The following is a 55,723-nucleotide window of genomic DNA, read 5'->3' on the forward strand; positions in this document are numbered from 1 at the left end:
CGCCTACCAATTTCTGTTTCAACCCCGGCCAACCACCGGACCCGTTGAACAGAGCATGCACCGGGTTCCCCGGTGCTCATATCGTCCCTTGTGGTGATGCAAAAAAAGACCTTGGCCACATTGTTGTGCTACCTTGGTCACTCTGCAACTCCTCTCCAAATTTCTTGATAAGCGATTCGATGAATACGCGATCGACGCTGGTTGATCGGGCTCATGCCGACAAGCGCGTGGCGGCATTGCTCAAGCAGGCTCCCGTCGAGTTCGCGCGCGCCGTCTACGGTATCAATGACCACGCAAGTGGCCGCACCGACACCATGGCCGCACGCGAAGTGGTGCGTGCCCAACGACAGGGCATGCCGCTGACCGAAGAGCGTGCCGAGCAGCGCGCCCGTGCCTATCTTCCGACTGTGGGCCAGGAGCACTGCCCGCGCTGCTGGGTGGTCTACGGGCAGAAAAGCCCGCTGCGTTTTCGCGAGGCAATCGAAGAGCGCCCCGAGTCTGCGTCTTGCCATGCATGCGGCGCCGAGTACGCCACATCGCCGGACTGAGTGAAAGTGCGCGGCGCGGCCGGGCGGTCAGGGTAAACCTTGTCGCGATGCAGCAAAACCGCTCCCTAGAATCATCCGATGACATGGGCGTCCATGTGAAGGAGTCCGCAGTGCAGAGCAAGAAGTCCGGGGTCAAGCCGGTACAGCGAGTGATCAAGAAGTACCCCAACCGAAGGCTCTACGACACCGAGACATCCGCGTACATCACGCTGGCCGAAGTCAAGCAACTGGTCATCCAGAACGCCCAGTTCGTGGTGCGCGATGCAAAGACCGGCGACGATCTCACGCGCAGCATCCTGCTGCAGATCATTCTTGAAGAAGAAGCGGGCGGCGCGCCGATGTTCACCGAGCCGGTGCTGGCGCACATCATCCGTTTCTATGGCCAGGCGATGCAGGGCTACATGGGGCCGTATCTCGAGAAGAACATCCAGGCCATGACCGAAGTCCAGGCCCAGTTGGCGGACAAGGCCGAAGGCCTGACGCCGGAGATGTGGTCGAAGTTCATGACCATGCAGTCGCCGATGCTCCAGGGCTTGATGGGCAACTACGTCGAACAATCGAAGAACGTCTTCCTGCAGATGCAGGAGCAGATGCAGAAAAACACCGAGCAGGTATTGGGGGCCTTTGGCATCAAGCGTCCCTGAGTGCCGTCCGGCCGTCCGGAGGCGCGCTTGCAGTAGCCGCCGCGTTCGGACACGGACGTTGCCCAATGATTGCCCGGCTGTCACCGATAGCTGGGACAATAGGGGCATATGAGCGAAGTTGCCTCCCCCGAACGAACGACAAAGTCCGCCGCCCCCAAGGTTGGCTTTGTGAGCCTGGGCTGCCCCAAGGCCCTTACAGATTCCGAACTTATCCTGACCCGCCTGAGCGCCGAGGGCTACGAAACCTCCAAGACTTTCGAAGGTGCCGATCTGGTGATCGTCAACACCTGCGGCTTCATCGATGATGCCGTCAAGGAAAGCCTGGACACCATCGGTGAAGCGCTGGCCGAGAACGGCCGCGTGATCGTCACCGGCTGCCTGGGCGCCAAGACCGGCGACCAGGGTGGCAATCTGGTGCGCCAGATGCACCCGAGCGTGCTGGCCGTTACCGGCCCGCACGCCACGCAAGAGGTGATGGACGCGGTGCATGCCAACCTGCCCAAGCCGCACGATCCTTTCATCGACCTGGTGCCGAACGCTTTCGGCATCGCCGGCCTCAAGCTGACGCCGCGCCACTATGCGTATTTGAAAATCAGCGAAGGCTGCAATCACCGCTGCACTTTTTGCATCATTCCGTCGATGCGCGGCGACCTCGTGTCGCGGCCGGTCGGCGACGTGCTTGGCGAGGCCAAGGCCTTGTTTGAAGGCGGCGTGAAAGAGCTGCTGGTGATCAGCCAGGACACCTCGGCCTATGGCGTCGACGTGAAGTACCGCACCGGGTTCTGGGACGGCAAGCCCGTCAAGACGCGCATGCTCGAGCTGGTGCGAACGCTCGGTGAAATCGCCGAGCCTTACGGCGCATGGGTTCGTTTGCACTACGTGTACCCGTACCCGAGCGTCGACGAAATCATTCCGTTGATGGCGAGCGGCCAAGTGCTGCCGTACCTCGACGTGCCGCTGCAGCACAGCCATCCCGATGTGCTCAAGCGCATGAAGCGTCCGGCCAGCGGCGAGAAAAACCTGGAGCGCCTGGCGCGCTGGCGCGAGGTGTGCCCCGAGCTGGTGATCCGCAGCACCTTCATTGCCGGTTTTCCCGGCGAGACGGAGCAGGAGTTCGAGCATCTGCTCGACTTCATCCGTGAAGCGCAGATCGATCGCGCCGGTTGCTTTGCCTACAGCCCGGTCGAAGGCGCGACCGCCAACGACATCCCGGGCATGCTGCCCGAGCCTGAACGCGAAGCACGCCGTGCCCGATTCATGGAAGTGGCTGAAGCCGTATCGATCGCCAAGCTGCAAAAGCGCATCGGCGCGACGATGCAGGTGCTGGTCGATTCGGCGCCGGGCATGGGCCGCAAGGGTGGGGTGGGGCGCACGTACGCCGATGCACCCGAGATCGACGGCACGGTTCGCCTGCTGCCGCCCGAGAAGATCAGCAAGACGCTGAAAGTCGGTGAGTTCACTCGCGCGCGCATCGTTGGCGCCGAGGGCCATGACCTGATCGCGCTGCCCGTTTGATGTTTCTGATTCAAGCGGACAAGAAAAAAGCCACCGGAGGCCGGTGGCTTGAATCTAAAGACCCGAAGAACTTGCTAAGGGTCTGCTTGAACTTGGTGCCCAGAAGAGGACTCGAACCTCCACGATGTTACTCGCTAGTACCTGAAACTAGTGCGTCTACCAATTCCGCCATCTGGGCTTTCTCTGCTCTGCAGCAGAGCCCACGAGTATACACAATTTGGCGCGAACAACTCGACGTGTTGAAGCAAATGAAGTGCTGGCCTTGTTCCGGGCGCGTAAATCGCGTCGGGTTCATTGCTGGTGCGCTGGCAACGCGCGGCTTGACCGTGTCGGCCGTTTGATGCGTATTCAAACGACCATGAAAAAAGCCACCGGAGGCCGGTGGCTTGAATCGAATGACCCGAAGAACTTGCTAAGGGTCTGTTTAAACTTGGTGCCCAGAAGAGGACTCGAACCTCCACGATGTTACTCGCTAGTACCTGAAACTAGTGCGTCTACCAATTCCGCCATCTGGGCCCGCATACCTGCCGAAGCAGTTATGTTTTGAATTTCAGGAAAGAAGGAGATCATATCAAAAATAATGTCACTTCCAGCGGCTTGCTGGATGAATTCGAAGGCACTGTTCAAGGACATCGCGACGGGCACGGCTTCGTGCAGCGAGATGACGGCGAGGCCGATATCTACCTGCCTCCGAACGAGATGCGCGCAGTGCTGCACAAGGACCGCGTCAAGGCACGTATCGTGCGGCAAGACCGGCGCGGTCGTCCCGAGGGGCGCGTGGTCGAGATCGTCGAGCGCCCCGAGCAGCCGATCATCGGCCGCCTGTTGCACGAAGGCGGCATCTGGCTCGTTGCCCCCGAAGACAAGCGCTACGGCCAGGACGTCCTGATTCCAAAGGGGGCGACCGGTCCCGCCAAGGTGGGGCAGGTTGTCGTGGTGCAACTCACCGAGCCGCCGGCCCTGTTCGGCCAGCCCGTGGGCCGTGTGAAAGAAGTGCTGGGCGAGATCGACGACCCCGGCATGGAAATCGAAATCGCCGTGCGCAAGTACGGCGTGCCGCATGAGTTTTCCGCGGAGTGCCTGGCCGAGGCCAAGGCGCTTCCAGAGAAGGTCCGTCCCGCCGATAAAAAGGGGCGCGTCGACCTGACCGACATTCCGCTCGTCACCATCGACGGCGAAGATGCACGCGACTTCGACGACGCCGTGTACTGCGAGCCCGCGAAGGTGGGCCGTGGCAAGGGCTGGCGCCTCCTGGTTGCGATTGCCGACGTCAGCGCTTATGTGCAGACCGGCTCTGGCATCGACATCGATGCCTACGACCGCGCCACCAGCGTCTACTTTCCGCGCCGCGTCATTCCGATGCTGCCCGAGAAGCTCTCGAACGGCCTGTGCTCGCTCAACCCCGAAGTCGAGCGCCTGTGCATGGTGTGCGACATGCTCGTGGCCGCCGACGGCGAGATCTACGCCTACCAGTTCTACCCGGCCGTGATGTTCAGCCACGCGCGCTTCACGTACACAGAAGTGGCGGCCATCCTTGGCAACACGCGCGGCCCTGAAGCGGCCAAGCGCAAGGACCGCGTCAAGGACCTGCTGAATCTTGCGGATGTCTACAAGGCACTGCTCAAGCAGCGCGGCAAGCGTGGTGCGGTCGACTTCGAGACCACCGAGACGCAGATCATTTGCGACGACGCCGGCCGTATCGAGAAGATCGTGCCGCGCACGCGCAATGAGGCGCACCGGCTCATCGAAGAAGCGATGCTCGCGGCCAACGTCTGCAGTGCAGACTTCATCGCCGAAGGCAAGCACCCGGGCCTGTTCCGCGTGCACGAAGGCCCGACGCCCGAGAAGAAAGAAATCCTGCGCGGGTATCTGAAGGCCATGGGCGTGGGCCTGAGCATCACCGACGACCCCAAGCCGGGCGAGTTCCAGGCGATTGCCGAGGCCACCAAAGAGCGGCCCGACTCGCAGCAGATCCACACCATGCTGCTGCGCTCGATGCAGCAGGCGATCTACACGCCGTTCAACAGCGGCCACTTCGGCCTGGCCTACGAGGCGTACACGCATTTCACCAGCCCGATTCGCCGCTACCCGGACTTGCTGGTGCACCGCGTGATCAAGGCGATCCTCACCAAGACGCGCTACCAGCTGCCGATGCTGCCGACGCCGGGCGAGGCGCATGCCAAGCTGGCCAAGCGCCTGGCTTCGCGCGTGAAGGCGCCGACGACCAAGCCGCAAAAGGCGACCATCGCCCCGACCAAGGAAGTGCTGGCATGGGAAGCCGCGGGCCTGCATTGCAGTGCCAACGAGCGCCGTGCCGACGAAGCCAGCCGCGACGTCGAGGCCTGGCTCAAGTGCAAGTACATGCGCGAGCACCTGGGCGAGGAATACGGCGGCGTGGTCACCGCGGCCACCACCTTCGGCATCTTCGTCACGCTCGACGCGATGTATGTCGAAGGCCTGGTCCACATCACTGAGCTCGGCGGCGAGTACTTCAAGTTCGATGAGATGCGCCAGGAACTGCGCGGCGAGCGCACCGGCATCCGCTATGCCATCGGCACGCGCGTGCGGGTGCAGGTGAGCCGCGTCGACCTGGACGGCCGCAAGATCGACTTCCGCCTCGTGCGTGAAGGCGAAGACCTGACGGCGCGCGCCATGAAGGACAAGGGCGCGACGTCCGGCGGCGTGCCGGTCAAGGCATCGGCCAAGCGCAGTTCGCGCCACAAGACCGAAGCTGCCAGCGAGCCGCGCGCGGAACGCGGCACGGTCGCCGTGGCCGCGGGGCCGCAGTCGGCCATGCAGGCCTTCAAGTCGGCAGTCAAGAAGGCCGCCAACAAGATGAAGGGGCGCAAGCCCCGCCGTGGATGAAATGCATCCTCTCGCAAACGAAATGACAGACAAGCAGAGAAACAGGAGACATCGAGCATGAGCGTTGAGAGCAACAACAGGGGCCGCATTGCCATCGTCACTGGCGCCGGTTCGGGCATTGGCCGTGCAGCGGCTCTGGCGCTGCTGGGCGACGGCTGGAGCGTGGCGCTGGCAGGGCGTCGCCTGGAGCCGCTGGAGCAGGTGGCCGAAGAGTCGGGCGCCGGCGCGCGTGCGTTCGCCGTGCCTACCGATGTGGCGAATGCCGAATCGGTCCAAGCGCTGTTTGCCGCCACCGTGGAGCGCTTCGGCCGCGTCGACCTGCTGTTCAACAACGCCGGCGTGGGCAACCCGCCGGGTCCGTTTGAAGACTGGACGCCCGAGCAGTGGAAGGGCGTGGTCGACATCAACCTGAGCGGCATGTTCTTCTGCATCCAGCAGGCGTTCCGCACGATGAAGGCGCAAACGCCGCGCGGTGGCCGCATCATCAACAACGGCTCCATCTCGGCCACCACGCCGCGACCGAATTCGGCGGCCTACACGTCGACCAAGCATGCGGTCGAAGGCCTGACCAAGACCGCGTCGCTCGACGGCCGCAAGTACGATATCGCGGTGGGTCAGGTCGACGTGGGCAATGCGATGACCGAGCTGGCCTCGCGCATGGCCAAGGGCGTGCCGCAGGCCAACGGCGAACTGGCCATCGAGCCGCTGATCGACGTCAAGATCGTCGGCCAGTCGGTGCTCTACATGGCGAACCTGCCGCTGGAGGCCAACGTGCTGTTCCACACCATCATGGCGACGAAGATGCCCTTCGTCGGGCGCGGCTAAAAAAGCTCAGGCGGGCGTGGGCGCGCGGCGGGCCAGCGCGCCCGCCGTCAGCGGGGCTGCATCGGCCGGCCATGTGTCGGCGATGTGGCCGTGCTGCCAGGCGGCTTCGTATGCTGCTTCAAAGGCCGGCCGATGGCCTGCCAGTGCGGCACCGATCATGCCGGCCAACACGTCGCCGGTGCCGGCCGTTGCAAGCCGGGCATTGCCGGTCGGGTTGATGACCGCAGGCGCATCGCCCGCATCTGCGATCACGGTGCCAGAACCCTTGAGAACCGCCACGACGTGAAAGCGTGAGGCGAGTTCGCGCGCGGCGGCGAGCCGGTCGGTCTGGATGGCTTCGGCCGTGCAGCCCAGCAGGCGCGCCGCTTCGAGCGGATGCGGCGTGATCACCGTGGGCCGCCCGCGCTTTCCGCGCGATGCCAGTTGTGTCTGCAATGCGCTGTCGGCGGCGATGGCATTGAGGGCGTCGGCATCGAGCACCAAGGCTGCAGATGTCGCGATCACGCGCGGCAGCAACTCACGCACAGCTGTTCCGCCGCCGCAACCACAGACCACCGCCATGCCGGAAAAGTCCAGGGCATGGGCGTCTCGCAGCATCAGTTCGGGTTGCGCGGTATCGACCGGCGCGGCACTCGGGTCGAGCAAGCCGACGAACACGCGGCCCGCGCCGGCATGCAGCGCCGCCGAGCCGGCCAGCAATGCGGCGCCCGCCATGCCCGGCGCGCCACCGATCACTGCGACATCGCCGTAGCTACCCTTGTGCGACGCATGCGTGCGCGAAGTCGCTTCGGGTGAGCCGGCGAGGCGAGCGATCGGCTGGTCGGTGAAGGCGCTGCAACCCAGGTCGTCGAACCAGACCGTGCCCGCGGCACCGCGTCCGTGCGCGGTGAAGAGGCCCGGCTTCAGGGTGAGAAAAGTCAGGCAGGTTCGGGCTGGTTGGGTCTTCGTGCGAAGAAGGTCGCTGCCCAGCGAAAGAACGCCGGTATCCGCATTCAGCCCGGACGGCACGTCGACGCTGAGCACTGGCTGCCCGCTCGCGTGCATCTGCTGAAGCCACTCGACCATCGTGCCTTCGGGTGGTCGAGACGATCCGATGCCGAGCAGTGCGTCGATAGCCAGTTCGTACGCGGCGGGCGGGTTCGGCGCAAAGAGAACGCCCGCATCTCGCGCACGCTGCAGCGACGCCTTGGCATCCGGTGGCAATCGGCCCTCATCGCCCGCGAAAGTGACAACCGGAAAGAACCCCTGATGCCGCAATTGCGCCGCCGCCTCGAAGCCGTCGCCGCCGTTGTTGCCCGGCCCGCAAGCCACCCAGACCGTGCGTGCATGGGGCGCAATGGCCATGGCGAGCCGCGCCACCGCGAGGCCCGCGCGCTGCATCAGCGTGTGGGCGGGCAGGGCGTTCGCCGCGGCTTTTTCGATGCGGCGCGTGGCCGCGATATCGAACAGATCGGCTGTGGTGGCGGAAGAGATGCGTTGCATCGATCCATTGTGCCGCCGGGGCGGGCGCATGGCCGCCGGTGCGCCGCCTATCATCGATGGATGATGTTCAAAAGCCTCGGCTGGGTGCTGGTCCTGCTGCTCATGGGGATCGCGGTTTTCGTGATCTCGGTGATGGCATGGACGCTCGGCCTGGGCTGGGCCGCTGGCCTGCTGGGCATCGTGTGGGGCACGTTCATGCTTGCGGAGTTCAGGCGTTGGTTGCCGTTGCGCGACCTGGCCTGGGCCGCGGGAGCCGGCTATGGCGTCGGTGTCATTCGCTGGCTCGAAGTGCCGCTCGACGAGACCGCAGTCGTTCTGCGCTGGCTGGTGATGGCGGGCTACGCGCTGTGCCTGGTGCTCTTCGTGTGGATCGTGCCCGCGCTGCTCGGGTTGATGGTCCAGAGGCTCAGGCCGCCGGCAGCGCCCGAACTGCCGGTCGAAGCGCCGGCCAGCCGGGAGATGCTGCGCCGCTGGGGTCCTAAAGACTGAGCCGCTCGACGCCCAGGCCTTCGAGGTCGACGCCCGGGTCTTGCCCGCCGATCAGGTCGCCCAGCACGCGCGCGCTGCCGCACGACAAAGCCCAGCCGCTCGAACCGTGGCCGAGGTTGAGCCACACGCCCGGAATGCCGCTGGCGCCCAGCACCGGCGGGCCGTCTGGCAGCATCGGGCGTGCGCCTTTCCACTGCTGTACGCCCGATTGCAGCGTGGCCGCACCCGGAAACCAGTCGTGCAGCACCTTGTAGAGCGTCTGCACGGCGGCGGGATTCATGCTGTCGAGCGAGCCGCCGATTTCGGCACTGCCCGCCACGCGCACGCGCTGGCCCAGGCGCGAAATGGCGACCTTGTAGCGCTCGTCCATCACCGCGCTGCGCGGCGCATTGAGCGGTTCGCGAATAGGGGCGCTGACGGAATGCCCGTAGATCGGCGCCATCGGAATGCGCAGGCCCAGCGGACGCAACAGCGTGGCCGAGGCCAGGCCGGCGCACACCACGATGGCGTCGAAGCGAATGGCTTCCGAGCCGCTTGCCAGCGACAGCGAGGTGGGGGCCGCGCGGCTCAACGGCGCGATGTCGCAGTTGAAGTGAAACTGCGCACCAAGCGACTCGGCCTCCCACTTGAGCAGCAGCGCGAACTGCCGGCAGTTGGCGACTTCGTCGTCCGGCAGATGGATGGCCCCGGCCAGTGCGGTGTCGGTGCTGAGGGCGGGCTCGATCAGCCGGGCCTCGTCGGCATCGACTTCCTTGAACACGCTGCCGGCGGCGCGCAGCACGTCGAGGCCGGGCTGGATCAGCTTTTTCTCGCGCTTGGAGCGCAGCAGCACCAGGTAGCCGTCGCTGCGTTCGTAGCTGAGCTCGCGCGCCTCGGTCACCTCGTGCAGCCGGGTGCGGCTGTAGAAGGCCAGGCGCTGCATGCGGGCACGGTTGGCCAGGTAGGTTTCGAGCTTGCAGGCCTTCTGCCAGCGCGACATCCACCCGAGGTCGCGCGAACTCAGCGGCCAGCGCAGCTTGATGGCGCCGTGCGACGACAGCAGCGAGCGCAGCACCTTGCCGCGCATGCCCGGCGCGGCCCATGGCGTGACGTAGCCGGGGGCGACCACGCCGGCATTGGCGAAGCTGGCTTCTTCCGCAGCGGCGCCTCGGCGCTCGAACACGGTCACTTCATGGCCGTCGGAAACCAGTTCCCAGGCGGTGGTGACGCCGATGATGCCGGCGCCCACGATCGCGATTTTCATTGAATGTTCTAGATAAAAGAGAGAGCAGGCGCCCGTGAATCGGGCGACTGCTGCTATTGATTTTGCAGCGTGCGCTCGGCTTGCAGCGCAATCGCGAGCACGGCGTCGTCGTGCAGCCCGGCATGCCACAGCATCAGGCCCACCGGCAGTTCGCCGGCGGCATGACAAGGCAGCGAGATGGCGCAGCCGTCGAGCATGTTGATGATCGACGGGTTGCGCAGCAGCAGCGCGTTGACGCGGAAAAATTCTTCGTCGCGCTCGGCGCCCGGCGCCACGCTGACGATGGACGGCGCGGTGATCGGTACGGTCGGCGACAGCACGGCGTCGAAAGGTGCCAGCGCCTTTTCGACGCGGGCGATCCAGTCGCGGCGGGCATGGATCAGGTCGATGTATTCGTGTGCCTTCATGCCGGCGCCGCGCAGGATGCGCTGCGCCACGCGCGGGTCGTAGCCGGCGCCGCTGCGTTCCAGCAGCAAGCGGTGCCAGGCATGTGACTCGGCTGCGGAGAAGCCGCCGGTGGCGTTGATGGCCTGCAGGTCGGCCAGCTCGGGCAGCTCGATTTCTTCGATGCGGGCGCCTGCCGCGCGCAGTGCTTTGAGCGAACGCTCGAAGGCGGCGGCCACGGCCGATTCAATGCCGTCGAAGAAAACGTTTTTCACCACGGCCAGCCTGTAGGCGCCAATAGCGGCGGAACCGGCCGTCACGGTCCGCGCGGCCAGGATTTCATGGGCGGTGATGGCGTCGCGCACCGAGCGGGTCATGGCGCAGACCGTATCGAGCGTGGTCGACAGCGGCAGCGCGCCGTCGGCCGGCGTCAGCCGGGCGGTGTTCTTGAAGCCGACGATGCCGTTCAGTGCCGCTGGAATGCGGATCGAGCCGCCGGTGTCGGAACCCAGGCCGATGAAGGCGGCGCCGCTGGCCACCGAAATGGCCGCACCGGATGACGAGCCGCCCGGAATACGCGGTGTGGCGAGGTCGCTCACGTTGGCCGGCGTGCCGTAGTGCGGGTTGACGCCCACGCCGGAAAACGCGAACTCGCTCATGTTCGTGCGACCGGTCAGCACGCCGCCCGCGGCACGCAGGCGCGCGACCGAGAGGGCGTCGGCCTTGGCCGCCGGGGCATGGGACAGCACCACCGAGCCGGCGGGCGTCGGCTGGCCTGCCACGTCGAACAGGTCCTTGGCCGTGAAGGCCAGGCCGGCGAGCCGGCTTTCGGGCGCAGATGCCGCGGCAGCCCGGCGGGCCTCGTCGAACAGGGTGCGGGTGAAGACGTGGGCGCAAGCCGGCGACCCGGAGATATCGATGGCGCGCTCCATTTCGGTGCGTGCATCGGAGCCACCTGCCAGAAGGGTGAGACGGGTGGCGTGTAGGTCGTTCATGGGTGGCTGCAACTGCCGCGTGGACGGCTCGGGTTCAGGGAAGAGGGGGCTGCGGCCGTGCTATACTCTTTGGGTTTCGCTGGCCGAGCGACGGCTCCCGTTGCATCCAGTCAAACACATCCGCAAACCGGCCCAATCAAGGTGTTGTGACTCCATTCAAAAGAGCACAAAACGGGCTGGATTTTAGACCCAACCTTTGGAGTAATTTCAATGTCTACCACCATGCGCGAAATGCTGGAAGCCGGTGTCCATTTCGGTCACCAAACCCGCTTCTGGAACCCCAAGATGGCTCCGTTCATCTTCGGTCACCGCAACAAGATCCACATCATCAACCTGGAAAAGTCGCTCCCGATGTTCCAGGACGCGATGAAGTACGCCAAGCAACTCACGGCCAACCGCGGCACGATCCTGATGGTCGGCACGAAGCGCCAGGCCCGTGAAATCGTGGCGGCTGAAGCCCGTCGCGCCGGCGTGCCTTTCGTCGACACCCGCTGGCTCGGCGGCATGCTGACCAACTTCAAGACCGTCAAGACCTCGATCAAGCGTCTGAAGGACATGAAGGCCCAGCAAGAAGCCGGCCTCGACAGCCTGAGCAAGAAAGAGCAGCTCACGTTCTCGCGCGAAATCGCGAAGCTCGAGAAGGACATCGGCGGCATCCAGGACATGGCTGCGCTGCCGGACGCCATCTTCGTGATCGACGTGGGCTTCCACAAGATCGCCGTGGCCGAAGCCAAGAAGCTGGGCATTCCGCTGATCGGCGTGGTTGACTCCAACCACTCGCCCGAAGGCATCGACTACGTGATCCCTGGCAACGACGACTCGTCGAAGGCTGTCACGCTGTACGCCCGCGGCATCGCCGACGCGATCATCGAAGGCCGCAACAGCGCCGGCGGTGACGTGGTCAAGGCCATCGCCGAAGGCGGTAGCGACGAATTCGTCGAAGTCGAAGAAAGCGCTTCGGCCTGATTGGCGCGCTCGCGAGCCTGAAGAAGGGGCTTTGGTGCCCCTTTTTTTTAACCTGATTTTTGGATTTACGGAGATACAACAATGGCTGCAATCACCGCAAGCATGGTCGGCGAACTGCGCGCAAAGACCGACGCGCCGATGATGGAATGCAAGAAGGCCCTGACCGAGGCCGACGGCAACATGGAAAAGGCCGAAGAGCTGCTGCGCATCAAGCTCGGCAACAAGGCTGGCAAGGCATCGGGCCGCATCACCGCTGAAGGCGTGGTCACGGCGTATGTCGACGGCGCTGTCGGCGGCATGATCGAAATCAACTGCGAAACCGACTTCGTCACCAAGAACGACAGCTTCCTGGCCCTGGCCAACGCTGCCGCCATGCTGGTCGCCAAGAACAACCCCGCTGACATCGCCGCCCTGGGCGCGCTGGCTTACGAGCAGGACGGCTTCGGCCCCACGCTCGAAGACGTGCGCAAGGGCCTGATCGGCAAGATCGGCGAGAACATGAGCTTCCGCCGCTTCAAGCACTTCACGGGCAACGGCAAGCTGGCTTCGTACCTGCACGGCACGCGCATCGGCGTGATGGTCGAGTTCGAAGGCGACGACACGTCGGCCAAGGACGTCGCGATGCACATCGCCGCCATGAAGCCGGTCGCCATCCAGGCATCGGACGTGCCTGTCGAGCTGATCGAAAAAGAGCGCGCCGTGGCTGCCGGCAAGGCTGCCGAAGACCGCAAGGTTGCAGAAGCCGAAGGCAAGAAGCCCCAGCCCGACGACATCGTTGCCAAGCGCATCGAAGGCGGCGTGCAGAAGTACCTCAAGGAAGTCTCGCTGCACAACCAGCCGTTCGTGAAGAACGACAAGCAGACCGTCGAGCAGATGCTCAAGGCCGCCGACACCTCGATCAAGGGTTTCACCCTGTACGTGGTCGGCGAAGGCATCGAAAAGAAGGTCGACGACTTCGCTGCCGAAGTGGCTGCGCAAGTTGCTGCCGCCAAGGCTGCTGCCTGAACCAGCAGCCACCAAAGCGGCGGTGCGCGAACGCGTGCCGCCGCTTTTTCACCGCTACGTTTTACACTCGCCCCCGCCAACTCAAGGAAATTGCCCATGTCTGATCCCCGCCCAGCCCACAAGCGAATCTTGTTGAAGCTGTCGGGAGAGGCATTGATGGGCGACGACGCCTTCGGCATCAACCGCGCCACCATCGTCCGCATGGTCGAGGAGATCGCCGAGGTCGTGAACATGGGCGTCGAGGTGGCCGTGGTCATCGGCGGCGGCAACATCTTCCGCGGCGTCGCGGGAGGCTCCGTCGGCATGGACCGTGCCACGGCCGACTACATGGGCATGCTGGCCACCGTGATGAATGCGCTGGCGCTTGCCGACGCCATGGACAAGCAGGGCCTGGTGGCCCGCGTGATGTCCGCCATTGCCATCGAGCAGGTGGTCGAGCCCTATGTGCGCCCCAAGGCCCTGCAGTACCTCGAAGAGGGCAAGGTCGTGGTGTTCGCTGCCGGCACCGGCAACCCGTTCTTCACCACCGACACGGCCGCTGCGTTGCGCGGTGCCGAAATCGGCGCCGAGCTGGTGCTCAAGGCGACCAAGGTCGATGGCGTCTATTCCGCCGATCCCAAGACCAACCCCAATGCAACGCGCTACGTCTCGCTGACTTTCGACGAGGCGATCGCGCAAAATCTCGGCATCATGGACGCCACGGCCTTTGCGCTGTGCCGCGACCAGAAGCTGCCGATCAAGGTGTTCTCGATTCTCAAGAACGGCGCGTTCAAGCGCGTCGTGATGGGCGAGGACGAAGGCACGCTGGTGCATGCCTAGGAGTATTTGAGATGACCATTGCAGACATCCGCAGTGCGACCGACGCGAAGATGAACCAATCGCTCGCCGCATTCCAGAACAACCTCACCAAGATCCGTACGGGCCGTGCCAATTCGGCCCTGCTCGACTCGATCCACGTCGACTACTACGGCTCGCAAGTGCCGCTGAGCCAGGTGGCGAACGTGTCGGTGCTCGACTCGCGCACCATCAGCGTCCAGCCTTGGGAAAAGGGCATGGGCGCCAAGATCGAGAAGGCCATCCGCGAAAGCGACCTGGGCCTGAACCCCGCATCGATGGGCGACCTGATCCGCGTGCCGCTGCCCGCCATGAGCGAAGAGCGCCGCAAGGAAATGACCAAGCTGGTCCGCAACGAAGGCGAAACCGCCAAGATCGCCACGCGCAACCTGCGCCGCGATGCGAACGAGTCGGTCAAGAAGCTGGTCAAGGACAAGCTCGCTTCCGAAGACGACCAGAAGCGCGCCGAAGCCGAGATCCAGAAGGTCACCGACCGCCACATCGCCGAAATCGACCGGCTGGTCGCGGCCAAGGAAGCGGAGATCATGGCCGTTTGAGGCCTGCCATGGCCTCGTCATCGCCGCGCATTCCCCACCACGTTGCCATCGTCATGGACGGCAACGGCCGTTGGGCGACGCGGCGGTTCTTGCCTCGCGTGGCGGGGCACAAGCAGGGCGTTGAATCGCTGCGGCGCTGCGTCAAGGCTTGCGCCGACCGCGGCGTGGGCGTGCTCACGGTGTTCGCCTTCTCGTCCGAGAACTGGAATCGTCCGGTCGAAGAGGTGTCGGGCCTGATGGAACTCATGGTCGGCGCGCTCGGCCGCGAGGTGCCCCGGCTCAGCAGCGACGGCGTGCGGCTGCATTTCGTCGGCGAGCGTGCCGGCCTCTCGCCCAAGATGGTGAAAGGCCTGGTCGATGCCGAGGCTGCCACCGCGCACAACACGCGCATGGTGCTCAACGTCTGCTTCAACTACGGCGGCCGGTGGGACATCGCGCAGGCTGCCGCCAAGCTGGCGGCGCAGGGCGATGCCATCACCGAAGCCAGCCTCGACCGCGCGATGGCGCTGGCCCATGTGCCAGACCCCGACCTTTTCATCCGCACGGGTGGCGAGCAGCGGTTGTCCAATTTCCTGCTCTGGCAAAGTGCCTATGCCGAGCTGTTCTTCAGCGACAAGCTGTGGCCCGAATTCGACGAGGCCGCGCTGGACGAGGCCATCGGCGCGTTCCAGGGCCGCGAGCGCCGCTTCGGCCAAACCTCGGCACAGGTCTCGACGGCCACTGCCTGAAGAGACCCCAACACCTCCCGCATGCTCAAACAACGCATCCTCACGGCGATCGTGCTGCTCGCGATCCTGCTGCCAGCGCTGTTCTATCGCAACTACATCCCCTTCGCGTGCGTGATGCTCGTGCTGATCGGCGCGGCGGCGTGGGAGTGGGGCCGTTTGAACGGCTACGGCCAGAAGATGTCGCTGTTCCTGGGTGCCGAGACGGTGCTGCTGTGTGGGCTGTCGTGGTGGCTGGGCCTGCTGGAGCAGCCGCTGGTCTTGATGTGGACCCTCGCCGCCGCGGCCTGGGTGCTGGGCGGTGCGGCGCTGTTGCGCGTTGCGGTGCCGGGCTGGCCCCGCATTCCGCGCGGGCTGCGGCTGGTCGGTGGACTGCTGGCGCTGTGGGTCGCGTGGCTTGCCGCGGTGCAGGCGCGCGTTGTGGGCATCAATTTCCTGCTGTCGATCCTGGTGCTGGTGTGGGTGGCCGACGTGTTCGCCTATTTCGCCGGCCGTGCTTTCGGCCTCAAGTTCACCCGCGGCAAGCTGGCGCCGGCGATCAGCCCGGGCAAGAGCTGGGAAGGTGTCTGGGGCGGAATGATCGGCGTGGTGGTGCTGGCGTTCGCCTGGGTCTGGGCCGACAAGGCACTGGGCGCAACCGTCGCCAGCCTCTACACGCGCCTGTACGAGCGCGGCTGGTGGCTGTTGCTGCTGGGCGCCATCTTTCTCGCTGCGATGAGCGTCGTGGGCGATCTCGTCGAATCCCTGATCAAGCGCAGCGCCGGTGCCAAGGACAGCAGCCGGCTGCTACCGGGCCACGGCGGCGTGCTCGACCGCGTGGATGCCCTCTTGCCGGCACTTCCCATTGCCATGATGCTGGCCTTCCTGTGAACACTCCCAAACAACGCGTGACGGTGCTCGGCTCGACCGGTTCGGTCGGTGTCAGCACGCTCGACGTCATTGCCCGCCACCCCGAGCGCTTCGAGGTCTTTGCGCTGTCGGCCGCCACCAAGGTGGACGAGCTGCTTGCACAGTGCGCCCAGTTCTCGCCGCGCTTCGCCGTGATGGCCAGCGCGCCGCATGCGGCGTTGCTGGCGGAAAAAATCAAGCAATGCGGCTTGAAGACGCACGTCCTGACCGGCGATGATGCTATTGAAAAGATAGCTTCCCACGAAGAGGTCGATGCGGTCATGGCAGCCATCGTCGGTGCCGCGGGCCTTGGCCCTTGCCTGGCCGCCGCCCGCGCCGGCAAGCGCCTGCTGCTGGCCAACAAGGAGGCCCTGGTTGTCGGCGGCGAGCTGTTCATGCGAACGGTGCGCGAGGGCGGCGCCACGCTGCTGCCCATCGACAGCGAGCATTCGGCCATTTTCCAGTCGCTGCCCGAAGACCCGTCCACGTGGTCGCGGCGCATCGACAAGATCATCCTGACCGCCTCGGGCGGCCCGTTTCTCACGCGTGCGCCCGAAACCCTGGGGGCGGTCACGCCCGAGCAGGCTTGCGCGCATCCGAACTGGGTCATGGGCCGCAAGATCTCGGTCGACTCGGCCACGATGATGAACAAGGCGCTCGAGGTGATCGAGGCGCGCCACCTGTTCGGCGTCTTGCCCGAGCAGATCGAGGTGGTCATTCATCCGCAGAGCGTGGTGCATTCGATGGTGCAGTTCACCGATGCATCGGTCATGGCGCAGCTCGGTACGCCCGACATGCGGGTGCCGATCGCGGTGGGCCTGGCCTGGCCGGAGCGCATCGAAAGCGGCGCTGCGCGTCTTGATTTCCGCCAGATGGCATCCCTGACCTTCAATGCACCCGACGCGGCGCTCTTTCCGGGGCTGAGCCTGGCCTGGCACGCGCTGCGCGCAGCGCCCGGCACCACCGCCGTGCTGAACGCCGCCAACGAGGTCGCCGTCGAGGCCTTCCTGGACCGGCGCCTGCGTTTCGATCGCATTCATGCGGTCAACATGGAAACTTTGGAGCGGGTCGCCCCCTCCAAGCCGGCATCGCTGGCCGACCTGCTGGCGCTCGATGCCAGCGCACGCGCGGCGGCCAATGCCGCGGCACTGCGTTTCGCAGCCTGACTGACCCCTTACCAGCTCTCGAAGGTTCCTGATGCTCACTGTCATAGCCTTTGTGGTCGCGCTCGGTGTCTTGATCGCCGTGCACGAATACGGCCACTACCGCGTCGCGGTGGCCTGCGGCGTCAAGGTCGAGCGTTTTTCGGTCGGCTTCGGCAAGGCGCTGTTCCGCTGGCAGCCCAAGCGCCAGCATCCGGGGCAATCTACCGAGTTCGTCATTGGCGCATTCCCGCTGGGCGGCTACGTCAAGATGCTCGACGAGCGCGAGGGGCCGGTCGCGCCTGAAGAGCGCCATCGCGCCTTCAATACCCAGCCGCTGCGTTCGCGCGCGGCCATCGTCGCCGCGGGCCCGATTGCCAACCTGTTGCTCGCCGTCGTGCTTTACACGGCGGTCAACTGGATCGGCGTGCAGGAGCCGGTCGCCAAGCTGGCGCGGCCGGTGGCGGCCTCGCTGGCTGAAGCAGCGGGCTTGCGTGGTGGCGAGCACATCACGCAGGCGGGCTTCGATGGCGATCTGTCGCCCGTCCAATCTTTTGAAGACCTGCGCTGGCGCATGACGCGCGGCGCGCTCGACGGTCACGACCTGACGCTCGAAGTGGCAGGCGAGGGCGGCCGGCCTTCGCGCCAGGTGTTGCTTCCACTGAGTCGCATCGAAACCCGCGACGCCGATCCGCAGATGTTCCGCAAGATCGGCGTGCTTGCACCGCTGACCCGCCCCGAGATCGGGGAAGTCATGGCGGGCAGCGCGGCCGAGCGCTCCGGCCTTCGCAATGGCGACCTGGTCCGCAGCATCGGAAGCACCGCCATCATCGATGGCCAGCAGCTGCGCGAGGTGATCCGCGCCTCGGTCGACGGCGGCCAGCCGCGCACGCAAGCCTGGCAGATCGAGCGCGGCGGCCAGCCGCTCACGCTCGACGTGACACCCGAAGTGCGGGAAGAAAACGGTGCCAAGGTCGCCCGTGTCGGCGCCTTCGTCGGCGCTCCGCCTGAAATGGTGACGGTGCGCCAGGGTCCTGTCGACGGCATCTGGCGCGGCGTGGTGCGCACCTGGGAGGTGTCCGCCCTCACCGTGCGCATGATGGGCAAGATGGTCATCGGCGAGGCTTCGCTCAAGAACCTCAGTGGCCCGCTCACCATTGCCGACTACGCCGGCAAGTCCGCAAGTCTCGGTTTTACCCAGTACCTCGTCTTCCTCGCGCTCATCAGCGTGAGCCTGGGGGTGCTCAATCTCATGCCGCTGCCGGTCCTCGATGGGGGGCACCTGATGTATTATCTTTGGGAGGGCCTGACCGGCAAAAGCGTCTCTGATGCTTGGATGGAACGGCTTCAGCGCGGCGGTGTCGCTTTGCTGCTGGTCATGATGTCGGTCGCACTTTTCAACGACGTCACGCGGCTCTTTGGTTAACTTTCTGCCGGCCCTTTCCGTGCCGGCTCAATTCACAGATGAACAAAAACTTCAGTCGCTTTCGCCTGCGTAGCGTTGCCGCGGTGGTTGCCAGCGCGCTGGCCGCCACGGCAGCTTGGGCCGTCGAGCCTTTCACGGTGCGCGACATTCGCGTCGAAGGCTTGCAACGCGTCGAGGCCGGCACGATCTTCGCATCGCTGCCTTTGCGCGTGGGCGATACCTACAGCGACGAGCGCGGTTCCGCCGCCATTCGCGCGCTGTTCGACCTGGGGTTGTTCAAGGACGTTCGCATCGACGTGAACGGCAACGTGCTGGTGGTGATCGTCGAAGAGCGGCCCACCATTGCCGACGTCGATTTCGTCGGCGCCAAGGAATTCGACAAGGCAGCGCTGCAAAAGGCGCTGCGCGAAGTGGGCCTGGCCGATGGCCGCCCCTACGACAAGGCCCTGGCCGACCGCGCCGAGCAGGAGCTCAAGCGCCAGTACGTGAGCCGCAGCCTCTACAACGCGCAGGTCGTGACCACCGTCACGCCCATCGAGCGCAACCGCGTCAACCTGACCTTCACGGTCACCGAAGGCGAGTCGGCCCGCATCCGTGAAGTCCACGTGGTCGGCAACAAGGCCTTCAGCGAATCGACGCTGCTGAGCCTGTTCGACCAGGACAGCGGCGGCTACCTGAGCTGGTACACCAAGTCCAACCAGTATTCGCGCGCCAAGCTCAACGCCGACCTCGAAACGCTGCGCTCGTACTACATCACGCGCGGCTACCTCGAGTTCCGCATCGATTCGACGCAAGTCGCCATTTCGCCGGACCGCAAGGACCTGACGGTTACCGTCAACATCACCGAAGGCGAGAAGTTCGTGGTCGCGGGCGTCAAGCTCGACGGCAACTACCTCGGCCGCGACGACGAATTCAAGTCGCTGATCACCATCAAGCCGGGCGAGCCCTACAACGGCGAGCAGGTCACCGAGACCACCAAGGCCTTCAACGACTATTTCGGCACCTTCGGCTACGCGTTTGCTCGCGTGCAGGCGCGTCCCGAGATCGACCGCGTCAACAACCGCGTCACGCTCACGCTGCAGGCCGAGCCTGCGCGCCGCGTCTATGTGCGGCGTGTGGCCGTCGGCGGCAACAACAAGACGCGCGACGAAGTGATTCGCCGCGAGTTCCGCCAGTTCGAGGCCTCCTGGTACGACGGCGACAAGATCAAGCTGTCGCGCGATCGCGTGGACCGCCTTGGCTTCTTCACCGAAGTGAACGTCGAAACGCAAGAAGTGCCCGGCTCGCCCGACCAGGTGGATCTGACCGTCAACGTGGCTGAAAAGCCCACCGGCAGCCTGCAGCTCGGCGCCGGCTACTCGAGCGCTGAAAAGGTCGCGTTGACCTTCGGCATCTCGCAGGAAAACGTGTTCGGCTCGGGCAATTTCCTGGGCGTGCAGGTCAACACCAGCAAGTACAACCGTACGCTGTCGCTGACCACCACCGACCCGTATTTCACCAAGGACGGCATCTCGCGCACGATCAGCGTCTATCACACGACGACCCGGCCGTACTCGAGCACCATCGACGGTGACTACAAACTGGTCAACCAGGGCGCGTCCATCCGTTTCGGCGTGCCGTTCAGCGAAGTCGACACGGTCTTCTTCGGTGTCGGCCTCGAGCGCTATGCGTTCGATCCGAACAAGACGACGTCTTTCTCGGGGCTGTACACGCCGCCGTCCTATCTCAGCTACTTCAAGTGCACGAAGGACGCGAGCGGTTTCTTCGTGACGGGTTGCGACGAGAAGAGCGTGTGGGGTGTTCCGCTGACCATCGGCTGGGGCCGTGACAGCCGCGACAGCGCGCTCATCCCGACGACCGGACGCCTGCAGCGTGCCAACCTCGAGGTTGGCGTGGCCGGCGACATGAAATACCTGAAGACGAACTACCAGTACCAGCAGTTCTTCGCCATCAACAAGCAGTACACCTTCGCGATCAACGGCGAAGTCGGCTATGCGAAGGCGTTCGGCAACAAGGTCTTCCCGATCTTCAAGAACTTCTACGCCGGTGGCTTGGGCTCGATCCGCGGCTTCGAACAGAACTCGCTGGGCCCGCGCGACATCCCGCTCTACGGCCAGACCGAAGGCGCCGCACTCGGCGGCACCAAGAAGGCGATCTTCAACGCCGAACTCAGCACGCCGTTCCCGGGTGCCGGCAACGACCGTACGCTGCGCCTGTACAGCTTCTTCGACATCGGCAACGTGTTCGGGTCGCGTGCGCCAGGCCTTACGGATGCTCAATGGAAGGCCCAGAAAAAGCTGCGTGCTTCGGTCGGCCTCGGGATCAGCTGGATCTCGCCGCTCGGTCCGCTGCGCCTGGCTTATGCCTTCCCTGTCATGTCACAGAAGGAAGTGACGGATCCTGCCACGGGCTTCATCCTGATCCCGAAGGATAGAATTCAGCGCCTCCAATTCCAGATCGGAACGTCTTTCTAAATGAAGCAAATGATTCGCGCCGCAGCAGGCGCGTTCCTGGTCCCTGTTTTCCTGCTCGCTGCTGTGCCCGCACAGGCGCAGGAGACCTTTCGCATCGGTTTCGTGAACCCGGACCGCGTGCTGCGCGAGGCGCAGCCTGCCAAGGCTGCCCAGGCGAAGCTCGAAGCCGAATTCCTCAAGCGCGAAAAAGACCTGACCGGGCAGGGCGATGCGCTCAAAGCCGCCTCGGAAAAATTCGAGCGCGAGGCGCCGACCCTGTCTGAAAGCCAGCGTGTTTCGCGCCAGCGTGCGCTCGTCGACCAGGACCGCGATTTCCAGCGTAAGCGCCGCGAATTCCAGGAAGACCTGAATGCGCGCAAGAACGAAGAACTCCAGCAGGTCTACGAGCGCGCCAACCGCGTGGTGAAGCAGGTGGCCGAGACTGAAAAGTACGACGCCATCCTGCAGGAAGCGATCTACATCAATCCGAAGCACGACATCACCGACAAGGTGATCAAGGCGTTGAACGCGTCGGCCGGATCTTCTGCGCCTGCGGCCGGCAAGTAACGCCGCGAACCGGCGTGTCGCTGCAGCTCGGAGCCATCGTTGACGCCCTTGGGGGCGAGCTTCATGGAGACGCCACGCTGTCCATCGAGCGGCTTTCGCCGCTCCAGAATGCACAGCCCGATGCGCTCAGCTTCCTGAGCCACCCCAAGTACCAACAGGAACTGGCTGCCTCGAAGGCGGCCTGCGTGATCGTGTCGCCTGCCATGCGCGAGGCGGCCGCGGCGCGCGGGGCGTTCATTCTCACGCCCGATCCTTACTTCTACTTTGCGCGCCTGACGCAGCTCTGGAAGGCGCACCACGCGCGTCCGGACGCCGATCGCATCCATCCCAGCGCCGTCATTCATGCCGAAGCGCAAGTCGACGCCACGGCGCGCATCGGCGCGTTGTGCGTGGTGGAGCGGGGCGCTCGCATCGGCGCGGGCACCGTGCTGAAGTCACGCGTGACGGTCAGCGAAGACTGCGTCATCGGTGAGCGCTGCCTGTTGCATCCGGGCGTGGTCATCGGGGCCGACGGCTTCGGCCTGGCGCTGCACCAGGGGCAATGGGTCAAGATCGAGCAACTGGGTGCGGTGCGCATCGGCAACGACGTCGAAATCGGCGCCAACACCTGCATCGACCGCGGCGCGCTCGACGACACCGTGATCGAAGACGGCGTGAAGCTCGACAACCTGATCCAGATCGGCCACAACGTGCGCGTCGGCAAGAACACCGCCATGGCCGGCTGCGTCGGCGTGGCCGGTAGCGCCACCATCGGTGCCAACTGCACCTTCGGCGGCGGCGCCATCGTGCTGGGGCATTTGACCGTAGCCGACGGCGTGCACGTGTCTGCCGCCACCACGGTAACCCGTTCGATTCACAAGGCCGGGCAGTACACCGGCATGTTTCCCATCGATGACAATGCGAGCTGGGAAAAGAATGCGGCAACCCTCAAGCAGTTGCACAGCCTGCGCGAACGACTGAAGGCGCTGGAGAAAGCTCCCTCGAAAAAATGACGACGATGCAGGAACAGAACATCATGACGACGACGCTCGATATCCATCAAATTCTCAAGTTGCTGCCGCATCGCTACCCGTTCCTTCTGGTGGACCGGGTGCTCGACATGGAAAAGGGCAAGCGCATCACGGCACTGAAGAACGTGACGATGAACGAGCCTTTCTTCAACGGCCACTTTCCGCACCGTCCGGTCATGCCGGGCGTGCTGATGCTCGAAGCCATGGCCCAGGCGGCGGCGCTGCTGTCGTTTTATTCGCTCGACATCGTGCCGGACGACAACACCGTCTACTACTTCGCGGCGATCGACGGCGCGCGCTTCAAGCGCCCCGTGGAGCCGGGCGACCAACTCACGCTCGAGGTCGAGATCGAACGCATGAAAGCAGGCATCTCGAAGTTCAAGGGCCGCGCCCGCGTCGGCACTGAACTCGCCTGCGAAGCCACGCTGATGTGCGCCATGCGCCAGATCAGCTGATCCGGCCGCAGAAGCAGTCATTTACAAGGCATGACCCAGGTTCATTCGACAGCAATCGTCGACCCCAAGGCAGAACTCGACGCCTCGGTGTCGGTCGGGCCCTATACCGTGATCGGTCCGCATGTGCGGATCGGCGCGGGCACCACCATCGGCGCGCACTGCGTGATCGAGGGCCGTACCACCATCGGGCGCGACAACCGAATCTTCCAGTTCTCGTCGCTCGGCGCCGTGCCGCAGGACAAGAAGTACGCGGGTGAGCCGACCGAGTTGGTCATCGGCGACCGCAACCTCATTCGCGAGTTCTGCACCTTCAACCTCGGCGTGCCGGGTGCGGGCGGCGTGACGCGCGTGGGCCACGACAACTGGATCATGGCCTACACCCACATCGCGCACGACTGCCGTGTCGACAACCACACCACGCTGGCCAACCAGACCACGCTGGCTGGCCATGTGCACCTGGCCGACTGGGTCACCATCGGCGGGTTGACGGGCATTCACCAGTTCGTCTCGGTTGGCGCTCACGCCATGGTCGGCTTCGCCAGTGCGGTGTCGCAAGACGTACCGCCGTTCATGCTGGTCGATGGCAATCCGCTGGCGGTTCGCGGCTTCAACATCGTGGGCCTGCGCCGGCGGGATTTTTCGGCGCAGCGCCTGGCTGCCGTGAAGCAGATGCATCGCCTGCTGTATCGCCAGGGCAAGACGCTTGAAGAGGCGCGTGCCGGTATCGCGGCGTTGGCGACCGAAATGCCGGAAGCTGCCGAAGATGTCGCGCTGATGGAGTCTTTCATCGCCAGCTCGACGCGCGGTATTGCGCGTTGATGTGACCGCGATGCAGACGGACGCACAGCGACGCTTCGCGCTGGTCGCTGGCGAAGCCTCCGGCGACCTGCTCGCGGGGCTGCTGCTCGACGGCCTTCATGCCCGCTGGCCTGCACTGCAGACGGCAGGCATCGGCGGTCCGCGCATGCTGGCCCATGGTTTCCAGAGCTGGTGGCCGCAGGAAAAACTCGCCGTGCGCGGCTACATCGAGGTGCTGCGCCACTACGCCGAAATCGCCGGCATCCGACGCCAGCTCAAGGCCCGTCTGCTGCGCGAGTGGCCCGAGCTGTTCATTGGCGTCGATGCCCCCGATTTCAATCTCGACCTCGAAGCCGGATTGCGCAGCCGCGGCATGAAGACCGTGCATTTCGTCTGCCCGTCGATCTGGGCCTGGCGCGCTGACCGCATCGAGAAGATCCGGGCCGCGGCCGACCATGTGCTGTGCATCTTTCCGTTCGAGCCCGCGCTGCTGGAAGAGCAGGGCGTGGCGGCCAGCTATGTGGGCCATCCGCTGGCCAATGTGATTCCGATGACGCCCGACCGCGCCGGCGCGCGCGCCGCGCTGGGCCTGGCGCCCGATGCACAGGTCGTCGCGCTGCTACCCGGCAGCCGCCGTTCCGAGGTGCGCTACCTGGCGGCCCGTTTCTTCGCTGCCGCGGCGCTGATGCAGAAGGCGCGGCCCGCGCTCCAGTTTGTCGCGCCCATCCTGCCGGGACTGCGCGCGGAGGTCGAAGCGATGCTGCAGGCCAGCGGCATGACCGGCCGCGTGAAGCTGCTCGACGGCCAGTCGCATGCCGCGCTGGCCGCCTGCGATGTCACGCTGATCGCCAGCGGCACGGCCACGCTCGAAGCCGCGTTGTTCAAGCGGCCGATGGTCATTGCCTACAACATGAACGCGCTCTCGTGGCGGCTTATGCAGCGCAAGCAGTTGCAGCCCTGGGTCGGCCTGCCCAACATCTTGTGCCGCGAGTTCGTGGTGCCCGAATTGCTGCAGGAAGCCGCCTCGCCCGAAGCACTGGCCCAGGCCACGCTCGACTGGCTCGACGCGCCCGAAAAGACGCAGGCGCTGCAACAAAGATTTTCCGAGCTGCACGTGCAATTGCAGCGCGATACGCCGACACTTTGCGCCGATGCGATCCAGAAAGTTCTTGAAGGCTGAGCAGGCCCCGCTGGTGTGGGATGCGCCAGGCCTGCTTGCGGGCGTCGACGAAGCGGGGCGCGGCCCCCTGGCCGGCCCGGTGGTGGCCGCGGCCGTGATCCTCGACGACCTGCGGCCGATTCGCGGCCTCGCCGACTCCAAGACTCTCACGGCCAAGCAGCGCGAGCGCCTGCACGACCAGATTCTGGCCAAGGCACTGTGCTGCTCGATTGCTCACGCCACGGTCGAGGAAATCGACACCCACAACATCCTGCAGGCCACCATGCTCGCGATGCGCCGCGCGGTCGAAGGGCTGCGCCTGAAGCCGGCCAAGGTGCTGGTCGACGGCAATCGCCTGCCCACGCTCGACGTGCTGGCGGAGGCCATCGTCAAGGGCGACTCGCTGGTCAAGGCGATCTCCGCCGCGTCGATCCTGGCGAAGGTGCATCGCGACCGCCTGTGCGAGCAACTGCACACCGAATTCCCGCATTACGGCTTTGCCGGCCACAAGGGCTACGGCACGCCCGAGCACCTGGAGGCGCTGCGGCGCCACGGGGCCTGCGTGCACCACCGCAAGTCGTTCAGTCCGGTGGCCGCGGCGCTGGCCCGTACCGCCGCGGCTGCGAGCGTGGTGGTGCCCGTGGGGAGCGCGTCTGTCGCCATGGTCGTCGGTGCCTCCGAGCCAGTGCGCCTCGACCTGCGCGCCGCACCCTGAACCCCGAATGACATCCGAAGCCGGCGCCAGCCACATCAGCTCGCGCGACAACCCGCTGCTCAAGGACTTGCGCAAGCTGGCCCAGGACCCTGGCGCGTACCGCAAGCTGGGCCGCATTTGGCTCGAGGGAGACCACCTGTGCCGGGCTGCATTGGCGCGCGGCGTGAAGCCGGCCATTGCGGTGTTTTCCGAATCTTTCTGGCCGAATGCACACGTCGAATGGACGAACAGTGCTATCAAAACCGTAGTAGTCAGCGACGATCTGCTGCGTGGCGTGAGCGGGCTGGAATCGCCCGCGCCGATGGGTTTCGTGCTCGACGTGCCCGTTCGCCCCGAACTGTTGCCCGACGCGCCCAGCGTGGTGCTCGACCGCCTGCAGGACGCCGGCAATGCTGGCTCCATCCTGCGCAGCGCCGCTGCTTTCGGTTTCACCCAGGTGATCGCGCTCAAGGGCACGGCCGCGCTGTGGGCGCCGAAGGTGCTGCGCGCCGGCATGGGCGCTCATTTCGGCCTGCGGCTCATCGAAGGTGTGGAGGCTGACCTGCTTGACGGCCTGAAGGTGCCACTCGTTGCGACCAGCTCGCACCACGGCGAATGGCTGCACAAGGCGCGTTTGCCCTACCCCTGTGCCTGGCTCATGGGGCACGAAGGGCAGGGCGTTTCGCCGGCCCTGGAAGCCCGCGCTACGCACCAGATCCGCATTGCCCAGCCCGGCGGCGAGGAGTCGCTCAACGTGGCTGCCGCGGCTGCCATCTGCCTGCATGCGAGCGGCGCAGCCCTTCAGTCCGAATAGGGCCGCAGTCCGAGCTACAATCGGGGGCTTACTCGCAATAGCGTCGCCCGGCCGCCTTTAACGCCAAAATCCCCTTAAGCAGCAGTCCGCAGGCAACGCGCCTGGGGCTCCGGGCGACCGTAACCATCCGGAGAACCCAGTGCTTTTGTCTCTCAAGGGAAGTTTCCCGCCCGCCATCCTGGCGCTCGCAGACGGCACGGTCTTTCAAGGCAATTCGATCGGAGCCGCCGGCTCCACGACCGGTGAAGTGGTGTTCAACACCGCCATGACCGGTTACCAGGAAATCCTCACCGACCCGAGCTACTGCCAGCAGATCGTCACCCTGACGTATCCGCACATCGGCAACTACGGCGTCAACGGGGAAGACATCGAAGCCGACAAGATCCATGCCGCGGGCCTGATCATCAAGGACCTGCCCCTCGTCGCCTCCAACTTCCGCAAGACCGCCACGCTGAGCGAATACCTCGTGGCCGGCAAGACGGTGGCCATCGCCAACATCGACACCCGCAAGCTCACGCGCCACCTGCGAACCCACGGCGCGCAGAACGGCTGCATCCTGGGCCTGGCCGAAGGCGAAGCCATCACCCAGGCGCTGATCGACAAGGCCATTGCCGCCGCCAAGGCCGCGCCCAGCATGGCCGGCCTCGACCTCGCCAAGGTGGTGTCGGTCACCGAAACCTACGAATGGACCGAAACCGAGTGGAAGCTCGGCGCGGGCTACGGCGTGCAGATCACGCCCAAGTTCCACGTTGTCGCGTTCGACTACGGCGTCAAGAAGAACATCCTGCGCATGATCGCGCAGCGCGGCGCGCGCATCACCGTGGTGCCGGCGCAAACGCCCGCGGCCGACGTGCTCAAGCTCAGGCCCGACGGCATCTTCCTGGCCAACGGCCCCGGTGACCCGGAGCCGTGCGACTACGCCATCAGCGCCGTCAAGGAACTGATCGAAACCGGCATTCCCACCTTCGGCATCTGCCTTGGCCACCAGATCATGGCGCTGGCCTCGGGCGCGAAAACCTTCAAGATGAAGTTCGGCCACCATGGCGCGAACCACCCGGTGAAGGACCTCGACAACGGCCGCGTGAGCATCACCAGCCAGAACCATGGCTTCGCGGTCGACGAGAAGTCCCTGCCGGCCAACCTGCGCCCCACCCACATCAGCCTGTTCGACAACACACTGCAAGGGCTGGCGCGCACCGACAAGCCCGCGTTCTGCTTCCAGGGCCACCCTGAAGCCTCGCCGGGTCCGCATGACATCGGTTACCTGTTCGATCGCTTCATTGCCTTGATGGCCAAGAAGGGCTGAACGTGTCCATCCGCCGCCGACAGCTCGCAACGCTTGCATGTCTTGTGCTGATCGCGTCGTATCCGGCCTTCGTGCTCGGGTACACGGGAGCGCATGTCGTGCAGTCGGAGTTGCCGGGCGGCAAGAATGGTCCCCTGGACGCGTACCGTCACACGCTGGCCAGTGCCGTGGTCGCCTACACGCTGAGCCCGGTCGCCGTCTATTGGACGACACGCGTCATGGAGTCCGGTGACAAGGACGCGAACCGGATGGACCGGCACAACAACCGCATCGGCGCGGCAATCGGAGCGCAAGCTGTCCGCTTCGACGAGATCGAGCCGAGCGTCCTGGCGCATGTCCTGCAAGGAAGCGTCGGTGCGAACGATTCACAGATGACAACCTGGCTGCCCGCGTCCGACTGGCGCGCCGCCAGATTTTGGTAAGACTAAAAATGCCCAAGCGCTCAGACCTCAAATCCATCCTCATCATCGGCGCCGGCCCGATCATCATCGGCCAGGCCTGCGAGTTCGACTACTCCGGCGTGCAGGCCTGCAAGGCGCTGCGCGAAGAGGGCTACAAGGTCATCCTGATCAACAGCAACCCCGCGACGATCATGACCGACCCGGCCACGGCCGACGTGACCTACATCGAGCCCATCACCTGGCAGACGGTCGAGAAGATCATCGCCAAGGAACGTCCCGATGCGATCCTGCCGACCATGGGCGGCCAGACCGCGCTGAACTGCGCGCTGGACCTCTGGCGCAACGGCGTGCTCGACAAGTACACGGGTGCGGCCACCAACAAGCCGGTCGAGCTGATCGGCGCCACGCCCGAAGCCATCGACAAGGCCGAAGACCGCCTGAAGTTCAAGGACGCGATGACCAAGATCGGCCTTGGCTCGGCCCGCTCGGGCATCGCCCACACCATGGACGAAGCCTGGGCCGTGCAGAAGACGCTCGGCTTCCCGACCGTGATCCGCCCCAGCTTCACGCTCGGCGGCACGGGCGGCGGCATCGCCTACAACCCCGACGAATTCGAGACCATCTGCAAGCGCGGCATCGAGGCCTCGCCCACCAACGAGCTGCTGATCGAAGAATCGCTGCTCGGCTGGAAAGAGTACGAGATGGAAGTCGTGCGCGACAAGGCGGACAACTGCATCATCGTCTGCTCGATCGAAAACCTCGACCCGATGGGCGTGCACACCGGCGACTCGATCACCGTGGCACCCGCGCAAACGCTCTCCGACAAGGAATACCAGATCCTGCGCAATGCCTCGCTGGCCGTGCTGCGCGAGATCGGCGTGGACACCGGTGGCTCGAACGTGCAGTTCTCCATCAACCCGAAGGACGGCCGCATGGTCGTCATCGAGATGAATCCGCGCGTGTCGCGTTCGTCGGCGCTGGCCTCCAAGGCCACGGGCTTCCCGATCGCGAGGGTTGCGGCCAAGCTGGCCGTGGGCTACACGCTCGACGAGCTGCGCAACGAAATCACCGGTGGCGCCACGCCCGCGTCGTTCGAACCATCGATCGACTACGTGGTCACCAAGATCCCGCGTTTCGCGTTCGAGAAATTCCCGCAGGCCGACTCGCGCCTGACGACACAGATGAAGTCGGTGGGTGAAGTGATGGCCATGGGCCGCACCTTCCAGGAGTCGTTCCAGAAGGCCCTGCGCGGCCTTGAAGTGGGCGTCGACGGCCTGAACGAAAAGACGCAAGACCGCGAAGTGCTCGAAAAGGAACTGGGCGAGCCCGGCCCCGAGCGCATCTGGTACGTGGGCGATGCCTTCGCCATGGGCCTGAGCGTCGACGAAGTGTTCGCGCTGACCAAGATCGACCCGTGGTTCCTGGTGCAGATCGAAGAGATCGTGAAGATCGAGCTCGAGCTGGAAACCAAGTCGCTGGGCGACATCGACAAGGACACGTTGCTCGCGCTGAAGAAGAAGGGCTTTTCCGACCGCCGCCTCGCGCGCCAGCTGAAGACCACCGACACCGCGATCCGCGAGAAGCGCCGCGCCCTGGGCGTGCGCCCGGTCTACAAGCGCGTCGACACCTGCGCGGCCGAGTTCGCGACCAACACGGCCTACATGTACTCGACCTATGAAGACGAGTGCGAAGCCGACCCGACGGACAAGAAGAAGATCATGGTGCTCGGTGGCGGGCCGAACCGCATCGGCCAGGGCATCGAGTTCGACTACTGCTGCGTGCACGCCGCGCTCGCCATGCGCGAAGACGGCTACGAGACCATCATGGTCAACTGCAACCCCGAGACCGTGTCGACCGACTACGACACCTCCGACCGCCTGTACTTCGAGCCGCTGACGCTCGAAGACGTGCTCGAGATCGTCGACAAGGAAAAGCCGCTCGGCGTGATCGTGCAGTACGGCGGCCAGACGCCCTTGAAGCTCGCGCTCGACCTCGAAGCCAACGGCGTGCCGATCATCGGTACCTCGCCCGACATGATCGACGCGGCCGAAGACCGCGAGCGCTTCCAGAAGCTGCTGCACGAGCTGGGCCTGCGCCAGCCGCCGAATGCCACCGCGCGCACCGAACCCGAGGCGCTCGAAAAGGCCGCGGCACTGGGCTATCCGCTGGTGGTTCGCCCGAGCTACGTGCTCGGCGGCCGCGCGATGGAAATCGTGCACGAACAGCGCGACCTGGAGCGCTACATGCGCGAAGCGGTCAAGGTGAGCAACGACTCGCCGGTGCTGCTCGACCGCTTCCTGAACGACGCGGTGGAATGCGACGTCGACTGCATCCGCGACGCCGAAGGCGGCACGCTGATCGGCGGCGTGATGGAACACATCGAACAGGCCGGCGTGCACTCGGGCGACTCTGCCTGCTCGCTGCCGCCTTACAGCCTGAACGCCGACACCATCGCCGAACTGAAGCGCCAGAGCGCCGCCATGGCCAAGGCGCTGAACGTGGTCGGCCTGATGAACGTGCAGTTCGCGATCCAGCAAAAAGATGGCAAGGACGTCATCTACGTGCTCGAAGTGAACCCGCGTGCATCGCGCACCGTGCCTTACGTGAGCAAGGCCACCGGCATCCAGCTCGCCAAGGTGGCGGCACGCTGCATGGCGGGCCAGTCGCTGGCGTCGCAGGGCATCACCAAGGAAGTCACGCCGCCGTACTTCAGCGTGAAGGAGGCCGTGTTCCCGTTCGTCAAGTTCCCGGGCGTGGACACCATCCTCGGCCCCGAGATGAAGTCGACCGGCGAAGTGATGGGCGTGGGCAAGACCTTCGGCGAAGCCTTCGTGAAGTCGCAATTGGGCGCAGGCACGCTGCTGCCGAAATCGGGCAAGGTCTTCATCTCGGTGAAGAACAACGACAAGGCGCGTGCCGTGGAAGTGGCGCGCGGCCTGGTGAAGCTGGGCTTCGTGCTGACCGCGACCAAGGGCACCGCCGCCGCGATCAGCGCAGCGGGCATCGAGTGCGCGACGGTCAACAAGGTGACCGAAGGCCGCCCGCACATCGTGGACATGATCAAGAACAACGAGATTGCCTTGGTCATCAACACGGTGGAAGAGCGCCGCAACGCCATCACCGATTCGCGGCAGATCCGCACCTCGGCGCTGCTGGCCCGCGTGACCACCTTCACCACGATCTTCGGCGCCGAAGCCGCGGTCGAGGGCATGGGCTTCATGGACGAGCTGGGCGTGATCTCGGTGCAGGAGATGCACGCGCAGCTGGCCGCAGCCTGAGCGCCGTCGCCATGGAAACCCAGCTCGTCGAACTGGACCTGAACGACTGGAACGCGGCCACGCCCAACGAGGCGTGGATCGCGGAACTGGAAGCAGGCAAGGTGCTGTACTTTCCGCGCCTGGGCTTCGAGCTGCTGCCCGAAGAGCGCAGCCTGCTCACCCCCAGCCTGCTGTCGCCCGACGTGCGCAACATCAGCCTCGATGCCAGTGGCAAGCTCAAGGGCGCCGTGGGTGACGAAGCGGTGCAGCGCACAGCGGCTGCGATGGTGGGGCGGTTTCGTGCGCAGGCGCAGCAGCTCATTCATGGGCTGCTGCCGCACTACACGCCGGCGCTGCGCCTCGCGCCCACGAGCTACCGGCCCGCGCAGGTCGAGACGCGCGTTCAGTCGTGGCGTGCCGACGACCGCCGGCTGCACGTCGATGCGTTCCCGTCGCGGCCCAACTACGGCGAGCGCATCCTGCGGGTGTTCACCAACGTCAACCCCGAAGGCGCACCGCGCGTGTGGCGCGTGGGCGAGCCTTTCGAAGACATCGCCAAGCGCTTCCTGCCGCGCGCCAAGCCCTATGTGCGCTGGCAGGCAAAGCTGTTGCAGGCGCTGCACGTGACCAAGTCGTTCCGCAGCGAGTACGACCACCTGATGCTGCAGCTGCACGACGGCATGAAGTCGGACATGGGCTACCAGGAAAGCTCGCCACAGGAAACGGCCAAGTTCCCGCCGGGCTCGGTGTGGGTGTGCTTCTCCGACCAGACCTCGCACGCCGTGATGGCGGGCCAGTACATGCTGGAGCAGACCCTTCATCTGGCCGCGTCGAAGCAATACAATCCAGATTCGAGCCCGCTCGCCATCCTGAGCCGGCTGACCGGACGCAATCTCGTCTGATCTTGTCCCCCCATCGACCGCCGAACGGCATCGTTCGGCGGTTTCGCTTTATGGAGAACCAAACATGGCCACCATTCCAATTACCAAGCGCGGTGCCGAAAAACTGCGCGCCGAGTTGCACAAGCTCAAGACCGTGGAGCGTCCCTGGGTCATCAACGCGATTTCCGAAGCGCGCGCCCAGGGCGACCTGAGCGAGAACGCCGAGTACGAGGTCGCGAAGGACCGCCAGGGCTTCATCGAAGGCCGTATCCAGGAAGTCGAAGGCAAGCTGTCGGCCGCGCAGATCATCGATCCGAGCGAGCTCGATGCCGGCGGCAAGGTGGTTTTCGGCTCTACCGTCGAGCTTGAGGAAGAAGAGAGCGGCGAAGCGGTGAAGTACCAGATCGTGGGCGAAGACGAAGCCGACCTGAAGCTGGGCCTCATCAACATTTCCAGCCCGATCGCGCGCGCGCTCATCGGCAAGGAAGAGGGCGATACAGCTGAAGTGCAGGCGCCGGGCGGCCTGAAGCGCTACGAGATCGTGGCTGTTCGCTACATCTGATCGCCCAGCCCATTGAGTGAACCATCGATGAAAGACCGCGTTGCGCTGATGCTCGCTGCCTTCTGGTGGGGCAGTCTCTCCACGGTCGGCTTTCTCGTGGTGCCGATGCTGTTCGCCAAACTAGGCAACCCGTCGGTGGCCGGCAATTTTGCTGGCCAGCTGTTCGAGGCGCAAAGCTGGATTGCCATCGCTTGCGGGCTGATCTTGCTGATCCACTTTCGCGCCAAGGCCGACGAGCGAATGGATGGCCCCGCGCTGACGGCCATCTTCCTGATCCTGGGGGCGCTGCTGATGGCACTGCTTCAGCAATACGCCGTGGCCCCGCGCATCATGGCGCGGGAAAACCTCAAGCTGTGGCACCCGGTGGGCACCGGCATGTACTTCGTGCAATGGATTTGCACAGGTGTGCTGCTGTGGCGGATGGGCGCTGCCCGCACGCCGCGCTGAGCGGCACTAAACAGCACCAGGCGGCGCTGATGGCGGTCTTTCGCCGCCATCCACTCATTCTTTCCAGAATCGCGCGACCCAGCTCGCGGGCCGGATGTAGCGGAAGGCGCGGTTGCGCCGTCCCGCGAGCGCATCGGGCGGATTGCATTCGCCATGAAAAATCATGATGCGCGCGTCCGCGGGGACGAAAGGCTCTTCCCAGTAGTTGGTCGGCCAGGTCGGAATGCCGTGGTACTTGAAGCTCGGGCACCAGGCCTCGGGCCAGTAGGCCAGCTTGCCCTGCTTGTGGAGCATGTCCGACAGGTAGGCCTGCTCGTTGCGGTACTTGGCCTGGACCTTGTCGAGGTTGGCCCGCAGATAGGCCAGGATGTCGGCATGGGCGCCCAGCTCGAAGCGGTAGACCGACGAATTGCCGGTGATCCGCTCGCGCCGCCAGGGGCGGGGGTAGTCGCGAATGATCAGGAACTCGCCGGGCTGCTCGAAGAAGGCGTCCAAGCTGCCCACGACGACCACATCGACGTCCAGGAACAGGGCGGTGCCCCGCAGGCCGTGCAGGTCCTTCTCGAAGGTCGTGAGCTTCTTCCAGCCGCCGTCGCGCTGGCCCGGGGCCAGTTGCAGGTTGAGCTGCGGTATGGGCAGGCACGTCACTTCGGGGCGGATGCCGCTGGCGTCGTCCGTCAGGCACACGAACTTGAAGTCGCCGCTGAGGTTGCGGCGTACCATCGCGTAGAGGCGGTTGACGTACTCGGGGCCGTATTTCGTGCCCCACTTCATGCAGAGGATATGGCGCTGGGCGCCTTGCGCTGGCGCCAAGTTCAGTCCGCCTGGTTGCGCTTCTTGGCCGAGAGTGGCCGCTTGGCCTTGGCGCGCTTGATGGTGCCGCCAGGGGTGAGGCGCTGGTTGCCGAGCACACGCAGGGTCTTGATTTCGGGGCGCTGGCCGCCGCGCTTGCTGTACTTCAGGACCTTGACGTCGCGCGGGCCGGGCATGCGGTCTTCATCGATCACACGCTCTTTTTCGGGCTTCGGGCGCCAGAGCACCAGCAGCTTGCCGATGTGCTGGATGGGGGCTGCGTCGAGCTCGTCGGCCAGCGTCTGCAGCATGGCGTCGCGGGCAAGGCGGTCGTCGGAGAACACGCGCACCTTGATCAGGCCGTGGGCCTTGAGGGCCGCGTCGGCCTCTTTTTTTACGGCAGGGGTGAGCCCGTCTCCACCGACCATGACGATCGGATCCAGGTGGTGAGCTTCGGCGCGGTGCACCTTGCGCTCGGCAGGGGTAAGTTGAATGGCGGGCATCCCCGTATTATCGACGCGTATACGAAGACACCTATGAGCACCAAAGCCAAAAGCAAAAAAGTCAATAAAGCGTGGCTTCATGACCATATCAACGACCCCTACGTGAAACTTGCCACGCGGGAGGGTTATCGGGCGCGCGCCGCCTACAAACTCAAGGAAATCGATGAGTCGCTGGGGCTCGTCAAGCCGGGCCAGCTGGTGGTGGACCTCGGTTCCACCCCGGGGGCCTGGAGCCAGTACCTGCGCCGCCGCATGTCGCCCGACGGCGCCGCGGTGGGCACGCTGAACGGCACCATCGTGGCGCTCGACCTCCTGGCGATGGAGCCCATCGAAGGGGTGACCTTCCTGCAGGGCGATTTCCGGGAAGACGCGCTGCTGCAACAGCTGCTGGGGGTGCTGGCCGGCCGCAAGGCGGACCTGGTCGTCTCGGACATGGCGCCCAACCTGTCGGGCATCCATTCGGCCGATGCGGCCCGGGTGGAACACCTGATCGAGCTTGCAATCGACTTCGCCCAGAACCACATGAAGCCCGAGGGGGCGCTGGTGGCCAAGGTTTTCCATGGCAGCGGGTATGACGATCTTGTAAAGATGTTCAAGGCCAATTTCCGTACCGTGAAGCCCTTCAAACCCAAGGCTTCGCGCGATAAATCGTCCGAGACCTTCCTTGTCGGGATGGGTTTGAAGGCCTCGGATACGCCTTGATACCTTGCCGGAAGGCGTGCGTACAGGGCGCAAACCCCTGTCAGCCTATGGCTGCTTTAGGGAAATGCCCGCTTTTCGTAGCTTGAAAAGCCTAAAATGGGGCGCAATTGCGTATCCACAGCGCAGATTTCATATTCTCGTCACGCGCTTTAGCCTGGAGCTTCGTTTGAACAATCAGTGGTTTTCCAAAGTTGCCGTCTGGCTCGTCATTGCGATGGTGTTGTTCACTGTGTTCAAGCAGTTCGACACCCGCGGCGGAGTCGGCTCGGGAGCAGTCAGCTACTCGGAGTTCCTGGACCAGGTCCGGAACAATCAGATCAAGAGCGCCGTCATTCCTGAAGGCGCCGGCGGCGGCGAAATCATCGCCGTCACCAACGACGATCGCAAGATCCGCACGACCGCCACGGTGCTCGACCGCGGCCTCGTGGGCGACCTGATCGACCACAACGTCAAGTTCGACGTCAAGCCGCGTGAAGAGGGCTCGCTCCTCATGACGCTGCTGGTCAGCTGGGGCCCGATGCTGCTGCTGATCGGCGTCTGGATCTACTTCATGCGCCAGATGCAGGGCGGCGGTAAGGGCGGGGCGTTCAGCTTCGGCAAGAGCAAGGCCCGCATGATGGACGAGAACAACAACACGGTCACTTTCGCCGACGTCGCGGGCTGCGACGAGGCAAAAGAAGAAGTCCGTGAAGTCGTCGACTTCCTGAAAGACCCGCAACGCTTCCAGAAGCTCGGCGGCCGCATTCCGCGCGGCCTGCTGCTGGTCGGCCCTCCGGGCACCGGCAAGACCTTGCTGGCCAAGTCGATCGCCGGCGAAGCCAAGGTTCCTTTCTTCTCGATCTCGGGTTCCGACTTCGTTGAGATGTTCGTCGGCGTGGGCGCTGCCCGTGTCCGCGACATGTTCGAGAACGCCAAGAAGAACGCACCCTGCATCATCTTCATCGACGAAATCGATGCGGTGGGTCGCCAGCGTGGCGCCGGCCTCGGCGGCGGTAACGACGAGCGCGAACAAACCCTCAACCAGATGCTGGTCGAGATGGACGGCTTCGAAACCAACCTCGGCGTGATCGTGGTGGCTGCCACCAACCGCCCCGACATTCTTGACGCCGCGCTGCTGCGCCCCGGCCGTTTCGACCGCCAGGTGTATGTCACGCTGCCCGATATCCGCGGCCGCGAACAGATCCTCGGTGTGCACATGCGCAAGGTTCCGCTGGGCCAGGACGTCAACCCGAGCGTCATCGCCCGCGGCACGCCCGGCATGTCCGGCGCCGACCTGGCCAACCTGTGCAACGAAGCTGCCTTGATGGCCGCGCGCCGCAATGCGCGCGTGGTCGAGATGCAGGACTTCGAGAAGGCCAAGGACAAGATCTTCATGGGCCCCGAGCGCAAGAGCATGGTCATGCCCGAGGAAGAGCGCCGCAACACGGCCTACCACGAGTCCGGCCACGCCCTCATCGGCAAGCTGCTGCCCAAGTGCGATCCGGTCCACAAGGTCACCATCATTCCGCGTGGCCGCGCCCTCGGCGTGACCATGAGCCTGCCGGCGCAAGACCGCTACAGCTACGACCGCGAGTACATGCTCAACCAGATCAGCATGCTGTTCGGTGGCCGTATTGCTGAAGAAGTGTTCATGCACCAGATGACCACCGGCGCCAGCAACGACTTCGAGCGCGCGACCTCCATCGCCCGCGACATGGTCACGCGCTACGGCATGACCGACGCGCTGGGCCCGATGGTCTACGCCGAGAACGAAGGCGAAGTGTTCCTGGGCCGCTCGGTCACCAAGACCACGAACATGAGCGAACAGACCATGGAAAAGGTCGACGGCGAAGTGCGCCGCATCATCGACGAGCAGTACGCCCTGGCGCGCCGCCTGATCGAAGAGAACAGCGACAAGATGCACGCGATGGCGAAGGCGCTGCTCGAGTGGGAAACCATCGACAGCGAACAGCTGGACGACATCATGGCCGGCCGCGCACCGCGTCCGCCCAAGGACTGGACGCCGCGCACCCCTCCTTCGGGCAGCGGTGGCAGTGGCGGCACGCCGGCCGTCAATACCGACCCGGCGCCGACCGCCGCTTGAGGTGGGCTTGATAGCAAGCAACAACGGGGCCTCTGGCCCCGTTTTTCATGGTGCGCCGCATGAGGTGCCGAAGGGCGCCGCCGCGGTCTGGCAGACCGCGCGCTTCGCGATCGACCTTGCGCAACCGCGCGTGATGGGCATCGTCAACGTCACGCCCGATTCCTTTTCCGATGGCGGCGCGCATGCGTCTACCAGTACCGCGCTGAAGCACTGCGAGCAGTTGCTGAAAGAGGGGGCGGACATTCTCGACATCGGCGGCGAATCGACCCGCCCCGGCAGCCCGGCCGTCCCGCTCGATGCCGAGCTGGCGCGTGTGCTGCCCGTGGTGCGCGAGGCCGTGAAGCTGAACGTGCCGCTGTCCATCGACACCTACAAGCCCGAGGTCATGCGCGCAGTGCTCGACCTGGGCGCGGACATCGTCAACGACATCTGGGCGCTGCGCCAGCCGGGCGCACTCGAGGCCGTTGCCGCGCACCCTTCGTGCGGCATCTGCCTGATGCACATGCACCGCGATCCGCAGACCATGCAGGCCACGCCCATGGACGGCGACGTGATCCCCGAGGTGCTCGCGTTCTGGGCCGAACAGGTTGCGCGGCTTGGCGCCTTGCAGATCCATCCTTCGCGCATCACGCTCGACCCGGGCGTCGGCTTCGGCAAGACGGTGGCGCAGAATTTCGCCCTGCTGGGTCGGCAGCGCGAGCTCCTTGCTGCCGGCTACCCGTTGCTGCTGGGCTGGTCGCGCAAGTCGTCGATTGGCGCGGTCACCGGTATCGATACCGCGGGCGAACGCATCGTGCCCAGCGTGGCTGCCGCGGTGCTGGCCGTCGACCGTGGCGCGGCCGTGGTGCGCGTGCATGACGTGCGCGACACGGTGGCCGCCCTTGCCGTATGGCGCGCCATGAAGGCGACGGAAGAACAACCACAACAAAGAAAAGAGGAAACCACATGACCCGTAAATATTTCGGCACCGACGGCATCCGCGGAACGGTCGGCCAGGCACCCATCACCCCCGACTTCGTGCTGCGCCTCGCGCACGCCGTGGGCCGCGTGCTCAAGAAGACCCAGTCGCGCCCCACGGTGCTGATCGGCAAGGACACCCGCATTTCGGGCTACATGCTCGAATCGGCACTCGAATCGGGCTTCAACTCGGCGGGAGTCGACGTGGTGTTGCTGGGCCCGCTGCCCACGCCCGGCGTGGCGTACCTCACGCGTGCCCAGCGTGCGAGCCTCGGCGTGGTGATCAGCGCCAGCCACAACGCCTTTCCCGACAACGGCATCAAGTTCTTCAGCGCGCAGGGCACCAAGCTCGACGACGCCTGGGAGCTGGCCGTCGAAGCCGCGCTCGAAGAGGCGCCGGTGTGGGCCGCCTCCGCCGACCTCGGCAAGGCGCGCCGCCTGAACGACGCGCCAGGCCGCTACATCGAGTTCTGCAAGAGCACCTTCGCCAATGACCTGACGCTGCGCGACATGAAGCTGGTGGTCGATGCGGCGCACGGCGCGGCCTACCAGGTGGCGCCCAACGTGTTCCACGAACTGGGCGCCGAAGTGACCAGCATCGGCTGCGCCCCCGACGGGCTCAACATCAACAAGGGCTTCGGCGCGACGCATCCCGAGGCGCTGGTTGCCGCGGTGACGGCGCAGAAGGCCGACTACGGCATCGCACTCGACGGCGACGCCGACCGCCTGCAACTGGTCGACGCCAGCGGGCGCCTGTTCAATGGCGACGAACTGCTCTACCTGATGGTGGCCGAACGCATCGCGCGCGGCGAAAAGCCGGCGGGCGTGGTCGGCACGCTCATGACCAACAAGGCCGTTGAAGTGGCTTTGCGCGGACAGGGCATCGAATTCGTGCGCGCCAAGGTGGGCGACCGCTATGTGCTCGAAGAACTCGACAAGCGCGGCTGGCTGCTCGGCGGCGAAGGCTCGGGGCACTTGCTCGCGCTCGACCGCCACACGACGGGCGACGGCATCGTGAGCGCGCTGCAGGTGCTGCAGGCTTGCGTGCGCAGCGGCAAGACGGTGGCGCAGCTGCTCGACGGCGTCACGCTGTTTCCGCAGACACTGATCAACGTGCGTCTCGCGCCCGGCCAGGACTGGAAGGCCAACAAGGCGCTGGCCAGCGAAACGGAGCGTATCGAGGCTGAGCTCGGCGATGCGGGCCGCGTGCTGATCCGTGCGAGTGGCACTGAGCCGCTGGTGCGGGTGATGGTCGAGGCGCGCGATGCGGAGCAATCCAGGTCGTGTGCAAAGCGCCTCGCGGCTACGCTGGAACTGGCGCAATGAGCATTGAAACCCTGGTTGCGAATTACCGCGACGGCGCGCACGCCGCGGCCGTTGTCGACCTGCTCGATGCCTACGCGAGCGATCCTGCCGGTGGCGGCACGCCGCTCGAACCGGCCGTGCGCCAAGGGCTGCCTGCGGCGCTGGCGGCGCGCCCGCAGGCCTTCAGCGTGCTGGCTTTCGATGGCGACACGCCCGTGGGCCTGATCAACTGCATCGAAGGCTTCTCGACCTTTGCCTGCCAGCCGCTGGTGAATGTGCATGACGTGGTCGTGCTGCCCAGCCATCGCGGCCAGCGCGTGGCGCAGAAGATGTTCGCGCAGGTGGAGCAGGAGGCGCGCAAGCGCGGTGCCTGCAAGCTCACGCTCGAAGTGCTGTCGGGCAATGCGCCGGCGTTGCGTACCTACGAGCGCGAGGGGTTCAAGAGCTATCAGCTCGACCCGGCCTTTGGGCACGCGGTCTTCCTGCAGAAGAAGCTCTGAAAAAGAAAAAGGGCCGAGGCGAATTGATCGCCGTCGGCCCTCACCCCAACCCTCTCCCGGAGGGAGAGGGGGCAAGACGAATCAGAAGCGCGTGACAGGCATGTCGGCTTCGGTCTTGTTGGCCGAGTACTTGCCCAGCTCCCACTTGGCGATGGCGTTGCGGTGCACTTCGTCCGGACCGTCCGCAAAGCGCAGGGTGCGCGCGCCGGCGTAGGCGTAGGCGAGCGGGAAGTCGTCGCACATGCCGCCGCCGCCGTGGACCTGCATGGCCCAGTCGATCACCTGGCAGGCCATGCTCGGCGCTACCACCTTGATCATGGCGATTTCGTTCTTGGCGACCTTGTTGCCGGCCACGTCCATCAGCCATGCGGCCTTGAGCGTGAGCAGGCGTGCCATGTCGATCTTGCAGCGTGCTTCAGCAATGCGTTCCTGCGTCACGGTCTGCGAGGCGACGGTCTTGCCGAAGGCCACGCGCGACGAGGCACGCTTGCACATCAGCTCGAGCGCGCGCTCGGCCAGGCCGATCAGGCGCATGCAGTGGTGAATGCGTCCCGGACCAAGGCGGCCCTGGGCGATCTCGAAGCCACGGCCTTCGCCGAGCAGGATGTTGCCGACCGGCACGCGCACGTTCTCGAAATACATCTCGACGTGGCCGTGCGGCGCATCGTCGTAGCCCATCACGTTCAGCGGACGCACGATGCGAATGCCCTTGGCATCGGCCGGCACCACCACCATGCTCTGCTGCGAGTGGCGGGGCGCATCGGGGTCGCTCTTGCCCATGGTGATGAAGACCGCGCAGCGCGGATCGGCCGCACCCGAAATCCACCACTTGTGGCCATTGATGACGTACTCGTCGCCCTGGCGTTCGATGCGCGTGGAGATGTTGGTGGCGTCGCTCGACGCGACGTCGGGCTCGGTCATGGCAAAGGCCGAGCGGATCTGGCCTTCGAGCAGCGGCTTGAGCCAGCGTGCCTTGATTTCTTCCGAGCCGTAGCGCGCGATGGTTTCCATGTTGCCGGTGTCGGGCGCCGAGCAGTTGAAGGCCTCGCTCGCCCATGGCACCGCACCCATGATCTCGGCCAGCGGCGCGTATTCCTGGTTGGTCAGGCCGGCGCCGGCGTAGCCGGAGGCCGAGGCGCTGTCGACCGGCAGGAACAGGTTCCACAGGCCCTGGGCCTTGGCCTTTTCCTTGACCTTCTCGACCGTCTTCAGTGCGGTCCAGCGCTTGCCCGCGGCCGTGTTGGCGGCCAGCTCGGCGCTGTACTCGGCCTCGGCCGGGTAGATGTTTTCATCCATGAACGCCTTGACGCGCTTCTGCAGATCTTTGGTTTTGGCCGAGTATTCGAAATCCATCTTCGTCTCCTGGTGGGTGTAGGGGGCTGGTTACTGAGTAACCTTCGCCTTGGGCTGCGGTATTCGCCTTGGGGCGGCCCAGCGGCTCATGCCTTTTGGGCAAACTGCCAGGCCATTTCGGCCATCGGACGCGCGCCACGGCCGGAGGCCACGGCTTGTTCGCTCGATGCGGTGCCGGCCTCGACCCGCTTGGCAATGCCTTGCAGGATCGCTGCCATGCGAAACAGGTTGTAGGCCTGGTAGAAATTCCAGTCGGGCGCCAGCGCCTCGGGCGTGGTGAGGCCGGTGCGCTCGCAGTACTTGCGGATGTACTCGCTCTCGGTCGGAATGCCGAGGCTCTTGTGATCGAGGCCGCCGATGCCGCGGAAGGTTTCGCCGGAGATGTGCCACGACATGCAGTGGTAGCTGAAGTCGGCCAGCGGGTGGCCGAGCGTCGACAGCTCCCAGTCGAGCACGGCAATGGCGCGCGGCTCGGTGGCATGGAACATCAGGTTGTCCAGGCGGAAGTCGCCGTGCACGATCGACACCAGTTTCTCGTCGCGCGCGCTGGCCGGCATGTGCGCGGGCAGCCATTCCATCAGCCTGTCCATCTCGGGGATGGGCTGGGTGATGGAGGCGACGTACTGCTTGCTCCAGCGGCCGATCTGGCGCTCGAAGTAGTTGCCGGGCTTGCCGTAGTCGGCCAGGCCGCGCTCGGCGAACTTCACCGTGTGCAGGGCTGAGATGACGCGGTTCATTTCGTCGTAGATGGCGGTGCGCTCGGCATTGCTCATGCCGGGCAGCGACTGGTCCCAGAGCACGCGGCCCTGCATGAACTCCATCACGTAGAAGGCGCGGCCGATGACGGCCTCGTCTTCGCACAGGCAATGCATGCGCGGCACCGGCACGTCGGTGCCCTGCAGGCCGCTCATGACCTTGAATTCGCGCTCGACCGCATGGGCCGAGGGCAGCAGCTTGGCGACTGGCCCCGGCTTGGCACGCATCACGTAGCTTTGCGAGGGCGTGACGAGCTTGTAGGTCGGGTTCGACTGCCCGCCCTTGAACATCTCGACCGTCAGCGGGCCCTTGAAGCCATCGAGGTTCTTTTCGAGCCAGGCTGCGAGCGCATCGACGTCGAAAGCGTGCTGTTGCGAAACGGCGCGGGTGCCGATGAAGTTGGAAAAGTCCTGGCTCATTTCAGTTTTCTAGCTTTCTGCTTCCGACACGCGCATCAACGCCGCGCGATCCAGAACGACAAGGCCGCCCGGCTCGATCCGGATCGTGCCCTCGCGCTCCATGGTCTTGAGTTCCTGGTTGACCCGCTGGCGCGAAGCGCCGAGCAGCTGCGCGAGCTCTTCCTGCGCCAGCTGCAGGCCGATGCGCATCTGGCTGCCGTCGTCCAGGTTGGGCACGCCGTAGCTGCGCACCAGGTGAATCAGCTGCTTGGCCAGTCGCGCCCGCAGGGGCAGGGTATTGAGGTCTTCCACCAGCCCGAACAACGTGCGGATGCGGCGCGCCTGCAGCCGCATGAGCGCTTCGTACAGCTCCACGTGCGTGGCCAGGATCTTCTGGAAATCGGCACGCGCCACGCACAGGATGGTGCTGTCGCCATGCGAGTAGGTGTCGTGCGTGCGCCGGTCCCCGTCGAACATCGCCACGTCGCCGAACCAGATGCCCGGCTCCACGTAGGTCAGCGTCACCTGCTTGCCCGAGACGGCCGTCGAGCTCACGCGGACCGCGCCCTTGGCACAGGCAATCCAGTGGTCGGGCGGGTCGCCGCGGGCAGCGATCAGGTCGCCGTCCTTGTAGCGTTTGACGAAAGCACATCGGAGGATGTCGTGCCGTAGCGATGGAGATAAGGAAGAAAACCAGCGACCACTGTTGATCGCTTCACGTTCTTCGATAGTAAGAATGGGGTCGTCCATTGGTCTGTCCTCTCGGCGACTGAAAAGCTGATGGGTGTCACGGGAGCGACGCCGTGAGGCGTTACTCGTACTGCGGCGGTGTCTTGTCGAGGAACGCGGCAATGCCGATGCCCGCGTTCGCGTGGTGCAGGTTGCGCACGAAGTGGTCGCGCTCCTGCGAGAGCTGCGAAGCCAGCGTGGCGCCACGCGCCTCGCTCAGCAGTTCCTTGATGCTGGCCAGCGAATTCGGCGCGCGGGCGTTGAGTTTGGTGGCCAGCGCCAGTGCGCCCGCCAGCGCCTGGCCGTTTTCGGTCAGCTCGTTCACCAGCCCGAGGGCATGCAGGCGCGGCGCGCCGATGCGCTCGCCGTTCATGAGCCATTCGCTGGCCAACTGGCGCGGCAGCTGTTGGCCCAGGTGCCAGCTCAGGCCGCCGTCGGGCGACAGCGCCACGTTGCTGTACGAGGCCGCAAAGACCGCGTCGCGCGCGGCCACCACGAAGTCGCAGGCCAGCGCAAGCGAAAAGCCCGCGCCCGCCGCCGCGCCTTCGACCGCCGCGATGATCGGCTTGGGGAAGGTGCGGATCGAGTCGATCCAGTTGTGCAGGCCCTCGATGCTCTCGGCCTGCACCGAGCGGTCGAGCTGGCGGTTGGCCAGCAGGCGCTGCAGCGAGCCGCCGGCGCAGAACCATGCGCCTTCGCCCACGATGACGACGCTGCGGATCTCACTGCTGCCTTCGGCGCCGTTGAGCGCCTCGATGCCCGCGGCGTAGATCTCGGGGCCCAGCGCATTGCGCTGGGTGGGATTGGCGATGGTCAGCACCATGGTGCTGCCTTCGCTGGTGCTCTTGAGTTCGGCGGTCATCGCTGTGTCGCGTTTCCAGTCGGTCGGTTGGTGGTTTCTTATTCTTCTTCGTGCAGCAGGCTCAGGCCCAGCGCGCCGCGGCGGCGCAGCCATGGGCTCGGGCGATAGCGCGGATCGCCGTACACCGTCTGCAGGTTGAACAGCACTTCGAGCATGTTGGTCGGGCCGTAGAGGTTGCCCATGGCCAGCGGGCCGCGTGGGTAGCCCAGGCCCAGTTGCACGGCGGTCTCCAGGTCGGCCGGCGAGCACACGCGCTGCTGGCACATGTCGGTGGCGATGTTGACGATGGTGCCAATGACGCGCTGCGTGACGAAGCCGCCGCTGTCGCGGATCACGCTCACGGCCTTGCCGTCGCGCGCGAAGAGGGCGTGCGCGGCGTCGCGGATGTCGCGGCGCGTGGCCGGGTTGGTGGCGAGCACGCGGCGCTTGGTGGCGGCGTCGTCGATCAGCATGTCGATGCCGACGGTGCGCGTGGCGTCCAGGCGCTCGACGGCGGCCACCGTGGTCACGTCGAAGCCCAGCGGCGCGACAAGAATCAGCGAGTGCGGGGCGGCGGCGGCGCCGCTGTCGATCTGTGCGCCCAGCGTGTTGATCAGGCGCAGCAGCTCGGCGCGGCGTGCCGCACGGGGCGACACCCATACCGAAGGCGTGCCCTCGACCACGGGCGGCGGGGCCTCGGGCGCCTGCTGCATCACGCCGTCGTCATAGCGGTAGAAGCCCTCGCCGGTCTTGCGGCCCAGTGCGCCGGCAGCCAGGCGCTGCGCGGTGATCACGCTGGGGCGGAAGCGCGGTTCTTCGAAGTACTGGTGGTAGATGGACTCCATCACCGGGTGCGACACGTCGAGCGCCGTCAGGTCCATCAGCTCGAAGGGGCCAAGGCGAAAGCCCGCCTGGTCTTTCAGGATGCGATCGATGGTCGCGAAATCGGCCACGCCTTCGCCGACGATGCGCAGCGCCTCGGTGCCGTAGCCGCGCCCCGCGTGGTTGACGATGAAGCCGGGCGTGTCTTGCGCCTGCACGGCGCTGTGGCCCATCTGCGTGGCGTAGCCGGCCAGTTGCTTGCAGACCTCGGGCGAGGTCTTGAAGCCCGCGACCACCTCGACCACCTTCATGAGCGGCACGGGGTTGAAGAAGTGGAAGCCCGCGATGCGTTCGGGGCGCGCCAGCCCGGCCGCGATGGCCGTGACCGACAGCGACGATGTGTTGGTGACCAGCGTGGCGGTCGGTGCCACCACGGTTTCGAGTTCGCGGAACAGCTTGCGCTTGACCTCGAGGTCTTCGACCACGGCTTCGATCACCAGGTCACAGCCGGCCAGCGCCTGGATGGAGTCGACGGCCTTGACGCGGGCAATCTGGGCATCGCGCGCGGCGGCGTCGATCTTGCCCTTCTCGTGCAGCTTGTTCCATTGGGCGACGAGGGCTTCGCGGCCGCGCTCCGCGGCGCCTGCAAAGCTGTCGAGCAGCAGCACTTCGCTGCCGGCCTGGGCGGCGATCTGCGCGATGCCGCGTCCCATGGCGCCGGCGCCGATCACGCCGATTCGGGAGTAGTTCACTGTCATTGGATGAAGATTTTCGCTGGTTGGGTGGTATCCGCGCAGCTGCCGCGCAAGCGGAGGCCGAAGCGCGGCGGCAGGCCCCGATTTTGCAATCTCGCGCGCCCGGGGCGTGAAGGGTCTTACGCGGGGGCGCGATTTCAGGCCGGGCGGCGGCTGCGGTCGATGGTCACGCTGAGCGTCAGGGCGACCAGCAGCAGGGCAAAACCGACCCAGCTCATCCAGGCGGCCGCGTCGTTGGCCAGCAGCCAGCCACCCAGCCCCGCACCGACCGCCTGGCCGGTGTAGATGCCCGAGCTGTTCAGCGCCACCGAGCCCGGAGCGAGGGCGGGCGCCAGGCCCACCAGGCGGGCCTGTTGGGCCGAGTTGGTGGCAAAGCAGCCCAGGCCCCAGGGAACCAGCACCACGGCCAGCCAGGCCAACGTGGAGGCCAGCGGCCACAGCAGCAGGCTCAATGCAATCAGCAGGGTCGTGACCAGCACCATGCGGCCCGCGCCGATGCGGTCGATGAAGCGGCTGACCAGCATGTTGCCCACGAGGCCGCAGGCGCCGAACAGGGCCCACATCAGGCTCAGTGTGGTGGCATCGGCACCGAAGCTCTGCTTGAGGATCGGGCCGAAATAGCTGAAGAGCACGAACTGGCCCGCGCCCTGCATCGCCGTGACCGAGACGATGCCCATCAGCACCGGGCTGCGAAGCACGCGCGACCAGGCGGCGGCGGTCAGCGCCGCCGGGCGGATGCCTTGGGGCAGGGTGAGCCAGATCGATGCCGCGCTCACCACGCTCATCGCTGCAATCGCCAGGAAGGCCATCCGCCAGCCCAGGTGGCCGCCGATCAGCGCGCCGATGGGCAGGCCCAGCACCGAGGCCATCGACCAGCCCAGGAAGACGAAGGTCACGGCCCGCCCGCGGTGCTCGGGCGGCACCAGCATGCCGGCGCAGGCGGCAGCCTGGGGCGTGAAGATCGCGGGCGCGATCACCGTGAGCATGCGCATCGGGAGCAGGGCGCCGAAGCTCGGCATCAGCGCCGAGAGGGCGTGTCCGGCGGCATACCAGAGCAGGGTGAGGGCCAGCAGCTGGCGGCGGTCCCATCCCGCGACTGCAGCGGCCAGCAATGGCGCACCGATGCACATCACGGCTGCGGCGGCTGTGATCAGTTGGCCCGCGCTTGCGACGCTGACGGCCAGCGATGTGCTGATTTCATTGAGCGTGCCGGGCACGACCATCACGCCCGTGCCGATCACGAAATTGCCGGCCAGCAGCGCCCAGAGCGCGCCCCGCGGCGCGGGCTGGCTCACCGACTGACCTCTGCCTTCGGCTGCGGTGCTCGCCTTGGGTCGGCCCGGCGGCTCATGAAAGGCTCACCGGCGAACCTGCAGCGCGCCGGGGTTCACGATGTTCGTGGGGTTGCCGTTGATGTAGCTCACGACGTTGTCGAAAGCCTGGCCGAAATAGCTCTCGTAGCTTTCCTGCTCGACGTAGCCGATGTGCGGCGTGCAGATGCAGTTTTCCAAGCGCAGCAGGGCATGGCCTTGCAACGGCGGCTCGCTCTCGAACACGTCGATGGCGGCCAGCCCGGGGCGGCCGCGGTTGAGCGCGGCAAGCAGGGCATCGGCCTCGACCAACTCGGCGCGGGAGGTGTTGACGAACAGCGCCGTCGGCTTCATGCGCGAGAGGTCTTCCAGCGTGATGAGCCCGTTGGTCTCTTCGTTGAGCCGCAGGTGCACCGACAGCACGTCGGCCTGGGCGAAGAATTCGTGGCGGTTCTGCGCCACCTGGAAACCGTCGGAGCGGGCCTTGGCGCAGCTTGCCTCGCGGCCCCAGATCACCACCTGCATGCCGAAAGCCTGCCCGTAGCGCGCGACCAGCTGGCCGATGCGGCCGTAGCCCCAGATGCAAAGCGTCTTGCCCTTGAGCACCGAGCCGAGCCCGAAGTTGGGCGGCATCGAGGCCGACTTGAGCCCCGACTGCTGCCACGCACCGTGCTTGAGGTTGCTGATGTACTGCGGCAGCCGACGCATGGCCGCCATGATCAGCGCCCACGTGAGCTCGGCGGGTGCCTGCGGGGAGCCCGTGCCTTCGGCCACCGCCACGCCCCGCTCGGTACAGGCCGTGACGTCGATGTGGCCGCCGACCCTTCCTGTCTGAGAAATGAGCTTGAGCTTGGGCAGCTTTTCGATCAGCTGGCGCGAGATCTGGCTGCGCTCGCGGATCAGCACGATCACGTCGGCGTCCTTCAGGCGAACCGACAGTTGCCCGATGCCCTTGACCGTGTTGGTGTAGACCTTGGCCGCGTACGCGTCCAGCTTGGCGGCACAGCGCAGCTTGCGCACGGCGTCCTGGTAGTCGTCGAGGATCACAATGTTCATGGCGTGCCATTGTGCCTCGCAGCATTGGGATGTCGCGCCTGTGAACGTTTGGATACCCACCCCTGGGGGCTCTCGCAGGGGTGTGCGGACTCAGTGCAGGCGTGCCGAACGCGGGGCGGCGCCCATGGTTTCCGCCGTCTCGAGCGCCGCCAGGCGGTCAAGCTCCGCGCACACGTCGGCCATGCGGCCGGAGATCACGACGCGGTTGCTGGTGCGCTGCGACCCCTGCCGGTCGACCACGCGAACCACACGCAGCGGGCGTGCCGGTGCGGCGGTAGCCGTTGCCGACGCGGCGCCGTTGCCGGACCGGGTGGTGCAGGCGGGCCGTACCGCGACATAGCGCAGCCCGGCCGAGCTTTCGCCGTGATCGAGCGGGTCCCGGCGGTGAGAGCGGCGAACCGGCATCAGGCGGCTGGCGAGCGATTGCAGCGGCATCCAGAAATCAGCGATGGCGAGGAGGGCGATTCCCATGTGAACTCCAAAAAAGTATGAGGTTGAACACAGGCAGGATTTCTTGAATCGGCCGCGACAGGGTGATGGCGACTTCGCGCCATACGCCCGCCACCTGTTGCGGCCGGATGAGGTGCTGCTGCAAGCAGGCCGCGAGGCCTACATCAGCATGGTGTTGCGGATGAGTCCGACCGCGAGGCCTTCGATCTCGAAAGGCTCGCCGGGCTGGACGATGATGGTCGGGTAGTCGGGGTTCTCGGCGTGCAACTCGATGACCAGCTTGTTGCGCTTCAGGCGCTTGACCGTGACTTCGTCGCCCAGGCGCGCCACCACGATCTGCCCGTTGCGTGCTTCCTTGGTGGCCTGCACGGCGAGCAGGTCGCCGTCCATGATGCCGGCATCGCGCATCGACATGCCGCGTACCTTGAGCAGGTAGTCGGGCTGGCGCTGGAACAGCGTGTTCTCGACGTAGTAGGTCTGGTCGACGTGCTCCTGCGCCAGGATGGGCGAGCCGGCTGCGACGCGGCCGATGAGCGGCAGTGCGAGCTGTGCCATGCCGGGCAGCGAGAGCGAGAACTGGCCGCCTTCGCGGTGCCGCGTTTCGTTGAGCGAGCGCAGCGCGTCGCCCTTGAGGCGAATGCCGCGCGAGGTGCCGCTGACAAGCTCGATGACGCCCTTGCGGGCAAGCGCCTGCAGGTGTTCTTCGGCGGCGTTGGCCGACTTGAACCCCAGCTCGTTGGCAATTTCGGCGCGCGTTGGCGGCGCACCGGTGCGTGCGATGGCGCTCTGGATCAAGTCCAGGATCTGCTGCTGGCGGGCTGTAAGCTTCACTGCGAACTGCATTTGTGGTTCCTTGCGGCACTGGCTATTTATCCAGTGCCTGTATTTTTAACCAGTTTTTAAAAGTTGACAAGCGATGGCCAATTCCCCTTTGCCTGAAATGCGTCGCGTGGTGGTCCTGGGCACTGGCGGAACCATCGCCGGCAAGGCCGCAAGCAGCGGCGACAACATCGGCTACACAGCCGGGCAGGTGGACGTGGCCGACCTGCTGGGCGGCATCGAGGCGCCCGAAGGCGTGACGCTGGTGGCCGAGCAGGTGGCGCAGGTCGACAGCAAGGACATGTCGTTCGACATCTGGCAGAAGCTGGCGCAGCGCTGTGCACACTGGCTGGCGCAGCCCGATGTGGCGGGCGTCGTGGTCACCCATGGCACCGACACGCTGGAAGAGACGGCTTTCTTCCTGCATTCGGTGCTCGCGACGGCCAAGCCCGTGGTGCTGACCTGCGCGATGCGTCCGGCCACGGCGCTGGCGCCGGACGGGCCGCAGAACGTGCGCGATGCCATCGTGGTGGCGGCAACGGCCGGCGCCCGAGGCGTGACGGTGGTTTGCGCAGGCACGGTCCACGGCGGGGTCGACATCCAGAAGGTGCACACCTACCGGCTCGACGCCTTCGCTTCGGGCGATGCGGGGCCGGTCGGCTATGTGGAAGAGGGCGATGTGCGATGCGTCAGGCCGTGGCCGCAAGGGGCTGCGCTGTCAGCAGCAAAGGTGCTGGATAAGGCCGCGATTCAATGGCCGCGTGTCGAGATCGTCATGAGTCACGCCGGCGCGAGCGGCGCGCTCGTCGATGCGCTGCTGCAGGCGGGGAGCGCCGAGCCGGTGCGTGGGCTGGTCCTTGCCGCGACCGGAAACGGCACTCTGCACCACGCGCTGGAGGCAGCGGCGCTCAAGGCGCAAGACAGCGGGCTTGCGGTGTTGCGTGCCACGCGCTGCGCCAATGGCCGCATCCTGCCGAGGCCGGACGACCGGTTGCGCGACGCAGGCACGCTCACGCCGGTCAAGGCGCGTATCGCGCTGATGCTGGAACTGCTGGGGAAATGAAAACCGCCCTGTCGAATTGTCGAAGGGCGGCGGGAACGTCAGGTCAGCTGTTCAGTGCGGCAAGCGCACGTTGCGTGATCTCGTCGACCGTGCCTACGCCCTTGATGGCGCGGTACTTCGGCGCGGCGGCTGGGTCGGCCTTGGCCCAGGCCGAGTAGTAGTCGACGAGCGGGCGCGTCTGCTGGCTGTAGACGTCGAGCCGCTTGCGCACGGTTTCTTCCTTGTCGTCTTCGCGCTGGATCAGCTCTTCGCCGGTCACGTCGTCCTTGCCTTCCACCTTCGGCGGATTGAACTTGACGTGGTACGTGCGGCCCGAAGCGGGGTGCGAACGACGACCGCTCATGCGCTCGATGATGTCGCTGAAGGGCACGTCGATTTCAAGCACGTAGTCGAGCTTGACGCCCGCCGCCTTCATGGCGTCGGCCTGCGGAATGGTGCGCGGGAAACCGTCGAACAGAAAGCCGCTGGCGCAGTCGGCCTGTGCAATGCGTTCTTTCACGAGGTTGATGATCAGGTCGTCGCTGACCAGGGCACCGGCGTCCATGACGGCCTTGGCCTGCAGCCCCAGCGGCGTGCCGGCCTTTACGGCGGCGCGCAGCATGTCGCCGGTCGAGATTTGAGGGATGCTGTATTTCTGGCAGATGAAGGCCGCTTGCGTGCCTTTGCCCGCTCCGGGCGCGCCCAGCAAAATTAGTCTCATGGTGTCCTCGGACGGTTCTTAGATTTTGTGTCGCGCCAAGCGTCGGCCCCATGGCTGGGCAAGGCGGAGTTGCATCGAGGATAGCACGCGTGCCGTTGGGGATTTCCCCTTGTCTTCACTCGGGCGACGCGTCTGCTCAGGGGGCTGGCTTCGCTGCAAAGACGGCCCGCACGCGTGCCAGGTCTTCGGGGGTGTCGATGCCCGGCCCGGGTGCGACATGGCTCACATGCACCGCGATGCGGTGCCCGTGCCACAGCGCACGCAATTGTTCGAGTGCCTCCGTCGCTTCAACGGGGGACGGCGGCAGCGACGGAAACTTGCGCACGAAGCCCGCGCGGTAGCCGTAGATGCCGATGTGGCGAAGCGGAGCCGGGCTGGGCAGCACGGTCGGTGCCGCTCCGTTGGCGGAACCGTCGCGCCACCAAGGAATGGGGGCGCGGCTGAAATAGAGGGCGTGGCCCTGCGCGTCGAGCACGGCCTTCACCACGTTCGGGTTCATGAAGTCGGCGATCGAATCGATCTCGTGGGCGGCCGTGCTCATTGCGGCTTGCGGATGCGCGGCCAGTTCGGACGCCACGGCGTCGATCAGCGCGGGGTCGATCAGCGGTTCGTCGCCCTGCACGTTGACGACGATGTCGTCGCCGTCAAGGCCCAGTTGCTCGCAGGCCTCGGCCAGCCGGTCGGTGCCGCTGGGATGGTCCTGGCGCGTCAGGATGGCTTCGACGCCATGCGCCCGGCACGCTGAAATGATCGATGGATCGTCCCCGGCGACGACCACGCGCGCCGCACCCGATTCGCTGGCGCGCTGGGCAACGCGCACCACCATCGGCACGCCGGCGATATCGGCAAGCGGTTTGTTGGGCAGCCGTGTCGACGCCAGTCGCGCCGGCACCAGGACGGTGAAGCTCACAGCCCCAACTCGTCGTCGGACAGCGTGCGGGCTTCGTTTTCGAGCAGCACCGGGATGCCGTCGCGCACCGGATAGGCCAGGCGCGCACTGCGCGAGCACAGCTCCTGCTTCTCCGGGTTCCAGGTCAACGGGCCCTTGGTGACAGGGCAGACGAGCAGTTCAAGCAGCTTGGTATCCATCGAGCGATGATAGCTTTGCGTCGAGCGCGATGAAGAATTCCGGGGCCGGCGCGAAGTGCAGCGGCACAGCCAGCGCGTCGGGTGCCTTGCGCCACAGCTTGACCGCGTCTTTCTCCGTGCAGACGAGGGGAAGGGTGGTGTCGGAGGGGCGCTGCCAGCCGTCGAAATCGTGGTGGTCGGGCAGCGCGATGGCCTCGGCCAGCGTGAGGCCGCGCGCACGCAGCATCTCGAAGAATGCCTCGGGCCGTGCGATGGCGGCCAGCGCGATCACTGGCTTGCCGACGAGGGTTTCCAAAGGGACGTGTTTCCCCTCGCTGGTCAATGCGTGCGATGCCAGTCGGCGGGTGGCCGTGTAGCCACCGGCGAATGCGGGGCGCTCGCCGCTGTGCAACACCAGGTCGCAGTGGCGCGGCCAGGCCTCGCGCAACGGGCCGGCGGGCAAGCGCCAGCCATTGCCGATGCCTCGGTCGTCGAACACGCAGATCTCGATGTCGCGGCCCAGCGCCAGGTGCTGCAGCCCGTCGTCGCTGACGATGACCTGGGTGGACGGATGGCGCGCCAGCAGGGCCCGCGCGGCTTCAATACGCTGCCGCGCTACGAACACCGGTGCATGCGTGGCGTGGCGGATCAGCGCGGGCTCGTCACCCACATCGCGTGGGTCGCTGTCGTTGAGCACTTCGCGGCAGTCGTCGGTGTGGCGTCCGTAGCCGCGCGACACCACGCCGACCTGCTGCCCACTGTCCTGCAGGTGCCGCACGACGGCCATCACGACCGGCGTCTTGCCGGCGCCGCCCGCGATCACGTTGCCGACGACGATCACGGGCACCGGCACGCGCTCGGTGCGCAGCCATCCCAATCGATAGAGCCAGCCGCGCAAGGCGAAGATCGCGGCGTAGAGCAGGGACAAGGGCCACAGCAGGCAGGCCAGCGGCCCGCGGTGCAGCCACGCGTCTTGCAGCCGCGACCCCGAGGCGCCGGTGGTGCCGCGGCCTTCGGAAGGCACTCAGTGCCCGGCTTGCGCCGTCGACTGGGCTGCGAAAGTGATCTGCATGAGGCCGGCGCGGCGCGCGGCTTCCATCACCGTCACGACGGCCTGGTGCGGGCTGCTCGCGTCGGCGCTGATGATCACCACGCTGTCCTTGCCGCCGGTGGCCGCGGCGGCGAGCGCTGCGGCCACGGTTTCGACGTTGCGGTCGGCAACGGCGGCCTTGTTGACCGAATAGCGCCCGTCGGCCGACACCGTCACGATCACTTCCTTCGGATAGTCGCGTTGCGCGTCGACATCCGCCGTCGGCAGCCGCAACTGCATTTCGGTGAACTTGCTGTAGGTGGTCGACAGCATCAGGAAGATCAGCACCACCAGCAGCACGTCGATGAACGGGATCAGGTTGATCTCGGGCTCATCGCGCGAGCCGTGGCGAAACTGCATGCGGGCGCGGGTCATTTCCGCAGCGCGTTCAGGTGGCGGGCGAAGCGCTCGCCGGACAGCTCGAGGTTCAGCAGGTATTCGTCGACGCGGCTGCGGAAGTAGCGCCAGAAGATCAGCGTGGGAATGGCCACGATCAAACCGAAGGCCGTGTTGTACAGCGCGATCGAGATGCCGTGCGCCAGCTGCGCGGGGTTGCCCGAGCCGACGGCTCCGCTGCCTGGCGACTGCGAACCGAAGATCTCGATCATGCCGATCACCGTGCCCAGCAGGCCGAGCAGCGGCGCGGCGGAGGCAATGGTGGCCAGCGCCGGCAGGTAGCGCTCCAGCTTGTGCGCGATGGTGCGGCCCGACGCCTCCATGGCGGCGCGCAGGTCGTCTTCGGTGCAGCGCGGATTGGCGTTCAACGCCCGCAGGCCGGCGGCCAGCACCTGGCCGAGCATCGAGTTGCTTTCCAGCTTGGTCACGACATCGGGGCCGGGAATGGAGCCCCGCGACACGGTAATGGTCTCGTCGAGCAGCTTCGGCGGCAGTACCCTCACGGTCTTCAGACTCGTGAAACGTTCTATAACCAGCGTGAGCGCAATGACCGAACAGGCGAGCAATGGCCAGATAGGCCAGCCCGCGGCAACAATGATGGAAAACAAGAAAATCCTCCGGCCCGTAGACTGCAAATGCGCGGCGATTATCCACTGAGCCCACCATCGCCACGCGGCTTGTTTTCGTGTCGGCAAGGACGCACAGATTCTGTGGATAACTTTGTGATTAACCTGCTGCGCAACGCGTCCGAACCCGCATGGGACGGGCTTTCCGCTAGAACGACTGAATTTTGAGCAGCACTTTTTTCAATGAAATCAATGGCTTGCACGAGAAACCGTGCGCCTGTCCCGTACCGGGGCCAAGGAACGGGGGCGACGCCGCCCGTTGTGGAAGAGTGGCATTGCGCCGAGCGTGCACTTCATGAACCTGCGTGACGCGAATTCCGCGCCCGGGCCACGCGTCTGGGCCGTGGGCGCCTTGTGCCGCGCGGTCGCCGATGCGCTCGATGCGCGCTTCAATCCGGTCGCGGTGCGCGGCGAGATCTCCGGTTTTTCGCGGGCGTCGAGTGGACATTGTTACTTTTCGCTCAAGGACGAGTCCGGCCAGTTGCGCTGCGCGATGTTCCGCCGCGCCGCCGGCCTGCTCGATTTTTCGCCGCGCGATGGTGACCAGGTCGAGGTGCGCGGACGCCTTGCGGTGTACGAGCCGCGCGGTGACCTGCAACTCGTGGTCGAAAGCCTGCGGCGTGCGGGGCAGGGGGCGCTGTTCGAGCAGTTCATGCAACGCAAGGCGCGCCTGGAAGCCGAGGGGCTGTTCGATCCGGCGCGCAAGCGGGCGTTGCCGGCCATGCCGCGCGCGGTGGGTGTCGTCACGTCGCTGGGTGCTGCTGCGCTGCATGACGTGGTCACGGCCCTGCGGCGGCGCGTGCCGCACATTCCGGTGGTACTGGCGCCGGCGGCGGTGCAGGGCGCCAATGCGCCGGCCGAGCTGGTGCGCGCGTTGCAATCGCTCTACGCGCTCGAGCCTCAGGTCGACGTGATCCTGCTGGTGCGCGGCGGTGGCTCCATCGAAGACCTCTGGGCCTTCAACGACGAAACACTGGCACGCACCATCGTCCAGAGCCCTGTGCCGCTGATCAGCGGCGTGGGGCACGAGACCGATTTCACCATCGCCGATTTCTGCGCAGACCTGCGCGCGCCGACGCCCACCGCGGCGGCGGAACTGGTCAGTGCGCCGCGCGACCTGTGGCTCGGCGCGCTCGACTTGCTTGACGAGCGGCTCGGCGATGCGCTGGGCGGCCGGCTCGACGCGCTCGGGCAGCGTCTCGACCAGGCAGCGGGTCGCCTCGGAAGGCCCTCGAATCTTGTGGCTCGCCAGCAGCTTCGGCTGGCGCACCATGCACAGCGCCTTCAGTACGCCGTGCTGTCGAGGCGGGAG

Annotated in this window: 55 protein-coding genes and 2 tRNA genes (1 of these 57 cut by a window edge); 35 read left to right on the top strand and 22 right to left on the bottom strand. The window is 65.7% G+C overall.

Annotated features, from left to right (window positions below):
• The 3 genes from DBV14_RS23130 to rimO form a co-directional block, all read left to right on the top strand.
• Positions 1–548, top strand: a 548-nt coding sequence (locus tag DBV14_RS23130) for a hypothetical protein (protein ID WP_260397195.1), incomplete at its 5' end; no start/stop codon positions are given.
• An 83-nt stretch (positions 549–631) separates the two neighbouring features.
• On the top strand, positions 632–1,192 hold the full coding sequence (gene phaR / locus DBV14_RS23135) for a polyhydroxyalkanoate synthesis repressor PhaR (protein ID WP_124462494.1): 561 nt from the start codon (positions 632–634) through the stop codon (positions 1,190–1,192).
• A gap of 108 nt (positions 1,193–1,300) precedes the next feature.
• Entirely contained in the window at positions 1,301–2,707 is a 1,407-nt protein-coding gene (rimO, locus tag DBV14_RS23140; RefSeq protein ID WP_124462496.1) for a 30S ribosomal protein S12 methylthiotransferase RimO, read from the top strand.
• 93 nt (positions 2,708–2,800) lie between these two features.
• On the opposite strand, the gene DBV14_RS23145 is transcribed toward rimO, so the two are convergent.
• Positions 2,801–2,885 (bottom strand) — tRNA-Leu (locus DBV14_RS23145).
• A 253-nt stretch (positions 2,886–3,138) separates the two neighbouring features.
• Positions 3,139–3,223 (bottom strand) — tRNA-Leu (locus DBV14_RS23150).
• A 27-nt stretch (positions 3,224–3,250) separates the two neighbouring features.
• Between DBV14_RS23150 and rnr the strand changes: the two genes are divergently transcribed.
• Together rnr and DBV14_RS23160 are read left to right on the top strand one after the other, a co-directional pair.
• Positions 3,251–5,572: a ribonuclease R gene (rnr, locus tag DBV14_RS23155; protein WP_260397196.1), complete on the top strand. Its 2,322-nt coding sequence runs from the start codon at positions 3,251–3,253 to the stop codon at positions 5,570–5,572.
• A gap of 57 nt (positions 5,573–5,629) precedes the next feature.
• Positions 5,630–6,397 (top strand): SDR family oxidoreductase, encoded by a 768-nt coding sequence (locus tag DBV14_RS23160; RefSeq protein WP_124462498.1) that lies wholly within the window; start codon positions 5,630–5,632, stop codon positions 6,395–6,397.
• A 6-nt stretch (positions 6,398–6,403) separates the two neighbouring features.
• Here the strand turns inward: DBV14_RS23160 and DBV14_RS23165 are convergent, their stop codons facing one another.
• Positions 6,404–7,879 (bottom strand): NAD(P)H-hydrate dehydratase, encoded by a 1,476-nt coding sequence (locus tag DBV14_RS23165; protein WP_124462500.1) that lies wholly within the window; start codon positions 7,877–7,879, stop codon positions 6,404–6,406.
• A gap of 60 nt (positions 7,880–7,939) precedes the next feature.
• Between DBV14_RS23165 and DBV14_RS23170 the strand changes: the two genes are divergently transcribed.
• Positions 7,940–8,368 carry a hypothetical protein gene (locus DBV14_RS23170; protein ID WP_124462501.1) on the top strand — a complete coding sequence of 143 codons (429 nt, stop codon included), beginning with the start codon at positions 7,940–7,942 and terminating at the stop codon, positions 8,366–8,368.
• Here DBV14_RS23170 and DBV14_RS23175 read toward each other — a convergent pair.
• Together DBV14_RS23175 and DBV14_RS23180 are read right to left on the bottom strand one after the other, a co-directional pair.
• A complete protein-coding gene (locus tag DBV14_RS23175; protein ID WP_124462503.1) occupies positions 8,358–9,611 on the bottom strand; it encodes a D-amino acid dehydrogenase in 1,254 nt (417 codons plus the stop codon). The two genes, DBV14_RS23170 and DBV14_RS23175, sit on opposite strands and share 11 nt — an antisense overlap.
• Positions 9,612–9,664: 53 nt before the next feature.
• Positions 9,665–10,990: an amidase gene (locus tag DBV14_RS23180; RefSeq protein WP_124462504.1), complete on the bottom strand. Its 1,326-nt coding sequence runs from the start codon at positions 10,988–10,990 to the stop codon at positions 9,665–9,667.
• Between the two features lie 210 nt (positions 10,991–11,200).
• Here DBV14_RS23180 and rpsB point away from each other — a divergent pair, with 210 nt between their 5' ends.
• The 22 genes from rpsB to DBV14_RS23290 all read left to right on the top strand — a co-directional run bounded on the left by rpsB (position 11,201) and on the right by DBV14_RS23290 (position 33,337).
• Positions 11,201–11,956 (top strand): 30S ribosomal protein S2, encoded by a 756-nt coding sequence (gene rpsB / locus DBV14_RS23185; protein ID WP_124462506.1) that lies wholly within the window; start codon positions 11,201–11,203, stop codon positions 11,954–11,956.
• Between the two features lie 81 nt (positions 11,957–12,037).
• Entirely contained in the window at positions 12,038–12,961 is a 924-nt protein-coding gene (gene tsf / locus DBV14_RS23190) for a translation elongation factor Ts (RefSeq protein WP_124462508.1), read from the top strand.
• A gap of 96 nt (positions 12,962–13,057) precedes the next feature.
• Positions 13,058–13,780 carry a UMP kinase gene (gene pyrH / locus DBV14_RS23195; protein WP_124462510.1) on the top strand — a complete coding sequence of 241 codons (723 nt, stop codon included), beginning with the start codon at positions 13,058–13,060 and terminating at the stop codon, positions 13,778–13,780.
• Between the two features lie 11 nt (positions 13,781–13,791).
• Positions 13,792–14,352, top strand: a complete 561-nt coding sequence (gene frr, locus DBV14_RS23200; RefSeq protein ID WP_124462512.1) for a ribosome recycling factor — start codon at positions 13,792–13,794, stop codon at positions 14,350–14,352.
• A gap of 8 nt (positions 14,353–14,360) precedes the next feature.
• Positions 14,361–15,080 (top strand): polyprenyl diphosphate synthase, encoded by a 720-nt coding sequence (gene uppS / locus DBV14_RS23205; RefSeq protein WP_124462513.1) that lies wholly within the window; start codon positions 14,361–14,363, stop codon positions 15,078–15,080.
• Positions 15,081–15,101: 21 nt separating this feature from the next.
• Complete coding sequence (locus tag DBV14_RS23210) at positions 15,102–15,947, top strand: phosphatidate cytidylyltransferase (protein ID WP_124462515.1); 846 nt, start codon at positions 15,102–15,104, stop codon at positions 15,945–15,947.
• A complete protein-coding gene (gene ispC, locus DBV14_RS23215; RefSeq protein ID WP_124462517.1) occupies positions 15,944–17,131 on the top strand; it encodes a 1-deoxy-D-xylulose-5-phosphate reductoisomerase in 1,188 nt (395 codons plus the stop codon). Before DBV14_RS23210 ends, ispC begins: the two co-directional genes overlap by 4 nt.
• Positions 17,132–17,159: 28 nt before the next feature.
• Entirely contained in the window at positions 17,160–18,533 is a 1,374-nt protein-coding gene (gene rseP / locus DBV14_RS23220; protein WP_124462519.1) for an RIP metalloprotease RseP, read from the top strand.
• 38 nt (positions 18,534–18,571) lie between these two features.
• Positions 18,572–21,007 (top strand): outer membrane protein assembly factor BamA, encoded by a 2,436-nt coding sequence (gene bamA, locus DBV14_RS23225; protein ID WP_124462521.1) that lies wholly within the window; start codon positions 18,572–18,574, stop codon positions 21,005–21,007.
• The gene (locus DBV14_RS23230) at positions 21,008–21,553 is read left to right on the top strand and encodes an OmpH family outer membrane protein (RefSeq protein WP_124462523.1); all 546 of its coding nucleotides are present in this window, start codon (positions 21,008–21,010) and stop codon (positions 21,551–21,553) included.
• 14 nt (positions 21,554–21,567) lie between these two features.
• Entirely contained in the window at positions 21,568–22,545 is a 978-nt protein-coding gene (gene lpxD, locus DBV14_RS23235) for a UDP-3-O-(3-hydroxymyristoyl)glucosamine N-acyltransferase (RefSeq protein WP_124462525.1), read from the top strand.
• Between the two features lie 23 nt (positions 22,546–22,568).
• The gene (gene fabZ / locus DBV14_RS23240) at positions 22,569–23,018 is read left to right on the top strand and encodes a 3-hydroxyacyl-ACP dehydratase FabZ (protein ID WP_124462526.1); all 450 of its coding nucleotides are present in this window, start codon (positions 22,569–22,571) and stop codon (positions 23,016–23,018) included.
• A 30-nt stretch (positions 23,019–23,048) separates the two neighbouring features.
• The gene (lpxA, locus tag DBV14_RS23245) at positions 23,049–23,837 is read left to right on the top strand and encodes an acyl-ACP--UDP-N-acetylglucosamine O-acyltransferase (protein ID WP_124462528.1); all 789 of its coding nucleotides are present in this window, start codon (positions 23,049–23,051) and stop codon (positions 23,835–23,837) included.
• Positions 23,838–23,847: 10 nt separating this feature from the next.
• Positions 23,848–24,996 (top strand): lipid-A-disaccharide synthase, encoded by a 1,149-nt coding sequence (gene lpxB, locus DBV14_RS23250; RefSeq protein ID WP_124462530.1) that lies wholly within the window; start codon positions 23,848–23,850, stop codon positions 24,994–24,996.
• The gene (rnhB, locus tag DBV14_RS23255) at positions 24,968–25,690 is read left to right on the top strand and encodes a ribonuclease HII (protein ID WP_124462532.1); all 723 of its coding nucleotides are present in this window, start codon (positions 24,968–24,970) and stop codon (positions 25,688–25,690) included. The genes lpxB and rnhB overlap by 29 nt, the downstream gene beginning before the upstream one ends.
• A gap of 7 nt (positions 25,691–25,697) precedes the next feature.
• On the top strand, positions 25,698–26,483 hold the full coding sequence (locus DBV14_RS23260) for an RNA methyltransferase (RefSeq protein ID WP_124462534.1): 786 nt from the start codon (positions 25,698–25,700) through the stop codon (positions 26,481–26,483).
• A 139-nt stretch (positions 26,484–26,622) separates the two neighbouring features.
• Entirely contained in the window at positions 26,623–27,789 is a 1,167-nt protein-coding gene (carA, locus tag DBV14_RS23265; protein ID WP_124462536.1) for a glutamine-hydrolyzing carbamoyl-phosphate synthase small subunit, read from the top strand.
• Between the two features lie 2 nt (positions 27,790–27,791).
• On the top strand, positions 27,792–28,211 hold the full coding sequence (locus DBV14_RS23270) for a hypothetical protein (RefSeq protein ID WP_124462537.1): 420 nt from the start codon (positions 27,792–27,794) through the stop codon (positions 28,209–28,211).
• 8 nt (positions 28,212–28,219) lie between these two features.
• A complete protein-coding gene (carB, locus tag DBV14_RS23275; protein WP_124462538.1) occupies positions 28,220–31,468 on the top strand; it encodes a carbamoyl-phosphate synthase large subunit in 3,249 nt (1,082 codons plus the stop codon).
• Between the two features lie 11 nt (positions 31,469–31,479).
• Positions 31,480–32,349 (top strand): Kdo hydroxylase family protein, encoded by an 870-nt coding sequence (locus DBV14_RS23280; protein WP_124462539.1) that lies wholly within the window; start codon positions 31,480–31,482, stop codon positions 32,347–32,349.
• A 64-nt stretch (positions 32,350–32,413) separates the two neighbouring features.
• Complete coding sequence (gene greA / locus DBV14_RS23285) at positions 32,414–32,890, top strand: transcription elongation factor GreA (protein ID WP_124462540.1); 477 nt, start codon at positions 32,414–32,416, stop codon at positions 32,888–32,890.
• A gap of 27 nt (positions 32,891–32,917) precedes the next feature.
• Positions 32,918–33,337: a DUF4149 domain-containing protein gene (locus tag DBV14_RS23290; protein WP_124462541.1), complete on the top strand. Its 420-nt coding sequence runs from the start codon at positions 32,918–32,920 to the stop codon at positions 33,335–33,337.
• A 54-nt stretch (positions 33,338–33,391) separates the two neighbouring features.
• On the opposite strand, the gene DBV14_RS23295 is transcribed toward DBV14_RS23290, so the two are convergent.
• Entirely contained in the window at positions 33,392–34,111 is a 720-nt protein-coding gene (locus tag DBV14_RS23295; RefSeq protein ID WP_260397197.1) for a glycosyltransferase, read from the bottom strand.
• Positions 34,112–34,152: 41 nt separating this feature from the next.
• The gene (locus DBV14_RS23300; RefSeq protein WP_124462545.1) at positions 34,153–34,632 is read right to left on the bottom strand and encodes a YhbY family RNA-binding protein; all 480 of its coding nucleotides are present in this window, start codon (positions 34,630–34,632) and stop codon (positions 34,153–34,155) included.
• A gap of 33 nt (positions 34,633–34,665) precedes the next feature.
• Here DBV14_RS23300 and DBV14_RS23305 point away from each other — a divergent pair, with 33 nt between their 5' ends.
• The 5 genes from DBV14_RS23305 (at position 34,666) to DBV14_RS23325 (ending at position 40,179) form a co-directional block, all read left to right on the top strand.
• On the top strand, positions 34,666–35,334 hold the full coding sequence (locus tag DBV14_RS23305; protein WP_124462547.1) for an RlmE family RNA methyltransferase: 669 nt from the start codon (positions 34,666–34,668) through the stop codon (positions 35,332–35,334).
• 166 nt (positions 35,335–35,500) lie between these two features.
• A complete protein-coding gene (gene ftsH, locus DBV14_RS23310; protein WP_124462549.1) occupies positions 35,501–37,417 on the top strand; it encodes an ATP-dependent zinc metalloprotease FtsH in 1,917 nt (638 codons plus the stop codon).
• A 133-nt stretch (positions 37,418–37,550) separates the two neighbouring features.
• Positions 37,551–38,366 (top strand): dihydropteroate synthase, encoded by an 816-nt coding sequence (gene folP, locus DBV14_RS23315; RefSeq protein WP_124462590.1) that lies wholly within the window; start codon positions 37,551–37,553, stop codon positions 38,364–38,366.
• Positions 38,363–39,700, top strand: a complete 1,338-nt coding sequence (gene glmM / locus DBV14_RS23320) for a phosphoglucosamine mutase (RefSeq protein WP_124462551.1) — start codon at positions 38,363–38,365, stop codon at positions 39,698–39,700. The genes folP and glmM overlap by 4 nt, the downstream gene beginning before the upstream one ends.
• A complete protein-coding gene (locus DBV14_RS23325; RefSeq protein ID WP_124462553.1) occupies positions 39,697–40,179 on the top strand; it encodes a GNAT family N-acetyltransferase in 483 nt (160 codons plus the stop codon). The genes glmM and DBV14_RS23325 overlap by 4 nt, the downstream gene beginning before the upstream one ends.
• Before the next feature lie 81 nt (positions 40,180–40,260).
• Here DBV14_RS23325 and DBV14_RS23330 read toward each other — a convergent pair whose 3' ends face one another.
• From DBV14_RS23330 to lexA, 9 genes are all read right to left on the bottom strand, one after another.
• Positions 40,261–41,532 carry an acyl-CoA dehydrogenase family protein gene (locus DBV14_RS23330; protein WP_124462555.1) on the bottom strand — a complete coding sequence of 424 codons (1,272 nt, stop codon included), beginning with the start codon at positions 41,530–41,532 and terminating at the stop codon, positions 40,261–40,263.
• Positions 41,533–41,618: 86 nt separating this feature from the next.
• Positions 41,619–42,707: a phosphotransferase gene (locus tag DBV14_RS23335; protein ID WP_124462557.1), complete on the bottom strand. Its 1,089-nt coding sequence runs from the start codon at positions 42,705–42,707 to the stop codon at positions 41,619–41,621.
• A 9-nt stretch (positions 42,708–42,716) separates the two neighbouring features.
• On the bottom strand, positions 42,717–43,436 hold the full coding sequence (locus tag DBV14_RS23340) for a Crp/Fnr family transcriptional regulator (RefSeq protein WP_124462559.1): 720 nt from the start codon (positions 43,434–43,436) through the stop codon (positions 42,717–42,719).
• Positions 43,437–43,497: 61 nt separating this feature from the next.
• Positions 43,498–44,277, bottom strand: coding sequence for an oxepin-CoA hydrolase, alternative type (locus DBV14_RS23345; protein WP_124462561.1), 780 nt, complete (start codon positions 44,275–44,277; stop codon positions 43,498–43,500).
• Between the two features lie 38 nt (positions 44,278–44,315).
• Complete coding sequence (locus DBV14_RS23350) at positions 44,316–45,836, bottom strand: 3-hydroxyacyl-CoA dehydrogenase (RefSeq protein WP_124462563.1); 1,521 nt, start codon at positions 45,834–45,836, stop codon at positions 44,316–44,318.
• A gap of 134 nt (positions 45,837–45,970) precedes the next feature.
• Entirely contained in the window at positions 45,971–47,128 is a 1,158-nt protein-coding gene (locus DBV14_RS23355; RefSeq protein WP_124462565.1) for an MFS transporter, read from the bottom strand.
• A 63-nt stretch (positions 47,129–47,191) separates the two neighbouring features.
• Positions 47,192–48,199, bottom strand: coding sequence for a D-2-hydroxyacid dehydrogenase family protein (locus tag DBV14_RS23360; RefSeq protein WP_124462567.1), 1,008 nt, complete (start codon positions 48,197–48,199; stop codon positions 47,192–47,194).
• 90 nt (positions 48,200–48,289) lie between these two features.
• Positions 48,290–48,670: a hypothetical protein gene (locus DBV14_RS23365; protein WP_124462569.1), complete on the bottom strand. Its 381-nt coding sequence runs from the start codon at positions 48,668–48,670 to the stop codon at positions 48,290–48,292.
• A 138-nt stretch (positions 48,671–48,808) separates the two neighbouring features.
• A complete protein-coding gene (gene lexA / locus DBV14_RS23370; protein ID WP_124462571.1) occupies positions 48,809–49,492 on the bottom strand; it encodes a transcriptional repressor LexA in 684 nt (227 codons plus the stop codon).
• Between the two features lie 73 nt (positions 49,493–49,565).
• On the opposite strand from lexA, the gene DBV14_RS23375 reads away from it, so the two are divergent.
• On the top strand, positions 49,566–50,531 hold the full coding sequence (locus tag DBV14_RS23375; RefSeq protein WP_124462573.1) for an asparaginase: 966 nt from the start codon (positions 49,566–49,568) through the stop codon (positions 50,529–50,531).
• Between the two features lie 43 nt (positions 50,532–50,574).
• Here the strand turns inward: DBV14_RS23375 and adk are convergent, their stop codons facing one another.
• From adk to DBV14_RS23405, 6 genes are all read right to left on the bottom strand, one after another.
• Positions 50,575–51,231, bottom strand: a complete 657-nt coding sequence (gene adk / locus DBV14_RS23380) for an adenylate kinase (RefSeq protein WP_124462575.1) — start codon at positions 51,229–51,231, stop codon at positions 50,575–50,577.
• 136 nt (positions 51,232–51,367) lie between these two features.
• Positions 51,368–52,141: a 3-deoxy-manno-octulosonate cytidylyltransferase gene (gene kdsB, locus DBV14_RS23385; RefSeq protein WP_124462577.1), complete on the bottom strand. Its 774-nt coding sequence runs from the start codon at positions 52,139–52,141 to the stop codon at positions 51,368–51,370.
• The gene (locus tag DBV14_RS23390) at positions 52,138–52,320 is read right to left on the bottom strand and encodes a Trm112 family protein (RefSeq protein WP_057596378.1); all 183 of its coding nucleotides are present in this window, start codon (positions 52,318–52,320) and stop codon (positions 52,138–52,140) included. Before DBV14_RS23390 ends, kdsB begins: the two co-directional genes overlap by 4 nt.
• Positions 52,301–53,323, bottom strand: coding sequence for a tetraacyldisaccharide 4'-kinase (gene lpxK / locus DBV14_RS23395; RefSeq protein WP_124462579.1), 1,023 nt, complete (start codon positions 53,321–53,323; stop codon positions 52,301–52,303). Before lpxK ends, DBV14_RS23390 begins: the two co-directional genes overlap by 20 nt.
• A complete protein-coding gene (locus tag DBV14_RS23400) occupies positions 53,324–53,764 on the bottom strand; it encodes a biopolymer transporter ExbD (protein ID WP_124462581.1) in 441 nt (146 codons plus the stop codon). It abuts the gene before it with no gap.
• Positions 53,761–54,393 carry a MotA/TolQ/ExbB proton channel family protein gene (locus DBV14_RS23405; RefSeq protein WP_124462582.1) on the bottom strand — a complete coding sequence of 211 codons (633 nt, stop codon included), beginning with the start codon at positions 54,391–54,393 and terminating at the stop codon, positions 53,761–53,763. Before DBV14_RS23405 ends, DBV14_RS23400 begins: the two co-directional genes overlap by 4 nt.
• Before the next feature lie 313 nt (positions 54,394–54,706).
• Here DBV14_RS23405 and xseA point away from each other — a divergent pair, with 313 nt between their 5' ends.
• Positions 54,707–55,723: the 5' portion of an exodeoxyribonuclease VII large subunit gene (gene xseA / locus DBV14_RS23410; RefSeq protein ID WP_124462584.1), read on the top strand. 297 nt of this gene lie beyond the right edge of the window; the window shows 1,017 of its 1,314 coding nt (coding positions 1–1,017); it begins with the start codon at positions 54,707–54,709; its stop codon lies off the right edge, out of view.

Source organism: Variovorax sp. KBW07 (genome assembly GCF_003852515.1).
In the GTDB taxonomy this organism is placed as follows: domain Bacteria; phylum Pseudomonadota; class Gammaproteobacteria; order Burkholderiales; family Burkholderiaceae_C; genus Variovorax.

What these genes read in the sequence shown, in the direction of transcription:
- pyrH (WP_124462510.1), top strand. Translation starts at nt 13,058, where the DNA reads ATGTCTGATCCCCGCCCAGCCCACAAGCGAATCTTGTTGAAGCTGTCG.
- DBV14_RS23295 (WP_260397197.1), bottom strand. Translation starts at nt 34,111, where the DNA reads ATGAAGTGGGGCACGAAATACGGCCCCGAGTACGTCAACCGCCTCTAC.
- uppS (WP_124462513.1), top strand. Translation starts at nt 14,361, where the DNA reads ATGGCCTCGTCATCGCCGCGCATTCCCCACCACGTTGCCATCGTCATG.
- DBV14_RS23375 (WP_124462573.1), top strand. Translation starts at nt 49,566, where the DNA reads ATGGCCAATTCCCCTTTGCCTGAAATGCGTCGCGTGGTGGTCCTGGGC.
- DBV14_RS23170 (WP_124462501.1), top strand. Translation starts at nt 7,940, where the DNA reads ATGATGTTCAAAAGCCTCGGCTGGGTGCTGGTCCTGCTGCTCATGGGG.
- DBV14_RS23300 (WP_124462545.1), bottom strand. Translation starts at nt 34,632, where the DNA reads ATGCCCGCCATTCAACTTACCCCTGCCGAGCGCAAGGTGCACCGCGCC.
- fabZ (WP_124462526.1), top strand. Translation starts at nt 22,569, where the DNA reads ATGACGACGACGCTCGATATCCATCAAATTCTCAAGTTGCTGCCGCAT.
- lpxA (WP_124462528.1), top strand. Translation starts at nt 23,049, where the DNA reads ATGACCCAGGTTCATTCGACAGCAATCGTCGACCCCAAGGCAGAACTC.
- lexA (WP_124462571.1), bottom strand. Translation starts at nt 49,492, where the DNA reads ATGCAGTTCGCAGTGAAGCTTACAGCCCGCCAGCAGCAGATCCTGGAC.
- DBV14_RS23260 (WP_124462534.1), top strand. Translation starts at nt 25,698, where the DNA reads ATGACATCCGAAGCCGGCGCCAGCCACATCAGCTCGCGCGACAACCCG.
- rnhB (WP_124462532.1), top strand. Translation starts at nt 24,968, where the DNA reads ATGCGATCCAGAAAGTTCTTGAAGGCTGAGCAGGCCCCGCTGGTGTGG.
- DBV14_RS23160 (WP_124462498.1), top strand. Translation starts at nt 5,630, where the DNA reads ATGAGCGTTGAGAGCAACAACAGGGGCCGCATTGCCATCGTCACTGGC.
- glmM (WP_124462551.1), top strand. Translation starts at nt 38,363, where the DNA reads ATGACCCGTAAATATTTCGGCACCGACGGCATCCGCGGAACGGTCGGC.
- DBV14_RS23165 (WP_124462500.1), bottom strand. Translation starts at nt 7,879, where the DNA reads ATGCAACGCATCTCTTCCGCCACCACAGCCGATCTGTTCGATATCGCG.
- DBV14_RS23175 (WP_124462503.1), bottom strand. Translation starts at nt 9,611, where the DNA reads ATGAAAATCGCGATCGTGGGCGCCGGCATCATCGGCGTCACCACCGCC.
- DBV14_RS23335 (WP_124462557.1), bottom strand. Translation starts at nt 42,707, where the DNA reads ATGAGCCAGGACTTTTCCAACTTCATCGGCACCCGCGCCGTTTCGCAA.
- carB (WP_124462538.1), top strand. Translation starts at nt 28,220, where the DNA reads ATGCCCAAGCGCTCAGACCTCAAATCCATCCTCATCATCGGCGCCGGC.
- greA (WP_124462540.1), top strand. Translation starts at nt 32,414, where the DNA reads ATGGCCACCATTCCAATTACCAAGCGCGGTGCCGAAAAACTGCGCGCC.
- tsf (WP_124462508.1), top strand. Translation starts at nt 12,038, where the DNA reads ATGGCTGCAATCACCGCAAGCATGGTCGGCGAACTGCGCGCAAAGACC.
- DBV14_RS23280 (WP_124462539.1), top strand. Translation starts at nt 31,480, where the DNA reads ATGGAAACCCAGCTCGTCGAACTGGACCTGAACGACTGGAACGCGGCC.
- bamA (WP_124462521.1), top strand. Translation starts at nt 18,572, where the DNA reads ATGAACAAAAACTTCAGTCGCTTTCGCCTGCGTAGCGTTGCCGCGGTG.
- adk (WP_124462575.1), bottom strand. Translation starts at nt 51,231, where the DNA reads ATGAGACTAATTTTGCTGGGCGCGCCCGGAGCGGGCAAAGGCACGCAA.
- DBV14_RS23365 (WP_124462569.1), bottom strand. Translation starts at nt 48,670, where the DNA reads ATGGGAATCGCCCTCCTCGCCATCGCTGATTTCTGGATGCCGCTGCAA.
- DBV14_RS23390 (WP_057596378.1), bottom strand. Translation starts at nt 52,320, where the DNA reads ATGGATACCAAGCTGCTTGAACTGCTCGTCTGCCCTGTCACCAAGGGC.
- DBV14_RS23210 (WP_124462515.1), top strand. Translation starts at nt 15,102, where the DNA reads ATGCTCAAACAACGCATCCTCACGGCGATCGTGCTGCTCGCGATCCTG.
- phaR (WP_124462494.1), top strand. Translation starts at nt 632, where the DNA reads ATGGGCGTCCATGTGAAGGAGTCCGCAGTGCAGAGCAAGAAGTCCGGG.
- DBV14_RS23230 (WP_124462523.1), top strand. Translation starts at nt 21,008, where the DNA reads ATGAAGCAAATGATTCGCGCCGCAGCAGGCGCGTTCCTGGTCCCTGTT.
- DBV14_RS23330 (WP_124462555.1), bottom strand. Translation starts at nt 41,532, where the DNA reads ATGGATTTCGAATACTCGGCCAAAACCAAAGATCTGCAGAAGCGCGTC.
- DBV14_RS23290 (WP_124462541.1), top strand. Translation starts at nt 32,918, where the DNA reads ATGAAAGACCGCGTTGCGCTGATGCTCGCTGCCTTCTGGTGGGGCAGT.
- folP (WP_124462590.1), top strand. Translation starts at nt 37,551, where the DNA reads ATGGGCATCGTCAACGTCACGCCCGATTCCTTTTCCGATGGCGGCGCG.
- lpxB (WP_124462530.1), top strand. Translation starts at nt 23,848, where the DNA reads ATGCAGACGGACGCACAGCGACGCTTCGCGCTGGTCGCTGGCGAAGCC.
- rpsB (WP_124462506.1), top strand. Translation starts at nt 11,201, where the DNA reads ATGTCTACCACCATGCGCGAAATGCTGGAAGCCGGTGTCCATTTCGGT.
- DBV14_RS23340 (WP_124462559.1), bottom strand. Translation starts at nt 43,436, where the DNA reads ATGGACGACCCCATTCTTACTATCGAAGAACGTGAAGCGATCAACAGT.
- DBV14_RS23325 (WP_124462553.1), top strand. Translation starts at nt 39,697, where the DNA reads ATGAGCATTGAAACCCTGGTTGCGAATTACCGCGACGGCGCGCACGCC.
- DBV14_RS23360 (WP_124462567.1), bottom strand. Translation starts at nt 48,199, where the DNA reads ATGAACATTGTGATCCTCGACGACTACCAGGACGCCGTGCGCAAGCTG.
- rimO (WP_124462496.1), top strand. Translation starts at nt 1,301, where the DNA reads ATGAGCGAAGTTGCCTCCCCCGAACGAACGACAAAGTCCGCCGCCCCC.
- DBV14_RS23345 (WP_124462561.1), bottom strand. Translation starts at nt 44,277, where the DNA reads ATGACCGCCGAACTCAAGAGCACCAGCGAAGGCAGCACCATGGTGCTG.
- DBV14_RS23180 (WP_124462504.1), bottom strand. Translation starts at nt 10,990, where the DNA reads ATGAACGACCTACACGCCACCCGTCTCACCCTTCTGGCAGGTGGCTCC.
- DBV14_RS23400 (WP_124462581.1), bottom strand. Translation starts at nt 53,764, where the DNA reads ATGACCCGCGCCCGCATGCAGTTTCGCCACGGCTCGCGCGATGAGCCC.
- DBV14_RS23305 (WP_124462547.1), top strand. Translation starts at nt 34,666, where the DNA reads ATGAGCACCAAAGCCAAAAGCAAAAAAGTCAATAAAGCGTGGCTTCAT.
- frr (WP_124462512.1), top strand. Translation starts at nt 13,792, where the DNA reads ATGACCATTGCAGACATCCGCAGTGCGACCGACGCGAAGATGAACCAA.
- DBV14_RS23350 (WP_124462563.1), bottom strand. Translation starts at nt 45,836, where the DNA reads ATGACAGTGAACTACTCCCGAATCGGCGTGATCGGCGCCGGCGCCATG.